Consider the following 50,373-nt stretch of genomic DNA (forward strand, 5'->3'; position numbering starts at 1 on the left):
TCCAGTGATCCAAGGTTGTGCCCTGATGATGGGGATCTTATTTGTGTTGCTGAATACCTGTGTGGATTTGCTTTGTCACTGGATTGACCCAAGAGGAGCCCACGCATGATCGCGCTTAAAACGAATCAAAAAATTGGCATGACCCTCTTGCTTGGTCTGTTATTGGTCGCGAGCTGTATTGTGCAATGGTCGCCTTATCATATTGCGGACCAAGACCTATCAGGGCGTTTGTTGGCACCCAATGGCGAACATTGGCTTGGCACAGACCACTTTGGTCGTGACATGTTAACGCGTCTTGCCAGTGCTATTCAGTTGTCCTTTGTGTTGAGCTTTTTCTGTGTGCTGACCTCGGCCACCTTAGGGGTGTCGCTGGGTGTGATCACCGCATGGAAAGGCGGTCGCATGGCACAAGGGATGGACGTGATAGTGAATATCTTGTTGGCATTGCCAGGTTTGGTATTGGTGCTGTTGTTTGCCGCCATCGTGCCAGGTTCTTTGTTGGTGTTGTATTTGGCCATTACCTTAACCCAATGGGTAGAATACTTTCGTGTGTCGCGTGCCATCACCAATACCATTATTAATAGTCCAGCGCGTCAGCTGTCGCAAATGATGGGGTTTGGCCCTTGGTATCAGTTTCGTCGTCATATTTGGCCGGAACTGACTCATTCCATTTTGACCCTAGCCTCGTTTGGTGGTGCCAATGCCATTTTAACCATGGCGTCACTGGGCTTTGTGTATGTGGGTATTCAACCGCCAATGGCGGAGTTGGGGCTAATGAGCGTCGAGCTGTTTCCCTACTATGCTCAAGCGCCGTGGATTCTCGTGCAGCCTTTGATCGCGATTGCGACTTTGGTTTTTGGCTTTCACCTTTTAGCAGGAAATAAACATGACGCCGCTCATTAAGGTTCAAGATTTATCCATCCATTACCAAGGAAAGTGCTTGGTAAATCAGGTTTCTTTTAGCGTTGAAAAAGGCCGACCGCTAACCATTTTGGGACAAACTGGCTCGGGTAAAACCTTAATCGCCAAAGCCATCATGGGGCTATTACCGAGCGTATTGACTGTCAGCGGTGTGGTAGAGGTATTGGGTAAGCCGGTTGTAGCTCAGTCCCGTTCCGATTTATGGGGCAAAAGCATTACCATGCTACCCCAAGAACCCTGGCATTCTCTTGACCCATTAATGGCCAATTATCAGCAAGTGTCCGAGGTATACGAGTTGGTAAAAGGTGAAAATGGTGAAACCGCGTTTAATCACGCCATTGAAGATCTAGACCATCTTGGCTTAAAAGACAGTGCCTTAAAGCGCCCGACAGAATTGTCTGGTGGTATGGCCCAGCGTTTGGCGATTGCCAGTGCCACTGCGGCGGGGGCAAATTTGGTGATTGCCGATGAGCCGACCAAAGGCTTGGATACCAGTCGTCGTGACGACATTATTCAGCTGCTAAAAAAGAGCGCGCAAGGTGGCAGTTTGTTAACCATTACCCATGATATTGATGTGGCCCAACAGCTGGGCGGAGACATCTTAGTGATTAAAAATGGTGACATGATAGAAACAGGTGTGGCCGAGTCTGTGTTAACCAATCCACAGGCCGAGTACACCAAAGAGTTGATTTTCGCGGCACCAGAATATTGGCAACTAGAACCTGCTCCTGTGGCTGAGCGACGCGCCATTTTACAGGTCACGGACTTGACCATTGGCCGTGGCAAAAACGCCTTATCGTCTGGCTTAAACCTAACCTGTCATGGGGGCGAAATCATAGGTGTTGTGGGTGACAGTGGTTGTGGCAAAAGCACCTTTGGTGACACGCTACTTGGCTTGTTGTCACCATTGAAAGGCACGATTAAGCCCATCTTAGAGAACACCAAGCCTCACCAATGGCTAAAGTTGTTTCAAGATCCGCCATCGAGCCTAAGTGCCCATGTGACACTGCAAACCTTGCTCAATGACTTGGTGAAACTGCACAAGCTGGATACCCAGAAAATAGCGCCGTTAATGAAAAAGCTAAATCTGCCGGAGTCCATCTTGCAGCGCTCTGCAAAAGAGGTGTCTGGTGGTGAACTGCAGCGATTTTCTATTTTACGTGCCTTATTGCTTGAGCCGGTATTTTTGTTTGCCGACGAGCCAACCTCGCGCTTGGACCCCTTTATCGCCAAAGAAATCACCGAATTGCTTATTGCCCTCGCAAGGGAGCAGGGCTGTGCCTTATTGATCGTCAGCCATGATCCAGCGCTGATCGATAAATGCTGTGACACAGTGATCCGCTTGGATCAGCAAAAACAAGCAGACGTCGTATAAGCGCCAGGTTACGAAAAGAAGCGCCGCAAGCTGAAGAAAAAGAAGCTTGCCGTGAGAAGGGAGTGCATCACGGCAAGCAGCAGATACTAGAAAGGATTAATGATGACTGCTGATAACGTATTGCATCATTCAGATAACGAGATGAAAGGGTGGGTAATGCGTTTAAAAGTGGTTTTCAGATAACACCTCTTCCAGCGATAATTGGCCGCCACGTGGGTGAGCGGCTTGTTTGGCCTTGCCGATGGCAATCATCATCGCGATAACGTGTCCCTTGGGCAGGTGAATCAAACGCGCCACTTCTTCAGTGTCAAAGCCAACCATTGGGCAAGTATCATAGTCCAAACTTTTGGCCGCTAGCATGATGGTTTGAGCAACGATCCCACAAGAGCGCATGGCTTCATCCCGTTGGATTTGTTCCTTTCCTTCATAAAAGGCTTTCATCATTGGCAGCAATATACTTTGCGTGGCGGATGGGCTGTTGGCGACATAGCGTTCGGGTCTGTCGTTCCATGCATTGACATCTGCGCACAGCACAAGCAATTCACAGGCGTCGGTTATTTGCTCTTGCCCCCAAGCGGCCTCCTTGATTTGGTATCTTTGTGCTTGGTCTGTCACCCTAATAAAGCGCCAGTGCTGAATGTTGTAAGAGGTTGGAGAGAGTATCGCCGCCTGCATTATTTTATTAAAATCTTCTGCCGGCATTTCGCTTTCTACCTGATAATGCTTAACCGCTCTGCGTTGCTCGATGGCCTGAAAAACCTTCATAATTTCCCCTTTATTTTGAACCAGTGATTGTCTGATGGAAGAACTGTTTGGCTATAAAGTGAAGCCAAATCCTTATTGAGCCTGACTGTAAATGCTTTGCCGTTGACTGATAAGTGGGGATATCGGAAACTCATAGTTGAGTTTTAGTTGACAGTGGTGGACGTAATGGAAACTTTTTCTGCAATACCTGTGTTTGTTGCCGTGGTTGAACAGGGTAGTTTTTCTCAGGCGGCGATACAGTTAGGAATAAGTAAATCGGCTGTGAGCAAGCGAGTACGGGAGTTAGAAAGCAAGCTTGGAGTGCAATTAATACACAGAACCACAAGGCGCTTGAGTTTAACGGAAGCAGGGGAGCGTTACGCAGAATACGCAATTAAAGCCTATGCGGCGGCGTGTGAAGGGATTGACTCTGTTACCCAGTTGCAAGGCAAGCCAAAAGGCTTACTGAAAATCAATGTGCCTATGTCATTTGGCCGCTTACACATAGCCCCTTTGGTGGCAGACTTTCTTGCCTTGTATCCAGACATTGAGCTCAACATGGTGATGGACGACAAAGTGTTTGACCTGCTTGAAGGTGGCTTTGACTTAGCTATCCGTGCGGGAGAGTTACAAGATTCCAGCCTGGTTGCCCGGCGTTTGGCGCCATGTCGCAGTGTGATTTGTGCTTCCCCTGAATACTTAGTAAACAACCCAGCTCCGATGACCCCTGATGAGCTGCTAAACCATAACTGCATTCATTATTCGTATTTTAGCGGTGGCAGCGAGTGGACATTATTAGGCGAATCCGAGCCTGTGAAAGTCAAAATTCGCGGTAATTATCAGGTCAATAACAGCGAAGCATTGCAGCAAGCCGTATTAACTGGGCTTGGTATCGCTAAGATCCCAACTTTTATTGTGGGCAAAGACATTGCCGCAGGTAACTTGGTGCCCTTATTAACCGAATACGATTTACCGCTGCAAACACTGTATGCCGTGTTCCCTGAGCGTCGTTATTTGCCCACAAAGGTACGTGTATTTGTTGATTTCATTCTTGAAAGACTGGGTGGGGAGCAACCCTATTGGGATAACTAAGCGCAGTAGGCGGCGCCTTCTAGATGGGCTTTGTGATACGGCAAGCCGACAATAAGAGCAGCATAAGGCTAGGTGATTGTGCAAGACGCTGTGTGCATCAATAGCATGACAATAGAACAAGATAGCAGCAGATGACGCCTGCTCAAAAACAGGCGCGATCTGACTTTTTTATTAGTGCTTAAGGCGAGTGCCGTAGCGCACTAAGTCTTTACCTGTCTCAAAGACTTCTACACTGATCCAGCGAGCCAATAGCAGTTTTTGCTGCTCATCAAATACCGCAACAAAGTGGCGGCCGTCTGAATTATTGGTGGCCATGCCTACCCCAGCAACGCCCTCTAAACCAAGGGTGCCCATTTCGACACTCAGTAAAAAGCGTTCAAGCTCGACTAAATTGGTGATTACTTCTTGATCGTCATTCATGTTAAAACTCATTGATTGGGTGCCTTGTACAAAGTCACGGGGTTACACATATTATATGGCTATTTTATAGAGTGTGATTACAAACATAAACCTTCAGGGCGAACTAATCGTCGGCAACTTGGTGAACACATAGAATTTGTGTTTTGTTGTCTAATAGAGGAGGCTATTAAACACCGTCTTACGACCTTTGAGGGGAAAGTGTGATGTTTAAGCCTTCTAAAATCCGATTAGAATCTTTACCTCCTAGCCTTAGCGATGTAGACCTAAGCCAGCGATTAGCCTCGAAAAAACGCTATAAAAAAGCCTTAAAACAGTTACAAAAGCGCATGCTTACCGTGCAGCAGGCTTATTATCACCAGGGCTTGAGGGCCATTATTAGTGTAGAAGGCTGGGACGCCAGCGGTAAGGGTGGGGCGATACGGCGTTTGACGGAGCGCCTAGACCCACGTGGCTTTTCGGTATATTCAATTGCTGCCCCTACGGATTTTGAACAGGGCAAACACTACTTATATCGTTTTCAAACACGTTTGCCTGCTCAGGGTAACATCGCCATTTTTGATCGCTCTTATTATGGTCGCGTGCTGGTGGAGCGGCTTGAAGGGTTCGCCTCCGAGCGAGAATGGCAGCGCGCCTACCAAGAGATAAACGAATTTGAGCGTTTGTTGAGCGACGATGGAGTCAGAATCATCAAGATCTTCTTGCATATAGACAAGGAGGAGCAGCTTAAACGTTTTGTAGAAAGATTAAATAACCCGAAAAAGCGTTGGAAGCTCACCGATGAAGACATTCGCAACCGTGATAAATGGTCGGAATATGAAGAAGCCATTGATGAAATGTTTGCTCGTACTTCTGAAGTGAACCGTCCCTGGAAACTCATCGCAGGAAACCATAAATGGCATGCCCGGGTGAAGTTTTTAAAAACCGTTGTTGAAGGCCTCGAAAAAGGCGTGGATGTCAGCGTGCCAGCTATCGACAAAAATCTGGTTAAGCTGATGAGTGAAGAGCTAATGAAGAAGAACTAATCCAGCGACTGTGTTTAGCTTTCCATCCAATGTGATGCGTGATTAATGTATGGAGAAAATGGGTTTCACACGGTATCATATCGGTGAAATTTGCTTGGGGTTGGGGAATGAAACAAAGAAATATCATTGTTATTTTGTTCGCTCTATTTGCTTTTCTTAGTCAAGCGTCTGCTGCGGTGGAAGTCGCGAACCCAATCCAACATCTTGTTATGCAAGATGTTTGTTCTTCTTCTATGGCGAGCAGCGAGCTTTCATCTCATCACGTGTCTCATGTTTCAATGGACTGCTGTAAAAACCCGCAAACTTGCTCAATGGCGTCGTGCCTAGCGCCCATCGCGTTGGTTGAACATCAGGTGCTGTTGCCCGAGCGTTTTCCTGCTCATCATAACACCGCTTTGGTTATTCATGAGCTACCGCAACATAATATATCCTTATACCGCCCTCCCATTGTTGTCTAAATTTGGCTCAGTCTTTTGTGTTATTAAAGCCTGACTAAATCCATAAAAATCCGTGTCTTTTCACACCACTTTGAAACGAAAGTGGCGTAGTGCTCTGTATTGAGCGTTTTACATAATTTTATTGGAGACAATGTATGTCTTGTTCTCGATATGCGGGTGAGTTGCGTCTGCAAACTCTTGTGCCTTGGTGCCTTTATTCAACGGAGGGCGTGCAATGACAGAGTTTAAAAAAACATCCGACCAACACGCTTGTGCGCCTCAATCCACCTTTACAAACAAGAGTGTTAGCCGTCGTCAGTTTGTGTTCGGTGCATCCGCTTTACTCGCGGTTACCGCAATACCTTTTTCCAGAAATGCCGTGGCCGATGCGATAGCTAGGCCGTTAACGGAGTTATCAGGCAGGGTATTTGATCTCACTATTGATTACCAAACCGTCAATATTACCGGTGAGCCTGCTCAAGCGACGGTGATCAATCAGTTATTACCAGGGCCGTTATTGCGCTGGAAAGAAGGGGAAACTGTCACACTTAGAGTGAAAAATAATCTAGACCGTGACACCTCATTGCATTGGCATGGCATGATCCTTCCCACCGGTATGGATGGTGTTCCAGGGTTAAGTTTTGGTGGCATAAAGCCTGGGGAAACCTTTGAGTATCAATTTCCTGTGAAGCAAAGTGGCACCTATTGGTACCACAGTCATTCGGGGTTTCAAGAGCAAACAGGTGCTTATGGGGCCATTGTTATCGAGCCAAAAGACGCGGAACCTGTGGCCTTCGACCGCGAGTATGTGGTGATGCTTTCGGACTGGTCAGACGAGGCGCCAGAAAGCATTTATGCCAATTTAAAAAAACAATCCGATTATTATAATTACCACGAACGAACCTTGTCGGACTTGTTTGCTGATATCAAAAAGCAAGGCTTGGTGAACACATGGAAAGCGCGCTCTATGTGGAACCAGCAACGCATGACTGACCGTGATATTTCTGATGTTACCGGTGCGACTTATACCTACCTAATCAATGGCAATTCTCCCGCTCAACCATGGCAGGCGTTATTTAAAGCGGGCGAAAAAGTGCGCCTACGAGTGATTAACAGCTCTGCTATGACCATTTTTGATGTTCGCATACCAGGTTTAAAAATGACGGTTGTTGCCAGTGATGGACAAAATGTCCAGCCGGTGACTGTGGATGAGTTTCGGATTGGCGTAGCAGAAACCTATGACCTTATTGTCGAGCCTGAAGCAGGAAACGCCTACAGCCTGTTTGCGCAAAGCATTGATCGCTCTGGGTATGCTATTGGCCATCTCACCTCGGATTATGGTTTGTCTGCAAAAGTCCCTGCTATGGACCCAGTACCGATTCTTACTCATGGCGACATGGGCATGAAGATGGACATGGCAAATATGGACCACAGCAGTATGGCTATGGGCGCTGACTCTATGTCAGGTCATTCTATGCAAGGTCACGCTATGGACCACAGCAGTATGCCTATGGGCGCTGATTCTATGTCAGGTCATTCTATGCAAGGTCACGCTATGGACCACAGCAGTATGACGATGGGCGCTGACTCTATGTCAGATCAGTCTATGCAAGGTCACGCTATGGACCACAGCAGTATGACGATGGGCGCTGACACTATGTCAGGTCAGTCTATGCAAGGTCACGCTATGGACCACAGCAGTATGACGATGGAAGGAATCGGCCTGGCAGGTTACGGCAGTAACAGCGAGCTGGTTCACTTGGAATCAGAACAAGGCCCACAAGTCGATATGCGGGCAGATGCCCCTCAAAGTGGCTTAAACGACCCAGGCATTGGCTTGAGGGAGCATCAAGAAAAATATCATCGAAAAGTGCTGACCTACGCGGACCTTAAAGGGCTGCATGCTACAAAGGACAAACGTCAGCCGAGCAGGGAAATACAGCTGCATTTAACCGGAAATATGGATCGTTACATGTGGTCCATTAACGGGCTTAAATTTGCCGACTCAGAGCCGCTTGAGCTTAGTTACGGAGAAAGGGTTCGAATTACCTTGGTAAACGACACCATGATGACGCATCCCATGCATTTGCATGGTATGTGGAGCGAGCTTGAAACCGGCGACCCTGATTACATTCCACGTAAGCACACAGTGTTGGTTCAACCCGGTTCGAAGATCAGTTATTTGGTGACGGCGGATGCATTAGGGCAGTGGGCCTATCACTGCCATTTGTTGTATCACATGCCTGGCATGTTCCGAAAAGTCGTCGTCAAATAAGGAGTAGCTCATGAAGAATGTTAAATCACCCATCCTCACATTGGGGTTATTCGCCGCCTCTGTTGGCTGCTCTTTGGTATATGCAGACGCACAAGATGATCCATTGTTAACCAGTGTGATGATTGATCAACTGGAAACCGGCCTCAATAGCGGGGATGCCACCAACGTCAGTGCTCAAGCTTGGCTGGGTTATGACTTAAATAAGCTTTGGCTTAAAGTCGATAGTGAATACACCAGCAGTGACGAGCAAGAGCTAGAAGTTCAAGCGCTTTACAGTCACGCTGTTGCGCCTTATTGGAACTTACAAATGGGGGTAAGGCAAGACATTAAACCAACACCGACACGCCATTGGGCTGTGTTGGGTGTTCAAGGTTTGGCGCCGTACTGGTTTGATATTGATGCCGCGTTATTTCTTGGTGAAGAAGGACGTAGCGCTGTTCGTTTGAGTGTTGAGCAAGAATGGCTAGTGACGCAAAAATTGATCTTAACACCGGAAATTGAAATGAATGCGTACAGTCAAAACGACGCCAAAACCAATATTGGCTCGGGGCTATCGGACATCAGTGCGGGGCTAAGATTGCGCTATGAAATAACGCGCAAATTTGCGCCTTATATTGGCCTAGATTGGAGCCGCAAGCTGGGCAATACCGCCGACCTTGTCCGTAGTGACGGAGAAAGTATCAGCGAGACCCAGTTTGTAGTGGGGGTAAAAGCTTGGTTTTAGCATGATGAGAATATGACCGGCAGTAACAAGTAACAGGAAGAAGACTTACTGCTGATCATTAACCTGCACTATGTAAAAACTAAAAGCGCAGATCGACCAGCAGACCTGGTCTACTTTTTGGTTACTAGACAGAGCAAACAGCTCTGTCTAGTAACCTTTAATTGAATCTATACTCGCGGCTTGATAAAACCTGTGAAACGCATGGGGAACAGTGACAGTAAAAAACAAGAAGGCTGAGATAGAACCAGTAAATGTCGTTATCAGCGGAAAATGGCTTCGAACAGAGGGCAAAGTGCATTTATTCTTATTTTGTGGCATTTCTCGGTGGGTTTCTTGTCTACAAAAATTCCCAAATATGACATAGTAATAAACATCTTAGTAAACAAGGAAAGGTGCTGGCTCACAAAACGATATTGTGATGGCGGCAGTTTATAGGAAATTGGCGCACAGCATGTTCCTATCACAGACGAACCAAGGAGGGGGCAGTTTGAAATCGAATCCAACGCTTACGTTTTACAACCAAAACGCTCAACAATTCACCGACTCAACCCTTCAGGTTGATATGTCGGCGCTTTATCGTGAATTTTTACCGAATATCCCCATTAATGGACACATTTTAGACGCAGGCTGTGGCTCTGCCCGCGATGCCGCCTATTTCAAGCAACAGGGTTTTCGTGTCAGCGCCTTTGACGCAAGCGAAGAGTTGGCGGCCTTGGCCAGCCAACATCTGCAACAAACCGTCGAAGTTAACACCTTTCAGCAATTGGATAGCGTCAACCAATACGATGGCATTTGGTGCTGCGCTAGTTTATTGCATGTATCAAAAGCTGAGCTACCACAAGTATTTTTAAACCTACAAAATGCGCTTAAACCCAATGGCGTTTTATATGTATCGTTTAAATATGGCACGCAAGAGCGTGTGCATAATGGCCGAGAGTTTACCGATTTAACCGAGCAGTTATTAAGTGATTTAATAAATCAGCACACGCAATTAAGCATAGTTAAACACTGGCAAAGTGTTGACCAGCGCCCAGGGCGCGAAAGCGAAGTGTGGTTAAATGCTTTATTAACGCAGAGCAAAGCGAAATTATAAGTGAATAGTTTTAGCGAATATCAGCAATTTCAAAATAATAACCAACAACTTATTACGGGTGATAATGATCCGTTATTACCTAATCTTGTGAATGCCATAAATAATGCCAGTGAGATTGAAATTACAGTTTCATTTATTCAGCTAAGTGGCTTAGTACTGTTGTTCGACCCCCTAAGCGAAGCCTTACAAAGTGGCGCAACGCTCAAACTACTTACCTCAGACTACCTCGATATTACTCATCCTAATGCTTTGAGAGATCTCATGGCATTAGTAGATCGTGGTGCCGATGTGCGTATTTACCAAACGCACAGCAATCAAAGCTTCCATATGAAGTCGTATATTTTCGTAAAAACAAACGACATAAATGAAATTACTGGTGGCTGTGCTTTTATTGGCTCAAGTAATATTAGTAAAAGCGCATTGACCAAAGGGCATGAGTGGAATTTTAGACACGATTATAAACTGCCAAAAACAAGCCAAGCAGCGAAGCAGTTTTTAAGTATACGCACAGCTTTTGAAAATATTTTTAATCACGAATCTGTTACCCATTTAAGCCATGAATGGATAAATAGTTATATTGCTAGGCGCAAAACACAGCAATTTGTATCTGTAAAGCATACCGATACAATCGATCAAATTAGTGAGCAAAGCGAAACTAAAACACCAAGGCCAGCTCAAATTGAAGCGCTCAATGCCTTAGCACAAACTCGAACTGAGGGCTTTAAACGCGGCTTAGTAGTGTTAGCAACGGGGATGGGGAAAACGTGGTTAAGCGCATTTGATGTTAAACAATTTAAGGCTAAACGTGTATTGTTCGTCGCGCATCGTGAAGAAATACTTTTGCAAGCACAGCGTACTTTTTCTGAATTACTCACTCTATCTACTGGGTTTTATAACGGTAAACAGCGAGACAAAAACGCCGACTGTTTATTTGCCTCAATTCAAACCATTGGCCGAAGTAATCACCTAAAGCAGTTTGCACCAACAGCATTTGATTACATTATTGTCGACGAATTTCACCATGCAAGTGCACGCGTATATCGCCAGCTTTTAAACTACTTTGAACCCCAATTTTTACTTGGTTTAACCGCTACGCCAGAACGTACTGACCAAGCTGATATTTTAGGGCTATGCGACAACAACTTAGTGTTTGAACGAAACTTAACGCAAGGGATAGATCAAAAAACGTTAGTGCCGTTTCATTACTACGGCATTTGGGACGAAAACGTAAACTATCAAGCTATTCCATGGCGCAATGGCCGATTTGATCCAGCTGCACTAGAAAACAAATTTGCAACCCAAAAACGAGCAGACCACGCACTTTTACAGTGGCAGCAATATAAGCAGCAGCGCACATTAGGCTTTTGTATTTCCACCAAACATGCCGATTACATGGCTGATGCGTTTAATAAAGCGGGTGTAAAAGCGCTATCTGTACATAGTCAGTCAAAAGTACGCCGTAATGAGGCACTAAAACAATTAGAACAGCGCCAAGTTGAAGTACTATTTACTGTTGATTTGTTTAACGAGGGGACTGATTTACCAAGCATTGATACTATATTAATGCTGCGCCCAAGCGACTCTAAAATACTCTTTTTACAGCAACTAGGTCGTGGTTTACGTACATTAGAAGGCAAAACCCATTTGGTTGTGCTTGATTTTATCGGTAACCACCATAGCTTTTTAAATAAACCTTATGCACTACTACATGAAACAACGCCTAGTGGTGTAGTTAAGAAGCTTAAAAAACCAAACCTTGCTGATGGCTGCTTTATAAATGTTGATTTAAAAGTGACCGACTTTTGGCAACAGCTAGCCAAAATACAGCGCACTACAGCGTTAGAAGATATAACACAACTTGCCGAGCAACTAGGGCATTTACCCGCATTAAGTGAGTTTTACTACCACTACGGCGATATAAAAAAGGTAAACAGCAACTACACTAGCTGGTTTGAGCTAATTGCTAAAACACAAAATATTGATGACGAAGCACAACAAAGTGCTGAGCAATTAGCGCCATTTTACGACTTTTTACACAAAGGCATACAAACAACCAGTATGACCAAATGCTTCAAGGCTATTTTGCTTGAGGCTTATGTCGCTTTAAATGGTTTTGCTAACCCCCCAACAGTTTCTGAACTTGCAGCCATGAGTGCTAAAGTATTAGCGCGGCATCCCAATTTAAAACAACACGATTTACCTATTAAAGAACAGCAATCAGCTGCGAATTCACAAACATGGCAAAGCTACTGGCGTAAAAATCCAATTAAAGCCTACACCAATAAAAATAAAGACGGCACACAATGGTTTACCTTACAAAACGACATAGTAAAAGCCACGTTTGATGTACCCGCAGAAATACTCGAATTACTAAATAACGCCGTGTTAGAGCTGGTCGAATACAGCCTAGCTAAATACAGCCAGCGGCTAAAAGTAGCAACGCCAACCACGGAACAAAATACAGAGCAACACGCTGATAATGTGACTCAACTAGAGTTTAAAGAGCTTGCCGATACAGAAAATGGGCAAGATAGTGCATTAAAACTGCCGTACTTTCCCAATATTAAAATTGCCTGCGGACATTTTAAAACAGGGGATGAAAGCGATATGGAGTTGATGGACGGGCCATTTGGTGCTGGTAAGCTTGATCCAAACGTGCATTTTTTAGCTCGCGCATCGGGCAACTCGATGAACGGCGGTAAAACCCCAATTTACGATGGCGACTTACTGCTACTTGAACTTATAACCTCCGATAAAGCCGGATCGTTACGTGACCAAATAGTTGTTATAGAGCGAGATGATATAAGTGGAGAAGGGCAGTATTTACTCCGTAAAATTAATAAATTACCAAACGGGCAATATGAGCTAATCGCTCAAAACCCCGATTACGAGGTAATGATTGCAGATAAAAGCATGCGAACGTTCGCACGGTTTAAACAAGTGGTCATGGAATAGTTGCAGTTGCGATTAAGCTTTTAGGTGCATAGCTTGCTCGCGCGAAAAGCGCAGCTTTTAAATTGTAGGTCGAGCTTTAGCTCGTCAATGTGATTGGTAATATTAGGGGTTGTGAAGGGGTTTAATAACCTCTATTCGAGGTTTATGCCAGATTGCTGGCGGCAACCAAAGGGCGCTCCTTATATAAAAAAGCGCCGTCCTGTAGTGGTCAAGTAAAACTGGCCACGGTTTTATAGTTTCTCCAGTACTGCTCTTCCGCTTTATTCGGTGGCAACATTCTATTGTGCTGATGCGCCTAATTTGGCTGTAGTATCCTACTATGTAATCCGTTACAGCATGTTTAGCTTCTAAAAAAGTCCGGTAACCTAATTCAGGTATCCATTCTGTTTTGCAGCTTCTAAAGAAACGCTCCATCGGGGCATTATCCCAACAGTTTCCACGGCGACTCATACTTTGCTGGATTTGATACCGCCACAGCAAACGACGATATTTTAAACTTGTGTACTGACTTCCTTGATCTGAATGAAACATTAATGCCTTCGGCTTTTCCCTTAACTCATAAGCCATAATAAGAGCCTTACTAATAAGCTCACTATCAGGGCTCAGAGACATCGCCCAGCCAACTGGCTTTCTAGCATATAAATCCATCACAACCGCTAAATAAGCCCAACGGCTTCCTGTCCAAACATAGGTAATGTCGCCACACCAAACCTTGTTAGGAGAGCTCACTTTGAACTGTCGGGCCAGAAGGTTCGGCGCAACTGAACTCTCTTGCTTTGCCCGTTTATAGTGATGTTTAGGCTGTTGACGGCTAAGCAAAGCGAGTTCGCGCATTAAGTTACTTGCGACATACCGACTTAAGCTTGTACCACCCTGAGTGACAATGGCTGCGATCGTTCTCGCTCCCGCAGAGCCTTCACTCACTTTAAAAGCGGCTCGAACTTTTTCTTTGAGCATATATGTCGGACGAGTCCGTTCGACCGAGTAAATTTTTTGATGAAGAAAGCCAATCATGGCGTTGTATCTCACATTTATTTCCTACAGCCAATGCCACGCCAAAGTCAGTTGTGTTGAATCTAGGACAGTCAAAGCCTCACTTTTGTCATCTAGCACTCTACAAACGGAAGCCAAAAGGAAGACATTCTTTAAACCAAGATGGTTCGACTAAAGCATCAAAAACATCGTTAACAGCGGCACGTGGCGCAAAAGAGTCTTGGTTGTTGATCTCATCGTTGCCCAAGAACAGCTCGTTTGCCAAGAAGAGCGTGAAGGTTTATCAGACACGAATGCAAATAGAAGAAAGTTTTAGATACATGAAGAACACAAAATTCGGCTTAGGGTTTGAGCATAACCACACTAAAATATTAGCCCGAATGAAGCTACTGGTTTTACTTACAACACTAACTGCTATGGTGCTTATCTTGTTAGGCAAGGTGGTTGAACTGGTTGGATTATCTTATCGCTTTCAGTCTACTAGCACTCGTAAACGCAGAGTGCTCTCGCACTTTTTTTGGGTAAAAGAGCACTATCAGCGAACCTCAAAATCACCCTCAAACAATGGCGAGAAGGAATTAGGAAATTCGCCGAACATCTGTTCAAAGGAGAAGGTTTTATGGTTTAAATTCGCGGGGATACCTCAGCATTAAACCCCAAAATAGTTAAACACGGATAGCTAGGAGCGGGCTAGAAGCAGTTCACAGAAAAGATGGGCATGATTGTATCTACCATGTCTTTACTGAAAATGCGTCAGGTCGAATCCAAGTTACTACGCCCTAATGAGCTAGAACAGTCTCATCAGGATCTAAACCTTCAATTGACTCAGTCATAACAGTCGTATCAAGGTAGATCGAGTCATTGTCGCTGGTTTCAACAACTCTAGTCTCGTATGTAGCATCTAAATGCATGCAATCTTGATCTGTTGGCTCTAAACTCTTCGTTATTGCCGTTTCATCTAAACAAAGAATACTGTCGTTATCTGTTGGTTCGGTTACGTTCGTTTGAACTGTCCAATCACAATGAATCTCATCATTATCGTGACTCTCTATTGTGAACGTTTTGGTTGTTGTATCGATCTTACGCCAATTAGAACATACAGGGGAAATCTCGATTGTCTCGCTATAATTCATAATGTAAGGTTTCATTTTTCTTCCTTTATAGTAGCTATGAGTGACTTGGCGTCAAATAATTCATCACTTATCTTGATTACCGTGCTTTGTTTAGAGAGGTTTAATGCACTAATCATAAAGTTAGCGGAAGCGTTCCCCGAGGAATTTGACGACGAATAAACAAAAATAATTATGTTATCGGGGGTGACAGCTTTAGACAGACTTAACAACTCTTGAGGTGAGAAGTTGCCCTCTTTGTCTATCAATATAAATTCATCATTAGATAATTTTATAGCGTCGGATGGAACTTGCTGAATAAACGGTTGTAAGACCGTAGAAAATAATATTAATGAACTAACAAAAATACTTCTAATGAAGTACTTTTCAATATTTTTCACTAAGGTTGCAGCTTCCCACTGCTCATCTTTTGAGGTTAGCCAATCGATATAAATACTTTTAGCTAACTGCTTAAAGTCAGGCGAAATTTTGAATGAACTAAATCTACTCTTTAAGGTTCCCTTTACTTGTAGGTAGCTACGTAGTAGAACCAAAACATTAATTAGAGAAATACTTGAGAGACCAAAGGCAAGCCACATCAATACACTGAAGTGTGAAAATCCCAACTCTAGTATTGATTGAAATAAAAATGCGAACAACCCTGTGTATACTAAGGCAATTGCGATATAACTATTAACCTTGTTGTTTAGTGTGTTAATACTGTTTTGGCACTCTGCATTCTTATGCTTTAATAACTCCATTCTTAATTTGCTTTTTGAACCGCCAGTGTCATCATCAAGATCTAAAAAGTCAGCTTCAAGTTGGTCTAGTTCTTCTTGTTGATGAGGTGACTTTATATCCAAAATTCGTAAAATTGATACCCACTTAAAGCGCTCTTTAAAATTGCCTTGATGGACATAAGTAAATAAGTAGATATGCTTGTAACCCCAAGGTAACGAGAGGAGGGAAAAACGAAGTCCTGCTAAGGAATCTACTGAGTCAAAACCGTTATCCTGTGATGCATGGAATACAGGCAAATGGTTTAGTAACCTACAAACAAGTAAGCCGAATTTATACCAAAGAGGGGTGCGATTTTGTTCTTCCACTATGGCTCCATTTTAGTGCTACCTGTTGTCAAGTAGTCAATAATTGATTCCGATATATTGAGGCCTGTCTCAAACTCTAGCCATGCCCATTGACCATTAGCATTCATCTCCAAAAAGTACCACATGTCATCCTTCACAATGAAGTCAAAACACCCAAATCTCATACCACAGAGATCCATAAAGGCAAAGCAATTGCGCTCAATATCTTCTGGAATCGAACATGTTTCATAGACAACTTTGTTGTTTGGTTTTCGCCAGTCTATATGGTTTTGTGAGTGAATTTTAACAGGGAAAACTCGTTTACCTATAATAGTTAATCGTACTTCGAAACCTTTCTGGATATAACTTTGTAGATAAACGGGTGAGTACTCAAAGTTACGGGTTGCAAATGATGGGTCTATTAGGTTTGTTTGTACAAACTCTTTACTAGAGTCTCTCGTGATTTCGCCTATGGCAACAGGCTTGATAATGCCTTTCTGATTAGAAAAGTGCTTTAGTAAAGTTACATCATTTGTAATTGCGAGCTCTGGCAGGTTAAATCCTACTTCAGTAGCTAGAGAAGCCTGAAGCACCTTATTGTTGGCTCGGCGCATAATCGAAGGTTTTGTGAGTACAGTACCTTTAAAGCTTTCTATGATTCCTTCAATCAAGGAATAGGTTTCCCTATGGATATACGAGTGATAATGACTCTCAAAGATGCCATCTAGCTTTTCCATTGATGGCTTTCGAAAATAAATGGACAAGCACGATTCGGAGTCTATTTCACTACTTGTACCTTTAATTTTGAAACCATTAGAGGAACAGGTGATACGGTACTCTGAGAATCTGTCTAGGTCTAAACGGAAAAATTTGAACTGAGTGAACTTTGTAATAAGGTAGTCACAGGTTTTGTCATAACTGCTTGTTACTACGAGTATTAGTCTACTATTCAATTTGCTTTCTCTCAACTTCAATCACAACTAACTAATGTACATGATTGCATAGCTACTTTCTATGAAGGAAGCACTCATTCTCTTGATTCAACTGGCTTTTATGTGAGATTCTTTAATGTAGACAACCTTTTGGGTGTCAACGTGCAATTACCCTAGTTTTGATGTGCTACCGTCCTCATACTTAAAAGTTTCGCGCCACTCATCAGGTTGAGCATACCCACACGAGCAACTATGCTTTGCACGTTATCTCACAAATATGCCAGCATTAGATACTGTAAGGGAAAAGAAGGAGTATTGACGAATTTAGTCCAGTGGTTCTAAACCGTTTCGGGGCAGAAACGAGTCACGTTTGAATGACCGCTATTGGTTCTTACCAGCCAGCTATTTGAAATAGTATTGCTGTAGACCTATTAGTAAATTAGACACATAACATTCAAGTAATTAAATTTAAATCAATCACCCAACGGCCAATTTCCCAGCCTCATGCCACATTTCACTTGGCATGGGGCTGGTGAGTTCCCACGTTATGTTCATCGGCTGGCTGCCGTTGTGGCTTTGGTATTTAACCTCGCCATAGTTCACGAACCCCATGGTTCGGCCGTTTTCGTCTTTGCCTTGTTCTCGTACAAATAACAGTATCGTTTTGCCTGTTTGGCGGTGCTGAATGTAGCTTAGACCTCGGCCGTGTTCTGGGCGGGCGCTGTTTTGAGTCTGCCAGTGGAACAGTTCTGGGCTGATGGCATAGTCGTGATAAAGGGTCGTGGGCGAATAGGTTTTTTCACACTTATTGAGTGTTACAAATAACAACTCTAGGTTCTGGTCTTTAAATTCTAAAACCCCTTCGCGGGCAGTCGATTTTTTGTTAAAGGTGTGTGCGCCAAACGCGGCGAGGATTTGTTGGCGCGTGTAGCGGCTGTGTAATTTGATTGCGTGATTTGGCAGGCATGCTAAATCATTTTCTTGCTGGTGAATCCGTTGAATGAGCAAGCTGATAACTTGTTCTAATTCCTGCTGTAGCACTGGGTGGATAAGAGCCTGTAGGCTTTGTTCAAGGCTGTCGAACCCCAGTGACTTTCCTGTGTTATCCCAGAAGTTGTAATGCGCCATTAAGGCAAACTGTCGGTTTTGAGAAGAATGCGTAAAGCGGAAATCGTTCCGACATAGGTCAAGTAGAAACTGCAAATAGCTAAGGGAGTCACAGCCTAATAATTGTGTGTTGATGGCTCGATAATAGGCCGCATAAATGTCGGCTTGCTCGGTGGGAATGTCATCGCCTTTTAGCCATTGCCAGCCGCCGAGCTTTTGTGCTTTGGGTTTGTAAATGTCCTCAAGACTAACGTGTGGGTTGATGCGTAAAAAGTTACTTAACGAGAGCGCGTCGTTGGAGTGTTGTGGGTAAGCTTGAATCAGCTGTTGTAAGCGTCTCTTGCTGTTAATGGCTTGTTGGATATTACGCAAAATGGTCTTTTGCGTTTGTGCTTGCAGCTCGATCCGACACCCCAGTGGTAAGTGAGGGAAGTTGTGCTCTATCTCGGTTTTTATCGATTGGTTGCTTTTGCCGATAAGGGCGCGAAACTTACTGGCAAAATCGTACTCAGCACGGGCATTGCCAACAAAATCGAGTACCGTGCAACACTGCTTAGAATGCTCTGACCCGTTGGCGTTTTCTGGCAAGCGAAGGCCACGACCTAATTGCTGCAAAAATAGCGTTAAGCTTTCTGTTGGCCGCAAGAACAATAGGGTATCCACTTCAGGGATATCGACCCCTTCGTTAAAAATATCCACCACGCAGAGTATTTGTATTTTACCTTGGCGTAACGCTTGCTGCTTTTGCACGCGGTCATTGGTGTTTTTACTGGTGAGTACATCGGCATGAATGCCTGCCAGATTAAACTTGGCAGCCATGAACTCGGCGTGTTTTTGGCTGACACAAAACGCCAGCGATTTAATGCGCTGAACATTGGTGACTATTTCGCTTAGGCTGGTGATGATTTTTGTCGCGCGATGGTTTTCCCCCGTATAAAGGTTACTCAGTTCCGCAATATCGTAGCGGCCATTGCGCCATGACACTTGACTTAAATCGGTGTCGTCATCCAGCCCGAAGTATTGGAAAGGACATAAATGGCGCTGATTAATGGCTTCTGGTAAGCGGATCTCTGCGGCGATTACACCACAAAAGTCATCCAATATATTTGCGCCATCTTGGCGCTCTGGCGTAGCGGTTAAGCCGAGTAATATCTTAGGGGTAAAGTGCGACAAAACATCGCGATAGCTGCTCGCTGTTACGTGGTGTACTTCGTCTATAACTATGTAGTCGTAGTAATTGCTGGTTAAATTAAGCGATTCAATTTGGCTGTTCAGCGTTTGGATTGACGCAAATACTTGGTTGTATTTTTGCGGTTTAAAGTTACCGACCCATAATTCCCCAAAGTCATTGTTTTTGAGTACGCCACGATAAGCGCTTTGTGCTTGTTTTAGGATTTCTTCGCGATGGGCCACGAACAAAAAGTTGGCATTGGGTTTAGCGTCATATACTCGCTTAAAATCAAACGCTGAGATAATGGTTTTCCCAGTGCCCGTGGCAGCGACCACCAAGTTTCTAAACCGTTTGTGTACATTCCGTTCGGCGCTAAGTTTTTCTAAAATCGCCATTTGATGCGTTTTTGGCGTGATATCAAAATAAAACTGACTGCTTGATTGGCCAATCCCACGCTGCTCGTTGAGTGAGTTTCTGAGCTTTTCTTTACTCTCAGCTTCACCTGTAAAACGCTCAAAGTCAGGTGACTGCCAATAGGTTTCAAAAGTACTTTTGGTTTTGGCAATGATGTGCGGGATTTCTTGAGCGGTGATTTTAAGATTCCACTCAAGGCCGCTGGTCAGTGCCGAATGGGAGAGGTTAGACGAGCCAATGTAGCCTGTATGAAAGCCTGTGTCGCGCATAAATAAATACGACTTGGCATGCAGTCGTTCTTGCTGATTGTTGTAGCTCAGCTTTACTTCGGTATTGGGTAGACTAGCGAGAAACTCAACGGCTTTGGCATCCGTTGCGCCCATATAGGAGGTGGTAATGACTTTCAGTTGTTTGCCGCTTTTGGTAAAGGCTTCTAGCTCATTCTTAAAAATTCGCAGGCCAGTCCATTTGATGAAGGAAACCAGCCAGTAAATGGTGTCTGCCGATTTGATTTCACGCTTGAGTTCGGTTTCGAGGGAAATACCGGCATTCGCGCCGCTGAATAATTCGCTTTGGGTTAACCCTGTAAGCGGGAAAATATCGCTAGAGTAGTCTTTAAGGTTGGCAGCAATCGGGTTTTCGGTATTAAACAGGGCGGTGAGAATGCGGCCTTGGCTGTCGATCAGGTTTTCACTGATCAGTTCGTCGTCTTTTATATGATCTTTAAGCCAAAGAACTAAACTGTTGGCGAGGCTGATTTGCTCTTGTAATCGTTCGTTCGAATTCGGCACAGCGTCGATGGCATGGGCAACCAGTTTGCCTAAAAAGCGAGACAGCCAAGTGGCGGCTTCTGCCGATTCAAGCTGTCGCTCGCCAACGTAGAATTGGTTCCGATTAAGGTGCTGTTCAATGACTTGCGTGATTAACTGTTCGTAAATGCCAACTTGTTCCATTAAACCACTCCCTGTTTGAGCGGTTAGTGTACTTAAAAGAAGGCTTTAAGTAATCATAAATGGACAATAGGCGGCATTCTATTAGGCACGGATAGCAGTGTTTGTCTCAAAACTTAGCCTGCCTGAATTAAGCTTACAGAAAAGAATAAATCAGAACTCTGAGTAAGTGCTGTATGCTTTAAGATTAATATTCCTAGCGCCGGTAAAATTGAGTAAGCTAAAACGGTTTGTCGTTTTAAATGATTGTTGAATACTATTTGAAAGCGATGTCATCTGTATAAATGTATTAAGGATAATGGTTAGTGAAAAGATATCCATCAATCATGTCACTAAGGGCGTTTGAGGCGGTTTCTCGCTTGGGTAGTGTGTCCGCCGCTGCCAATGAACTCAGCCTAACAAGAAGTGCCGTCAGTCACCAGATTAACATGTTGGAGGAGGCGGTTGGTTTTCCTTTGACCCAGCGCGAAGGTCGTGGAATTGTTCTAACCAATAATGGTAGCCGCTATGCCAATGAAGCAAAGCGGGCGCTCGCGATTATCCAAGAAGCTTCCCATGATAGCCGAGGCGAGGAAGTGGCTGGCAAACTGTCGATAAGTTGTGCGCCAGGTTTGGCAAACTATTGGCTATGTCACCACTTGGCTGAGTTTTCTAAGCAATACCCTAAACTGTCTTTGCATATCTCTTCGCCAGAAGTACCAGACGACACTTCTAATGACAATATTGATCTGTTTATCGCCTATGGTAATGGGAATTGGCCGGATAAATATGTCAGGCAGCTGATTACCATTCAATTGTTTCCTGTATGTAGCCCGCGTTTCTTGCAGGAGAAAGGAGGCTTGGGGCCACCGTCCAGTTTACTCAGAATGCCTTTGATACATTTAGTTAATTATACCGATTGGCGTGTGTGGTTGGCGGCAAATGGTATTAGCAATATTCAATTGGAAGATGGCATTGTCTTTTCCGATGCCAATTTTGCTCAATCTGCTGCTATCGCGGGACAGGGGATTGCGATTGGCGACAATATGATAAGTGGTAATGCCTTGGCAAAAGGTCTTTTAGTGCGGCCTTTTGAAAAGTCTATTATGTCGCCACGGGCTTATTATTTGGTTGTTTCTCCAGAAAAAGTTGAACGTCGAGAAATTCAGGTCTTTGTCGAATGGCTTGAAAGTTTGATAGACGATGCTCAAGCAAAATATGATAAACACTAGCTCTAACCCCTAATGCTTTGTTTTAGGGCGCACCGCTTTGTTATTAATGCATTTTGGTGCGCTCATCGCTTTTGATATTTCCTTCCTAACTCTCAGATTATTAAAGAAATATGTGCTCTCGCTGAGTTTTTATTCGCATCCTTTCTGTTTTTGTGCCCATTAACCTTTCATTTTATCCGGAAAATATTTTTAACCAATCAGTCTAAGAATCGCTGTTTTTGTCAAATTTATTTCAACATTGACGTTAATATTATTCGATTGTCAGTTATTGGTTTTTAAACAAGAATCTAAATTAGGTTTTTAGCAGTAACAAATAATTCCCAATAATTTTAATGTTGAGAGTTCTAAGGGCATGTTATGACTAATATGGATGGGGTAGATTTTGTAAAAGATATTTATCCAAATCTCTCTGAAACTGAGCGGGTTAGAGTGGATTTGGCCGCAGCGTATCATTTGATTGAATATTTTCAGATGAGTGACAGTATTTATACGCATATTTCGGCGCGACTACCGGGTGATAAAGAGTATTTTATTATTAACCCCTATGGCACGCGTTTTAGTGAAGTGAAAGCAAGCGAGCTTGTGACCATCGATCTTAATGGAACTATTATTGATGACCCCTGTGGTATGGGCGCCAATCCCGCAGGTTTTACTATCCATTCGGCGATTCATGGCGCAAGGCCTGATGTTAAATGTGCGCTTCATACTCACACGATTGCTGGAGTGGCTCTGTCATCCACACAATCGGGTATTCTCCCTATAAATCAGTGGTCTTTACAGTTTTATCATGGGGTTTCTCGCCATAAATATGAAGGTATAGCGCTAAATTTAGAAGAGCGTGAACGCTTAGTTTGTGACCTAGGTGAACAAAATAAAGTTTTAATTTTAGACAACCATGGCTTGATGACCATGGGTGAAAATGTCGGTGAAGCCTTTACCTTAATGTACAACCTAGAGCGAGTTTGCAAAGTTCAAATGTCCGTATTAGCAAGTGGTCAGCCAGTGAATACGATTGATTCTGACGTTTGCGATTTAACCTATAACCAATACAAACATTTTTCTGAAATCAGTCAAAGAGGTGGCTTTCATGCTGAATGGTTGGCTTATCTGAGGTTATTAGAAAAAGTCTCACCCAGCTATAAAGAATAATATCTAATCCAAATATAAACCATAAAAGAACATATCCGTTTTACCTATAAAAAAAGACTAATAATATTTCTCACCAAGGAGATTATAATGAAAAAGATATCCGTAGGAGCCTCAGTTGCGTGTTTGGTATTGGCTGCAAATGTCTATGCAGCAGAGCCTAAAGATGGCGGTGCGATTAATGTTGTTGTACAGCCTGAGCCACCGAGTTTAATGATAGGAATGTACTCAAATGGTACAACACAGCAAGTAGGCGGTAATATATTTGAAGGCTTGTTGCGTTATGACAAAGAGTTAAATCCTCATCCTTTACTGGCTAAATCTTGGGAAAATTCCGAGGACGGAAAAACCTGGACCTTTCATTTAGAAAAAGATGTTTTATGGCATGATGGAAAGCCTTTTACCTCAGCGGACGTTGTTTTCTCTGTTGATAAAATGTTGAGAAAAACCAACGCACGTTTACGTACCTCCTTAGAGTTTGTCGAAAGTATTAGCGCGCCAGACGATTATACCGTTGTTTTTAAGCTGAATAAGCCGTTTGGTCCGTTTATCCGTTTGTTTGAGGTTGGCACCATGCCAATGTACCCAAAACATATCTATGCAGGGACAGATTACAAGATTAACCCAGCAAACCAACATCCAATTGGTACTGGTCCTTTTAAGTTTGTCGAGTGGAAAAAAGGCTCCTATATCCATCTGACTAAAAACGATCATTATCATGTTTCTGGCTTACCTCACATTAATGATCTGTATTGGCATGTTATTCCCGATGCCGCGTCAAGAGCAGTGGCGTTTGAAACAGGAAAAATCGATGTTCTTCCTGGCGGCTCAGTGGAAAACTTTGATGTACCTCGCTTAACCGAGTTAGACAATACCTGTGTTACCACTGATGGTTGGGAGTTCTTTTCGCCACATTCACTGTTGTGGCTGAATAATCGACAAGGGCCAATGGCAGATAAAAGATTCCGTCAGGCTGTTATGTACGCCATGGATCGTGAATTTGCCAAAAATGTGCTTTGGAATGGTTTCGGTAAAGTCGCCAATGGTCCTGTGGGTTCTAAAACGAAATTTTATGATAAGTCGCTGCCAAATTATGAGTACGACCCAGCTAAGGCGAAAAAGCTGTTAAAAGAGATGGGTTATGACGGCACACCAGTTCGTTTATTGCCTATGCCATATGGGGAAACTTGGCAGCGTTGGGCTGAGGTTGTTAAGCAAAACCTTGAAGAAGTAGGCATTAAAACCAAGATGGTTTCAACGGATGTCGCAGGTTGGAACCAAAAGGTAGCAGATTGGGATTACGACATCTCTTTCACTTATCTGTATCAATATGGCGACCCTGCGTTAGGTGTTTCTCGTAACTATATTTCTAGCAATATTTCGAAAGGCTCTTCTTGGAACAATGTTGAGGGTTATGAAAACGCTCAAGTTGACAAGTTGTTTGCTGAAGCCGCTGTTGCTTTCCCCGACTCAAAACGTCAAGAGCTGTATAGCAAGGTACAGCGTCAATTAGTGGAAGATGTGCCTGTTGCTTGGTTAATGGAGCTGGAATTCCCCACCATTTATAACTGTAAGGTACAAAATTTGATCGACTCTGGTATCGGTATCAATGATGCGTTTGGTACAGCTTGGATTAAACAGTAAATGACAGGGGCGGGCTCAGGCCTGCCCTTATTTTGAGTGATATAAATTATGAATCTACAAACTTTATTGTATATCGGTGGCCGGTTGATAAAAGGTGTGATCATTTTGTTGATCATTGCTGTGTTTAATTTCTTCTTGATTCGTGCGGCACCTGGGGATCCTGCCAAGGTGATGGCGGGTGAGGCGGGGGCAACTGACGAAGTGTTCTTGCAGCAGTTACGGGAGCAGTTTGGGTTAGATCAGCCGCTTTATTATCAGCTTTGGGTCTATATCAGTAACTTATTACATTTTGATATGGGCATGAGCTATCGCCAGAATATCCCTGTGTTTGATCTTATTATGGACCGATTACCCGCCACCTTGCTACTGACGGGTACGGCGTTTTTATTGTCCATTGCGCTTGGTGTACTCGCAGGGGTAATTGCTTCAGTGAATTATAAAAAATGGGTGGACTCTCTGATCACAATATTGTCGCTTATTTTTTATGCTACGCCTTTATTTTGGTTGGCTATCATGGCGTCTCTTTTCTTCTCTGTTTACCTTGGCTGGTTGCCAGGCTTTGGCATGGAAACGGTTGGCGTTGAGCTATCCGGCTGGGATCGCGTTATCGATATCGCGCTGCATTTGGTGCTACCGGCAACCACCTTAGGTTTGTTTTTTACCGCAGTGTATGCCCGGATGACACGAACTTCCATGATAGAAACAAGCCGTCTGGATTTTGTAAAAACCGCCATAGCAAAAGGTATGACACCATCTAGGGTGACAAGAAAGCACGTATTGCGTAATGCATTGCTTCCTGTCATCACATTAGCAGGGATACAAGCGGGGCAGTTAATCGGCGGTGCGGTGCTCACCGAGACTGTTTTTGCATGGCCAGGAATTGGTCGCTTAATGTTCGAAGCATTATTTCAACGTGACTATAACTTGCTGTTGGGTGTGTTCTTTATTTCTTCAGCCATGGTTGTCCTATTTAACCTGATCACAGACGTTATTTACTGCGTTGTTGATCCACGAATAGAGCTTTCAAAATGAATATAATCAAGACTTTAAGCCAGAATAAAGTGGCGATGGTTGGTTTTTTTGTATTGGCCATTTTTTGTTTGATCGCCGCTTTTGGCCCATTACTCTACGACGGTAGCCCATGGAAAATGGTGCAACGTCCTTTTCTTCCTCCGTTTGAGAACAGTAACTACTTATTAGGCACGGACACCTTAGGTCGTGATGTGCTGGCGGGTTTGATATATGGCACTCGTATATCACTATTGGTGGGGCTGGTTTCGACGTTAATCGCTTTATTAATCGGTATTCCTTTAGGGGCTTACGCTGGTTATTTTGGTGGCTGGGTCGATGAGCTGCTTATGCGTTTCACGGAAATCTTTCAGACGGTGCCAAGTTTTGCGCTAGCCATTGTTATTGTGGCTATTTTTGAGCCCAGTGTGTATTCGATTACCAGTGCAATTGCGATCGTGAGTTGGCCTCCTGTTGCGCGTTTGGTGCGTGGTGAGTTTATGTCTCTGCGTAGCCAAGAATATGTCTTGGCAGCAAAACTTAATGGGCAAACTCATCGCAATATTATTATGCGTGAGATTTTGCCGAACAGCTTGTCGCCAATTATTGTGCTTGCTTCTTTGATGGTGGCGACGGCGATTCTACTTGAGTCATCCCTTTCTTTTTTAGGCTTAGGTGACCCAGAAATTATGTCTTGGGGCTACATGATAGGGGCAGCCAAAACGGTTGTGCGTCAAGCTTGGTGGTTGAGTTTTATCCCAGGTTTAGCGATTGCCTTGACGGTGTTGTCGTTGAATCTTCTTGGTGAAGGCTTGAATGAAGCATTGAACCCAAAAATGTCAGGGAAGAGGGAGAATTGATATGAAGCCTTTGCTGCAAGTTGAAGATTTGACGATTCGCCTACCAAAAGGCGGAGACCGCGAGTTCGCTATCCAGAAAGTAAATTATAACTTGATGCCTGGTGAAATCTTATGTGTTGTTGGCGAGTCTGGGTCAGGTAAGTCTATGACTGCGAATGCGATCATGGGCTTGTTGCCAAAAACCATTCAAGTTGATGCAGGTACGATTATTTTTGATGGCGTTGACCTAGCTTCATTAGAAGAGCGTCGTGCCCGCGAATTACGCGGTAATCGTATCAGTATGATTTTTCAGGAGCCAATGACTGCCCTTAATCCATTGATGAGAGTGGCGGATCAAATTGGTGAAGTGTTTTTAATTCACACCAATATGAATGCGAAGCAAAGAGACGAAAGGGCATTAGCTTTGCTGGTGGATGTGGGGCTACCTGATCCGGAAAAAATGATGAAAGCCTACCCTCATCAGCTTTCTGGGGGGCAGCGTCAGAGAGTGATGATTGCTATGGCGTTGGCATTAGAGCCCGCTATTTTGATTGCCGATGAGCCAACCACGGCGTTGGATGTTACCACTCAAGCGCAAATTTTAAAGCTCATTAAAGAGCTGCAAGAAAAGCACAATACAGCAGTTATGTTTATTACTCATGACTTTGGTGTTGTGGCCGAGATTGCAGACCGTGTCGTGGTGATGGAAAAAGGCCAAATGGTGGAGATTGGGGGCAGTGACGACGTGCTTAATAATCCACAGCATGAGTACACCAAAAAACTGATTGCCGCCGTTCCTCCTTTGGTTGCGCCCCATCGAGAGGCGCTATTAGAAGTAACGCCGGTGTTAACCGTGAATAACCTTTGCAAAACCTACAGCACAGGAGGCGGCTGGTTTTCAAAAGCTCGCGTTGTTAAAGCCGCAGATGATGTCACTTTTACACTGCATCGTGGGGAAACGTTAGGGCTGGTAGGGGAGTCTGGTTCTGGGAAGTCAACGGTGAGTCGTTGTGTGGTGCGCCTGCTTGATTCAGACAGCGGGGAGATTTTGATTGGCGAAGATGCCATTCAAGACCTAAATACAGCAGAGCTAGCACCATATCGAAAGCGCATCCAGATGGTATTTCAAGACCCTTTTGCCTCTTTGAACCCTAGAAAGACCATTGGTCAAATCATTGCAGATGGTCCGATTGCTCAAGGAATGGAGCCAGCCAAAGCCTTGGCTAAGGCAGCAGAGCTGCTCGATCTAGTTGAGCTACCTAGAGCGGCTTTAGATCGCTATCCCCATGAGTTTTCAGGCGGCCAGCGTCAGCGGGTCGGAATAGCAAGAGCGCTCGCCCATGACCCAGAAATACTGGTCGCAGATGAGGCGATATCGGCATTAGACGTTTCTGTGCAGGCGCAAATATTGGACTTATTAGACACATTAAAAGTACGGCTTAATTTGGCTATTTTGTTTGTGGTTCATGACCTTCGTGTTGCTGCTCAGGTTTGCGATCGAGTGATTGTTATGCAAAAAGGCAAAGTGGTTGAAATGGGCGTGACTAAAACTGTGTTTGAAGCTCCCTCTCATGAATACACAAAAAGCTTAATTGACTCTATTCCTGGTGCAAGCTGGCGTTCAGACCTGCCTGATCATATACCGCAGGAAGGGCAGCCCGAGAAGCAGCCTGCGATGAGCAGTGTGTGATAGTGAGTCATGGTTAAACAATGGGTTTCCTAGTATTTAACCAAGCTTAATTGGTCGATGAACTAGGGCTCTATATTCACGCTATGCCATTGAAAAATGGCATTCGTTCTACGCACGGACACAGGTAGAGAAGTAATATGAATATTGAAAAATGCAATGCTGAACGGCTATGGGACTCTATTATGGAGATCGGCAAGATTGGCCATGCAGAAGTGAAAAATAGCAAAGTAGGTGGCTGTCACCGTTTAGCATTAACAGATAAAGACCAGCAAGCACGAGATTTATTCATCAGTTGGGCGCAAGAGATTGGCTGCCATTTACGCATTGATCCGGTCGGTAACCTGTTTCTGCGCAGAGAAGGGAAAGACAATAATTTACTGCCAGTGACCACAGGAAGTCACCTTGATACTCAACCAACCGGTGGCAAATTTGACGGGATATATGGCTGCTTAGCAGGGCTAGAAGTACTGCGCTGTTTAGATGAGCAAAATATTCAGACGTTAAGGCCCATTGAAGTAGTGGTTTGGACCAATGAAGAGGGTTCCCGCTTTAAGCCAGCCATGCTGGGCTCTGGCGCTTATGCTGGGGTGTTTAAACTAGAAGGTGTGCTGTCGACAAAAGATGTTAACGGAATAAGCTTTGGTGAGGAATTAGAGCGTTTAGGCTACCAGGATAAAATGACAGAGGGTTTCTCTAAGTGTTATCAATATTACGAGCTGCATATTGAGCAAGGGCCGGTGCTTGAAGCGCTGGATATTGACCTTGGTATTGTCACTGGGGTACTCGGTATGTGTTGGTATGACGTGGAGGTAATAGGCACTTCTTGTCATGCTGGGCCAAGTCCTATGCATTTGCGCAACGATGCATTGGTTGGGGTGGCGAACATGGTGACGCAATTGACTGAGATTGCTGCGAATAATGGGGTAGACAGTCGCTGTACAATAGGTGAGCTCAATGTGTTAAATGCTTCCACCAATGTCTCCCCTGGGCATGTGACTTTCTCTCTCGATCTGCGTGAATCATCTGCCTCACAATTGCATGAGTTGCAGACCAAAGCGTTTGAAGCTCTGCATCGAATTGCTTATCAGCATAATTTAGAGATAACCATTAAAGAGTCTTGGTCTCTTCCACCCTGTCCGTTTGATGAAAAGTGTCTGTCTAATATAAAACAGGCCTGTGAATCGGTTTACCCAGAAATTAAAGCCCATTCTTTGGTGAGTGGTGCAGGGCATGACGCGGTTTACGTGAGCCGAGTCGCGCCTACGGCGATGATCTTTGTGCCTTCTGAGAAAGGGTTAAGTCATAACGAATGTGAATACACCAGCCCTGAGCAGTTAGAGAAGGGGTGTAACGTTTTGCTAAATACTATTCTTCGTGCGGCAAATAGCTAACCGGTATTATTTATGGAGAAATAATATGAAAGCCTTTTATCATAAGGACCAAAGTCAGCACAGCCCCAAATTCTATATGAAAAATGGTAATCCAATTGCCGCTAGGGAAGTGCCAGAGCGTGGTGACATATTTCGTAATGTACTGAACGAACTTGATATTTCTTTACAAGAAGCAAGTGATTTCGGAATGGCTTATATTGCCAAAGTGCATTCACCTGACTATTTGACCTTTTTAAGAAGTGTATATCCAAAATGGGCCGCTTTGCCTGATGCGAGTGCCGAGATCATTCCAAAAAGTAACCCAGGTAGATACAGCGCGACTTACCCCAAGGACATTATAGGGCAAGTTGGGTGGCATATTATGGACACCTCATGCCCTTTAGGGGAAGGTACTTGGGCAGGCGTTTATGCTTCTGCACAAACGGCAACCAGTGCTGCTGACTGTGTGGCAAGCGGTCAGTCCAGGTTTTCTTATGCCCTATGTCGGCCACCAGGTCATCATGCTTACCCAGATGGCGGTGCAGGTTTTTGCTTTGTGAATAACGCCGCTGTGGCAACCCAAAGGCTGCTTGAAAACTTTCAGCGTGTGGTTATTCTGGATGTTGATCTGCACCATGGTAATGGTACCCAGGCGATTTTTTGGAACCGAAAGGATGTAATGACGGTTTCGATTCACGCGGATCCCGCCTATTGCTACCCGCATTATTGGGGGTATGAGCATGAGCGAGGCGCGGGTGAGGGTTATGGCTTTAATAGAAACTACCCGATTGCCGCAGGCACCACAGATAAGGAATACATGGAAGTTTTAGAGCAAGCCCTAGAGCAAATTAGCAGCTATGCTCCTGATGCCATTGTTTTATCCTTGGGGCTCGACGCTTCAGAGCAAGACCCATTTGCCGTGTTAGGCATAACAACCTCTGGATTTGAAGAGATCGGACGACGTGTAAGAAGGCTCAATTTGCCCACTGTGATTGTTCAAGAAGGGGGGTATATCTCTCCCATTCTAGGGGATAACTTAGCCGCTGTGCTGGCACCGTTTACAGCCAGCTGATTACGAAGTGCTGAGGTTTTTCTGTGTATTGCTCAGCGTAAACAGAGCGGTTTTTCTAAAAGGAAAAGCAACCAGCAACTAATAGGGTAGCTTGTTTGGGGCTATTTTGTTTCACGCTGTGGCAGTCATGGTGAGCGCTAAGCGCACTAGAATGGCGGGTGGGCTAAGAATGCTGAGTAGTGCGGAGAATAGAGAAGCCCCATTATGATTTGATGTTGATCATAATGGGGCTTTTGGTGTTATTTGCCGTGGTAAGCTTTAGAGACGGCGAAGCTGTCTTCAAACCAGTTCCAGCTTTTTACTTTACCGTTTTCTGTTTCTACGCGTACCGCCCAGCTGAAGACGCCTGTTTTAGCACCTGAGTTGTTTGTAATGGCGCTCATTGTGCCCATAAATACAGCTTGGTTACCGTTTACAAAGTGGTAGTCTGTGGTCCAGCTTGTTACTTTTAGTCCAGCGCCAAACAGTGGGAAGAATTTACCTAGTACTGTGTCTTGGCCTTTCCAGTCACCGATCCAAGGGATGGTTTTGTCACCTTCGTTGTGCCAAACGAAGTCATCTGCCATCAGACCTTTTAATTTTTCAACATCACCAGAGCCCGCAGCCCACAAGAAGGCTTGTGCTGTTTTCAGTGTGTCAGACTGCTCAGTTGTTGTGTCTGCTTGTGCTGTGCCGATTTGCAGAAAAGCAAACAGACCGAAGATAAGAATAGCGATTTTTTTATTTAGCATGGGGTTTGTCCTATTGAGTTTGTTTGATATGCATACTATACCTGTGCTAATTTTTATTTAAACTCACTAAATAAACACTTTTGGTATGCAAAAATGCACAGGATAAGATGGGACGATCTGCAATATGTGTTGGCGGTGGCCAATGAAGGATCTTTATCTGCGGCGGCGCGAGCGCTAGGGGTCAATCATTCCACTGTGCTACGGCGCTTAGAGTCATTTGAATATCGCCATAAGGTGCAGGTTTTTCATAAGCTGGCCACAGGATATAAGCTCACGGTAGAAGGCAATGAGCTGTTGGAGTCGGCCTTGTCGATTGCCTCAGAGGTGAAAGATTTAGAGCGACGTTTGTCTGGTAAAGAGCGTGAGTTAGAAGGGGAGTTGCGCGTCACCACAACGGATTCCTTGTTGCGCTTAGTATTGGGTAAGCATTTGGCGACCTTTCATCGTTTATACCCGCGTATTACCTTGTCGTTAACGGTAACGCCACAGCAACTTGCTTTGTCTCAGTTAGAGTCTGATGTAGCGATTCGTATCGCCACCACTTTGGATGAGCGGTTGGTCGGCCATAAGTTGTGTCGTATTTCCTTTGGGGTGTATGGCTCGGCAGAGTATGTTGCTAAATTACAGGGCAAAAAAGTGCTGACTTCTGCCCATTGGTTAGAGATGCGTTTAGCCAGCACCGCTCGCTTTATATCCAGTGATATTCCAGCTGAAATGGTGGTGCTCAGAGCAGATTCATACGAACCTCTGTTAGTCGCTGCGGAACAGGGGATGGGGCTGGTGTGTATGCCGTGCTTTATTGGGGAATCTTCCGATAAGTTACAACGGGTCGATATGCCATTGGCTGGCAAGCCGATTGATTTGTATGTGATATCGCATAAGGATCTAGCCGGTTCAGCAAAGGTAAAAGCGTTTTTTGAGTTTATTAAACGAGAGCTAAAAGACGACTATCATCGCATTGCTGGTTTGGGCGGCGCTTAAGCCATTGCTACAAATAGGCTAACCAAAGGCTGGCGCTATATCGGACCGGCTCTTTATTTAGCTGGCTCTTTATCCTTTCTCAAGTTGGTGCTTGGATAAGCGTGAATTTGTCAGCAACGCTTATTTTACGGCCGCTATCTTTGGTGCGCGGGGTGGTGCGCAGGACTCTCTAACCACGATTTCTATGTCCAGAGGGGGTGGCGTTAGTACGTTTTCCCCATTCAGTTTGGCAACGAGGTATTTGGCTGCCAACATCCCGATTTGTTGTTGTGGGGTTCTTACTGTGGTGAGTCTTGGGGTGATATTAGAGGCCAACCACATATCATCAAAGCCAGTGATAGAAACATCATTAGGAATGTCTATACCCATTGTTTTGCTTTCAAAAATGGCCCCGTAAGCAAAGGGTTCTGAGCCACAAATAATGGCGGTAGGCTGCTGCGAACGTGACATCAGCAAGCGAAAAGCATCTCGCCCTGCGTCTACGCCAAATTGTCTTTCTATTACATTGTCATCCGCTAAACTTAGGCCGCGTTTAGCCAGTGCGTGGCGCACACCTTGGAGGCGCTCGTAAGCTCGGTCGTTATTTTTAACTAAACCTGAAATCATGGCGAATTTTGTGTGCCCAAGGTCCATTAGGTAATTTGCAATGCTGCTGGCGGCACTGTGATTATCAAAGCCTACGCAAGGGTGGACTTGGCTCGGGTCGATGGTCCAGGTCAGAACATAAGGGATGTTTTTTGCTTGGAGCAGGCGATAGATCTCTTCATCCCGTGAGTTACCGATCAGTAATAATGCATCGACACCATGGGAGATCATCTGGTGTATGTGTTCTTGTTCTTTGGCTGCGTCGTAGTTGTGCGAGGCGAGGATCAGGTTATAACCCGAGGTTGAGATGTGGTTTTGAAAGACTTCTATGGCTCGGCCAAATAAGCTGCTGTCTAATGATGGCATGATGCAGCCTATCATTCGTGAACGTTTTGACGCTAGAGTTCGAGCCGCAGCATGAGGTACGTAGTTGAGTGTTTTTATTGCTGCCGAGATTTTTTGTTTACTGCGTTCACTGACCAATGCTGGGTCATTTAAATAGCGAGAGACTGTTACAGGCGCTACTCCGGCAGCAAGCGCAACATCACCCATGGTTGGATTATCAGTCTTAATTTTTTTTGTATTCATACATCTCTCACCTCTAGCGCTCAGAATATCAAAACATGGGGTTAAAGTAGAGGCAATCTTAATGCCAAGCCCATAAAAATGTAATTAAATTACAAAAATACACTGAGCTATTCTCTGCTTAAGTAATCCTAGGCAATTTAACTATACCCAGTTCTGGTGTGCTGTTTAAAACTCTGGAGCAATGGCTTTTTTATATGGCCGGTAATTTATGGACTTTGCTTTATGCTTAAGCAAGATGCGAATAACTTTTCTCTTCCTCAGGCATTAAGAAGAAGGTTTATTAAGGCGTGATGGTAGAAAAATCTTGGCGCCTTTTTAATCTTTACTATTCAATTGTCATTATCAGCTTGAGTGGGGGAATGCTTTCCCCCTTAATATCTGTTTTCTTTATTATGTTTTATGGGTTTATCAACGACTCTTATTCCTTTTTAATTGCTCCTTAAGCGTCTATCGTCACATCGCCAATTGGTCGTGAACAACAGGCGAGAATATAGCCGGCGTCTATATCCGCTTGCGAGATGCCGCCGCTGTGGTTCATGGCGACCTCACCGCTGAGTTTTTTCACCTTGCAAGTACCACAAACGCCAAAGGTGCAGCCAGATGGAATATTCAATCCAGCGTCTTTTGAGGCCAATAAAATGGTTTGTTCAGGAGGAGCACTGTAGTGGTAATCGGACTGGGCAAAGTAAATGTCTGTTACCCATTCTTGATCGTTTTTTGTCAATGCTTCACTGGTGGTGGACTCTGATGTTGTCGCTTGTGGGCCATGAAAGCTTTCTTCATAGTAATTGTTCATCGCAAAACCTAATGAAAACAGCATAGATTTTACGGATTCCATAAACGCTTGCGGGCCACAACAATAGACTTCACGCTCCATAAAGTCTGGGGTCATTAGGCTTAACATGAGGGAGTTAAAACGCCCTTGATAGCCTGTCCATGGGGCATCTTGATCCGGTCCGCTGACCACAAATTTTAAGTTGAGGCCGGTATCACGGCTGGCTATTTCTTCTAAGCGCCGACGAAAAAGGATCTCACTGGGGCGACGCGCACAATGAATATATGCCACATCAAGTGAGTCACCTCTGTCCCACATGGCGGTTGTCATCGATATCATAGGGGTTGCGCCCGAACCTGCTGAGATAAACAAAAATTTCTTGTTGCTCAGGCTAGGGATATTTTGCCAAGGGGCACTAAGTTGGCTTTTTATGTTTGTGAAGTTACCAGCTGGGCCTGTGGCTTGAAGGCGCATGCCTGGTTTTAAATGGTCCAGCATCCAGCGTGAGCCTATGCTATCAGCTTGGGCTTTGACCGTGAGCGTGATTAAGTGTGGGCGCGTTGGCGATGACGAAATCGTATAGGTTCGATACAAGATGTCTTCTTTTTCTGCCCCCTTGGCCGCGTTTACCGGCAACGCCAATGTTAAAAACTGTCCCGGTAAGAAGCGAAATAATGCCCCAGAAGGGGCACGAAACGAAAAACTTGCACAGTTTTGGGTTTCAGTAACCACTGAAACGCACTCTAAAGGCTCCTGGTCTGTCCAATACATGCCCTGCAATGTTTCTGCTTGTGAGTTAACGAGGTGGCTCATTGGTAACCTCCTGATCTGTGTCTGTATTGCTGGTATAGCGGGTGTCACTGCTGATAATCGTTGATGTTTGTGTGGCGCTTATTTCTGGGTGCAGTTCGGGAAGACGAGCAGATAGCTTGTCGCAATACCAATCGACAAAAGCGCAGACACTAATCTCATGCAGTGGTGAATAAGGCCCAGGCTTGAAAGCAGGGGAGTTGACCCCTAGTTGGTTGTCTTCTACGACGCGGCGGTCTTCATTGTTGGTAGCGATCCATACTTCTGTTAGGTGTTTGAGGTCGTAATCGACTCCTTCTATGGCGTCTTTGTTCACCAGCCACTGGGTGACCAGCTCGGTTTCAGTGGGGCTGATTGGGGTAATCCTAAAAGTTAAACAGTAGTCTGGCAGAAAGTAGGCCCAGGTACTTGGGTAGTGAAATTTATTGCACACGCCTGCACTGTCTAGGGTGATATTGCCCAGTCGCTTATTAGGGATAGCAAACTCACCGTCCATGGTGAAGCTTTTTGTGCCTTTTACCAGCGGCATGCGAGACAGGCGGTATTGGCCGTCTTCTGCCACCATAAACTTGGCCGTTAAGCCCGCTGCTTCACACATGGCAAAATGCTCTGCAATGTAGTCAGGGATATTGTCTTTGCCTAGGAAGGACACGCGTGGGTCCTCTGGAAAGGTGCGTGTCAGGCTTGGGTGGTTAGCAGAGCAGTGATAACACTCACGGTTGTTTTCCCATACGAGTTTCCAATTGCCTTTTTCAATAATGCGGGTCTCATAGGCCACTTTGGCATTTTTTAGGTCATGGGGGGCAAGGTAAGGGGTCGTTACGGCGGCAAAATCGTCAAAATCTGGGGTTTGATCTGCTAGACAAATATAAATCAGTCCAGCCAGATTGCGGCAATGCACTGGTGCGAGCCCATGATCTTGTGCATTAAAGTCAGGCCCCATGTCACGAGCCCACAATAAGGAACCGTCAAGTTCATAGGTCCATTGGTGATAAGGGCAGACTAATTTTGCGGCGCTGCCTTTGTTGGTTTTGCAAATAATAGAACCACGGTGACGGCAAGTATTATGAAAAGCGCGCACTTCTTGATCCGCCCCACGTACCACAAGGATATTGTAGCTACCAAGGGTATAAGTAATAAAATCGCCGGCGTTAGGCAATTCACATTCTGAGGTAACAAACAGCCATTCTTTAAAGTAAAACGCCTCAAGGTCCTGCTGAAAGATTTCCGCATCAGTATAAAACGTTCTTTCTAGGGCGTGCTCAGGTTGGCGTTGGGCGAGTAGTGTCTTGGTTGTGTGGTACATGGGGCTGTTACTCCTTACTTAAGAGCGGGTGCTTATGTTGTGGTTTATGGCGGCACTCTCCTTGAGGTGTGACGTCGGCGGTTAAATCTACGGTTTATATTGGTGCTAATGTGCCTTAGTGGTGCGCAATCCTAATCGATGAAAGCGCAATCATATTGGCTACTTTTTGCACTCTATTTTAGGGGCTTCTTTGCTGTCAAGCGGTTTCACTTTGCGAGAAAGCTTTGTCCTGCCGATATGTCGTTTTTAGTTCATTTTCGCGAATTATCTGTTTGTTTATAATATTGACCAGTTGTGAAGTTTTAATTTTTCACACAGATTTTTATAAGTTGGAATAGAAATTGCTATGTTTATATTCAATCAATCTCTATAACGCTTCAGTTTAGAAGGTTAATTGCAGCTAACAAGCTAATAGGTGTTTTTTATGCATTTTGTTGGTGCGAAATGCTTAGTTATAGTGCAATGTGATTGTGTGTTTTTCTTCTGGAAGGCTTATAAACATTGGCTTCAAGAGAAAATCAAAGTATTTCATAGGGTTATATTTTTTTTGTAATTTATACTTGTCATAAAATGTAATCTTGTGTAGGTTTTAATTAACAACTGAAAGCGCTTCCATAAAAATGGTAAGAAAAAATCGCTTTTAGTTATTAAAGAGAAAGTTAAAAAATAGGATGTTTTAAAATAGTCTGATGTTGGGTGGCGATAAAAATTATATTGCGACTTGTCAGAGCTAAGGGTCAGCTTCTTTTTTATTTTAAATATAATGGAAGCGCTTTCATTTTTACCTAATTAGTTATGTCTAATTAATATGTAGCCAACGTTGTTGTTGATAGGAATCAGGAGATATATATGAAATCGCATTATAAAGTCGTTGTAATCGGTGGTGGTATCGGAGGCTGTAGTACTCTCTATCATTTGACGAAAGAGGGCTGGACAGACGTTGTTTTGGTTGAGCGTAACGAACTGACGTCCGGAACGACTTGGCATTCTGCTGCGCAGGTAACTAACTTTGGTGCGGTGCAAACTATGGTGGGTTTGAAGAGCCATAGTATCAAGCTTTACAAAGAGTTGGCGGCTGACCCTGAAAACCCTATCAACTACCATCACGCTTCAGGTGGTATTCGTTTGGCCTCTACTCAAGAACACCTAGATGGTTATAACCATTTTATTTCCTTAGCTAAGGGCATGGGTGTTGATTTTGAAATGATTGATGCGGCTGAGTGTGCAAAACGCCACCCACTTATTGAAACTCATGAATTATTGGGCGGTCTTTGGGATCCATTAGATGGTGACATCGACCCGGCGCAGCTAACTCAAGCATTGGCGCGAGCAGCTCGTAAAGCAGGGGCAGAAATTTATCGCCACAACCCAGTAGAAAACATTTACCAAAAGCCAAATGGCGAATGGGTTGTGCAAACAAAAAATGGTGACATCACCTGTGAAAAAGTCGTTAACGCCGGTGGTTACCGAGTCAATGAAATCGGTGACATGCTGGGCATTAAATACCCAGTTATTTCCATGGAGCATATGTACTTCTTGACTGAAGGCATCCCTGAAATTGCCGATTTTGGTAAGCGTGTTCCACTGTTGCGCGACCCGCTAGATGATTTCTATAGCCGCCAAGAAAAAGACGGTTTGTTGGTCGGTATTTATGAGCAGCGTTGTAAAACATGGGGCATGGACGGCATCGACCCTAACTTTGTTAACGCACTTTGTCCTGATGACCTAGATCGCTGTCTAGATAATATGGAGCGCGTTTTCAAACGTATGCCTTGTTTAGAAAGAACTGGCATTCGCAGCATTATCAATGGTCCTATCACCTATTCTGCCGATGGTAACCCTCTGGTTGGTAAGACACCTGGCTTTGATAACCTTTACTCTATTATCGGTCTACGTGCTGGTTTGGGTGAGGGCGGTGGTCACGGTAAGATCCTGGCTGAAATCATGGTTCATGGTGAATCAGAGTGGGATACGTGGGCTCTGGATCCAGCACGATTCACACGTCATGCGAACACTGAGTTTACCGCCCGCAAAGCGGTGGAAGACTATCAAAATGAATTCCGTTTCCATATGCCGCATGAGTTCCGTCCGGCGGGCCGCCTAGCAAAAACAACGCCTATTTATCCTGTGCTTAAAGCACAAAATGCTGAGTTTGGTGTGGTTAATGGTTGGGAACGTGCGATGTTCTTTAAACCTGATGCAGACTTCGAGTTCAAACACAGCTTCCGTTTCACGGACACTGACAAAATCGTCGCTGCTGAAATCAAAGCCGTTCACGAAGGTGTGGGCATGATGGAAGTCAGTGGTTTCAACCGTTATGAAATCAAAGGCCCGAAAGCGGCAGAATGGTTGGATAGCTTAATGTGTTCTAACGTGCCGAAAAAAGTCGGCCGTGTAGGTTTGTGTTACTTCCTTACTGGTAAAGGCAATGTGGCGGGCGAAGCGACATTGGCGAAACTGGCGGATGATACTTTCTGGTACGGTTCTGCTGCCGCATCTGAATACCACGATATGGATTGGTTACGCACTCGCTTGCCGAAGGATGGCAGTGTGGTAATTACGCCAATGACCAATACTCACACTATTTTGGTGGTATCAGGTCCTAAGTCCCGTGATCTGTTGGCGTCTTTGTCACCACGTACCGATTGGTCCAACAAGGCTTTCCCTTGGTTGACCGCGAAACCTGTGTTTATTGAGCATGCTGAAGTATTGGCAATGCGAGTAAGTTTTAACGGTGAGCTAGGTTGGGAATTGCATGTTCCTAATGAGCAATTGTTCCTTGTTCACTCTTTGTTAGATGAGGCTGGCAAAGGCTTTGGCCTTGTACCGTTCGGTATGCTAGCAACAGAATCCATGCGTCTTGAGAAGAGCTACCGTCATTGGAAAGCCGATTTGATCACTGAATTCGACCCCTTTGAAAGTTCACTAGACCGCTTTATCAACATGGATAAAGAAAGCTTCCCTGGTAAAGAAGCGCTACTTGCAAAAGCAGGACAACCAGCACGTAAGAAGTTTGTCACTATGACTGTGGATTGCGAAATCGCACCGGCTCATCCAGGAGACTCAATCTGTCTTGATGGTAAGGTGATCGGTACTGTGACGTCTGCAGGCTACGGTCATCGTGTTAATAAGAACATAGTGATGGGTTTTGTTGATCCTGCTTATGCCAAGGAAGGGTGTGAATTCGATGTGGAGATCATCGGCAAACCGTATCCTGCGACAGTCGTTTCTGACTCGTTATTCGACCCAGAAAACGTGTGCGTAAGATCCTAAGAATAAGTTGTATTAAATAAACAACAAATAAGCAAAAGGAAAGACGATGAATACGATTAAAACAATGACCGTTGCGGCGGTGCTGAGCTTTAACGGCGTCGTAGCGCAGGCCGCCGATGTAACCATTGGCGTGCCTAGCTGGCCTTCAGCGGCTGCAACCGCTTACATTCTTAAAACCGTAATGGAAGACAACCTAGGCTTGGATGTCGCAATGCAAAGCGGCTCTAACGCGGTTATTTTTGAGGCCATGGACAGAGGTTCCATGGATGTGCACCCAGAGGTTTGGTTGCCAAATCAGCAGAATTTATATCAAAAATACGTAGTAGAGCGCGGTACTGTGTTGCAAAACATGCACGGTGTCGAAGCGATACAAGGCGTTTGTGTCACCAAAGCAACGTCTGAAAAGTATGGTATTAAATCCATTTACGACCTTACTGACCCAGATAAATCTGTGCTCTTTGATAGCGATGGTGATGGCGTAGGCAATATGTGGGCTGGCCAGCCTGGTGCGGCTTCAACCATCGTTGAAAAGATCAGAGCCAAGAGTTACGGCTACGATCAAACCATGGAAATGGATGAGAGCGATATGCCGATTAACTGGGCCGCGTTGGATGCTTCAGTGAAGTCTAAGAAACCTTACGCTTTCTCATGTTACACACCGCATTATGTGTTCTCTCTTTATGACTTGGTGTTTTTAACTGAGCCTGCTCATAACGATAAAACTTGGAAGGTTTTGCAGCCAACTGATGATCCAGATTGGTTGTCTAAGTCAAATGCAGACAGTGCTTGGCCGGTAGCGAATTTCTATGTGGATTACGCTAAATCCTTGCAAACTCGACACCCTGAAGCGGCTTCTTTGCTGAAAAACTTTCAGCTATCTGCTGATATCGTGAGTGGCTTGAGTTATGCCATGGTGGTTGAGAAGAAAGCGCCAGAAGACGTGGCTCATGAATGGGTCGAGTCCCATAGCACACTGGTTGAATCTTGGTTAGGACACTAGCCGATATGGCTTTGGTTGTCCTTCATTAAGCTGCGTCATTGGCTTAGTGATGATGTCGGCACACTTTACGCTCGGCTAGGTGTATCAGTGTTAAGTGTGCCGCTCATCATAATGCAGGGATAACCCATGGCTGGCGTATAAATATGTTGGTGATGTGGGCTCCAAACGATACGGGAAAAGAAGGAAAACGAATGAAAGTGATTAAAACAATGTCCATTGCCGCAGCCATTGGCCTTAATGGTGTCACAGCTTATGCTGCTGATATGACAATAGGGGTTCCTGGTTGGCCTTCAGGTGCAGCAACAGCCTACATCTTGAAGACGGTTATGGAAGAGAATCTAGGTCTGGAAGTGTCCATGCAAAGTGGCACTAACGCGGTTATTTTTGAAGCGATGGACCGTGGAACGATTGATGTACACCCACAAGTTTGGCTACCTAATCAAAATAATTTATACCAAAAATATGTGACAGAAAGAGGCACTGTGCTGCAGAACGATCACGGTGTCATTGCAAACCAAGGGATCTGTGTTACCAAAGAAACCTCGGAAAAATACAACATCAAATCGATTTATGATCTGACTGATCCAGACAAGTCCGTGCTGTTTGATACCAATGGAAACGGCCTTGGAGAAATGTGGATCGGTGAGCCTGGCGCGGCCTCAACCGTGGTTGAGCGAGTAAGAGCGAAGAGTTATGGCTATAACCACACCATGGAGCTGGTTTCTACGGATACGCCAATTAACTGGGCGGCTTTGGAAGTAGCGGTAAAAGCCCATAAGCCATACGCCTTTTTTTGTTACACACCCCATTATGTGTTTTCGCTCTATGACTTAGTGTTCTTAGAAGAACCTGCGCACAACAAAGACACTTGGAAAACCTTGCAACCAACCGATGACCCAGATTGGTTAGAAAAGTCTAACGCAGACAGTGCTTGGTCAGAAGCGCGTTTGTACGTGGATTATTCCTCCTCCTTGCAAGAAAGACATCCTGAAGCGGGCATGATCCTCAAGAACTTCAAAATCAATGCCAAGATCATCAGTGATTTGAGTTATGCCATGGTGGTTGATAAGAGAAATCCAGAAGAGCTTGCTCAGGAATGGGTTACAGAGCATAGCGACTTAGTCGAGTCATGGCTGGGGCAATAATCGAGCACGGTGTCTTGGTGATCAATCGGTCATCAAGACGATACGAGTAAGAAATGGTTGCTAATGATGGCCAACACTTCAAAGCGTAGCTGGGGTGTGGCGAGTACCACAAGCAGATTAGATTCCTGAAAAAATGGGAGTGGAGAATTCAGCATGACGACGGATGTAATTCAGCTAGAGAATGTATGGAAAATCTTCGGGGATAACTCCGAACAAGCGATGAAAGCGATTAGAGACGAGGGCTTAGATAAAGCGGCGGTGCTGGAGCGTTTTGGCTGTGTCGTGGGGATTGCTGATGTTTCTTTTACCGTTCCAAGAGGTGAGATCTTTTGCATCATGGGGCTTTCAGGCAGTGGCAAGTCAACCTTAATTCGACATTTAAACCGCTTGATCGAGCCGACCGCTGGTAAAATCAAAGTATTAGAACGAGATATGTCGGCGTTAGATGATAAAGAGTTACGAGGAGTGCGGGCAAAGCACATCGGCATGGTCTTTCAGCACATGGCGTTATTACCTCATCGTACTGTATTGGATAACGTAGCTTTCCCACTAGAAGTGCAAAAGGTGCCTAAGTTTAAACGCTGGGAAATCTCTCAGCACGCACTCTCTTTGGTGAACTTGGACGGTTTTGAATATCGTTTACCGCATCAGTTATCTGGCGGTATGCAGCAGCGAGTAGGGTTGGCGCGTGCCTTGGCCAGTGACCCAGAAGTGCTGCTGATGGACGAACCTTTTAGTGCGCTTGACCCTTTGATTCGTCACGAGTTGCAGAATCAGTTTGTGTCTTTAACGAAAACGCTTCAGAAAACCACCGTGTTTATTACCCATGATTTGGATGAAGCTATTCGTATTGGTGATCGTATTGCCATTATGAAAGACGGTCGATTGATCCAAACAGGAACACCGGAAGAAATTGTCATGCACCCTGCAGATGATTACGTGGCCGATTTCGTTAAGGGTATTTCTAATCTAAAACTTGTTAGCGCCCATTCAATTATGGCGCAGCTCAACAGTGATACTGTGCCAGCTGATGTGGATCTTGGTGCGGCAATACGCACCGATGAGAACACCAGCCTTGAGGAGCTGATTGATCTTTCTGTTACTACTGATCTGCCGATTGTCATCACAGATGAAACGGGTGCAGAGGTTGGTATCGTCAGTAAAGACACTTTATTAACGGGGATTAAGGGGAAGGGAGATGAATAATACGAACGCAAAGGCTGATACTTCTCTCATGCAGAAAGAGCAATCTGAGTCGGTTCATCGATTTACCGAACGCAGCGGCGATTATTACAGTGCACAGTTTGAAAAAATCCAATCGAGCACCAGCGCTACTCTTTCTTTTAACCTAGCCGCGGCCGTGTTTGGACCATTTTGGGGGGCGGCACGTAATATTTGGGGGTTTTTCTGGCTTAGTACTATCGCTTTGTTGTTTGCCTTGGTTCAGCTTGGCCGTGGTTTATGGGGCGAATTGGGCGCGGACAAATTAGCACAAGCCGCTCGTTTGGGCAGCAAGTCTCAAGAGATGGCCGCTAAAGCACAGGTGGCTTTAGAGGCGGGTGCGGCGAACGCCGAGGCGTTATTACGTAACTCAACTAACTTACAGCGAGCGGCAGACAAAGCCTCCGCCGCGGCGAATGAAGCAGCAGCGGGTGCTGAGCAATTGGTCATGTTCGGCGGTGTATTTCTGGTCGCGGTCATGGTGCTACAAGGCTTGCTCGCTAACCTAGTGTACGAGAAAAAGTACTGCCGCTGGCGTGCCGATTACAGTGAAAAAAGTGGCTTTAGTTATGCCAACTTGCTGGTCGGTAGTCTGATGCTGGCGGTGATGTTACCTCTGATGTTGTATCGCTTCACGGCAACCAAACCTGTTGCATGGTTGGTTGAGTTTCCTGCTAATAAATCGATATTTAACTCTGCCTCTAGCTGGTTAGATTCTGCCTTCGACACAGTGGCTCTCTATGGCGCCGGTTTCTTTGATGGCATTACTTCAAGTATTCGAGTCCTGTTGGATGGATTAGAAGTGGTGCTGGTGGATACCCCATGGCCAGTGATTACCCTGGTGATCTTATTCATGGCATGGCGTTTAGCTGGACCACGGGTAGCGATCTTTACCGTGGCAGCGTTGGCTTACTTAGCGTTTTTAGGTTACTGGGAAAAAAGCATGGCGACCATTGCGCTATTAGGGGCAGCGGCGACGTTATGTATCCTGGTTGGTGTGCCATTTGGCATCTTGTGTGCGAAGAATCGTACCGTTGACTCAATTGCACGACCAATACTTGATTTTATGCAGACCATGCCAGCGTTTGTTTATCTGATCCCTATCATTGCTTTCTTTGGTACCGGTAAACCACCAGGTATTTTGGCTACCTTGATTTTTGGTATGCCTCCAGTGGTTCGATTGACGGCTTTGGGCATCAAGCAAGTGCCACCGTCTATTGTCGAAGGGGCTTTAGCTTTTGGTTGCTCACGCCGCAAACTTCTGTTGGACGTTGAAATTCCATTAGCCATGACCAGCATTTTGGCTGGCATTAACCAAACCATCTTAATGTGTCTTTCTATGGTGGTGATTGCCTCTTTGATTGGTGCAGAAGGCTTGGGTACCGATGTATTGATGGCATTGCAGTTTGCTGCGAAAGGTCAGGGTTTGTTAGCAGGATTAGCGATCTTATTCTGTGCCATGATCATCGACCGTATTGTACAAGGTTGCTTTAAACCCACTGGAAGACCAGCGGATTAAGCGTTAATAAGTGCGGTTTTGGACTTATTAACGGAAGCGGCCAGGGACTGACTTGGCCGCTTAATGAAAGGAAATTGACATCGAGACAGCTTGTTAATTTAAACAACTTGTTAACGTAAACAATGACAAAGTAGAGATATGACATATGAAAATATTAGTGATGGTAAAGCGAGTATCTGATCCAAACGTAATGATTCGTGTCAGTGCGGATAACAGCAGTGTGGATCTGAATAATGTCAAAATGGCGATTAACCCTTTTTGTGAAATTGCGGTAGAAGAAGCTGTGCGTCTAAAAGAAGCGGGTATTGCTAGCGAAGTGGTTGCTTTGTCTATTGGTACTTCCCAATCTCAAGAGCAGCTTCGTACAGCGCTGGCGATGGGAGCGGATCGAGGCATTTTGATCGAGTCTGAAGGACCATTGGAGTCTTTGACCGTCGCTAAACTGACACAAAAAGTGATCGCAGAAGAACAACCAGGGTTGGTGATTTTAGGTAAGCAATCGACCGATACAGACAACAGCCAAACAGGCCAAATGCTGGCGTCTTTGATGGGCTGGGCTCAGGGTACATTTGCCTCTAAGTTAGAAATCGACGGTGAGAGCATTAACCTTACCCGTGAAGTTGACAGCGGTTTGCAAACGGTTCGTTTATCCATGCCTGCTGTGGTTACCTGTGATTTGCGCCTCAATGAGCCACGTTTCGCTTCTTTGCCAAATATCATGAAAGCGAAGCGCAAGCCTCTCGATATTAAGCCGATTGCGGATTTTGGTGTTGATCTAACGCCACGTATTAAAACATTGATGGTTGAAACACCGAATGAGCGCCAAGGCGGTGAAGTACTAAGTTCTGTCGCTGAATTAGTAGAAAAATTGAAAACTGAAAAAGGGGTGATTTAAATGACTATTTTGATTATTGCAGAACATGACAACAAGAGCTTAAAAGAAATCACCTTGAATACCATGACAGCTGCAACGCAAATTGGTGGTGATATAGATGTATTGGTGGCTGGAGAAAACTGCGGAAGCGCCGCAGATGCAGCCGCTGCCATCACAGGTGTACGCCGTGTATTGGTGGCCGATCATGCTTGTTATAACGGCCAGCTAGCAGAAAATATGGCGGCGTTAATTGAGACCCTAGCCTCTGACTACAGCCATATTATGGCGCCAACTACTACCAGTGGGAAAAACATTCTACCGCGCTTAGCGGCGACCCTAGATACCTCTTACTTTTCAGACATTATCAGTGTGGAGAGTGCCGATACCTTTAAGCGAACTATCTATGCTGGCAATGCCATCGAGACAGTGCAAACCGCAGACAGCATCAAGGTGATGACAGTTCGTGGTACGGCGTTTGATCTTTCGGAAACAAATGGAAGCGCTACCATTGAGGCGCTTTCTACCGTCACTGACTTAGGTTTATCGAGCTTTGTGAATGAAGAATTAGCCGAATCTGAGCGCCCTGAGTTGACCTCTGCCAATATCGTTATCTCTGGTGGTCGTGGTATGCAGAACGGTGAGAACTTCTCCATCCTTGAAAAAGTGGCGGATAAATTGGGCGCCGCAGTGGGTGCTTCTCGGGCCGCAGTGGACGCAGGCTTTGTGCCAAACGATATGCAGGTGGGGCAAACCGGTAAGATTGTTGCGCCAGATCTGTATATTGCTGTCGGTATTTCGGGAGCCATCCAGCATCTTGCCGGTATGAAAGACTCTAAGGTGATTGTGGCAATCAATAAAGACCCTGATGCGCCGATTTTCAGCGTAGCGGATTACGGCCTAGTGGCAGACTTGTTTGATGCTGTTCCTGAATTAGAACAAGCGCTGTAATTAATCTGAAAAACCAATCTGTGCCGCTGATATCGGCGGCACTTATTTGTAGATAGAAGCAATTGAGAAGGAGATAACTGATGCGGGAATCGATGGAGTTTGATGTCGTTATCGTTGGTGCTGGCCCAGCGGGGTTATCAACCGCCTGTCGGTTAATGCAGCAAGCACAACAAGCAGAGCGTGAATTGACCCTCTGTGTTGTGGAAAAAGGTTCTGAGGTCGGAGCACATATTTTTTCCGGCGCGGTATTAGAGCCTCGAGCCCTTACTGAATTATTTCCGGATTGGGAAGAACGTGGCGCCCCGCTTAATACACCGGTAACGGGGGATGAAATATATCTATTTCAAGACGCTGAGCGAGCTAAGAGAATCCCCAACAGCTTGGTGCCGTCAAGCATGCATAACCAAGGCAATTACGTTATCAGCTTGGGCAATCTAACCCGTTGGTTAGCAGAGCAGGCAGAAGAGCTTGGGGTGGAAATTTTTCCAGGTTTTGCGGCCGCTGAAATCCTTTACCACGACAATGGCGCGGTAAAAGGCATTGCAACTGGTGATATGGGTGTGGGTGCCGATGGCAAAGAAAAAAGTGGTTTCATGCCAGGCATGGAATTGCATGCCAAATACACTGTGTTTTCAGAAGGTTGCCGCGGTCATTTAGGCAAGCAGTTGATTGCTAAGTTTGCTTTAGACGAAGGCGTAGACACTCAGCATTATGGCATCGGCATTAAAGAGTTGTGGGACATTGATCCGGCTAAACACAAACCTGGCTTGGTAGTGCATGGCGCCGGTTGGCCGTTAGATAAAGACACTAATGGTGGCTCTTTCCTTTATCACGGTGAGAACAACCAAGTGGTGGTCGGTTTGGTGGTCGATCTTAGTTATTCCAACCCGTACCTTGGGCCATTTGATGAGTTTCAAAAGATGAAACACCATCCTGTGTTTAAAGACACCTTAGAAGGTGGCAAGCGAGTGTCTTATGGGGCCCGTGCGATGACCAAAGGTGGCCTTAATGCATTGCCAAAAATGTGCTTCCCTGGCGGTTTGTTGGTGGGCTGTGATGCTGGCACTTTGAACTTTGCCAAAATCAAAGGCACGCACACCGCGATGAAGAGTGGCATGGTCGCTGCTGAGACTATTTTTGCCGCTTTGCAGACAGACGAAGAGGGCGGGAAAGAGTTGAATGCTTTCACCGAAGCATTAAAAGATTCTTGGCTGTATGACGAATTATATCGTTCCCGTAACTTTGGCCCTGCGATGCACAAATTCGGTACTTTCTGGGGCGGTGCCTTCAATTATATCGACCAGAATTGGTTTAAAGGTAAGTTGCCGTTCACCTTGCATGACAATAATCCGGATTATGCCCAGTTAAAAGAAGCGTCCGAATGTACGCCGATCGAGTATCCGAAGCCGGATGGCAAGATCAGTTTTGACAAATTGTCTTCTGTCTTTTTGTCGAACACAAACCATGAAGAAGATCAGCCATGCCATCTGACATTAAAAGATGACACTGTGCCAGTGAAAAGGAACTGGGGTTTGTTCGCCGGGCCAGAAGCTCGCTTCTGTCCAGCAGGGGTTTATGAGTTTGTTGAAACCCCAGAAAAGGATGACATGCAGCTGCAGATTAATGCACAGAACTGTTTGCACTGTAAAACCTGTGACATTAAGGACCCTTCGCAAAATATTACCTGGGTTGTACCAGAAGGCACTGGTGGACCTAACTATCCAAATATGTGATTGCGTAATAGGCAATCGCCAACCTGTGGTGGGCAAGGATAGGAAAGTAGGCACGGTTGAATTGATTCACCTGCCGAGCATAAAAATTAATTGAGTCTGTGTAAGGCAGACCTTGGTAAATGACTGTTATCAACTCTAGGAAGCTAAATAGGCAATTATTATGACAATGAAAAAATCGCAAGAAAACCAATTCATTTTTAATATCACCTGTAGCGCAAGCAGCGGGATAGTGTCATCTGTCACCACGTTTTTGTCTGAACGAGGTTGTTATATTAGCGAATTGTCACAATTTGATGATCCAGACACCAATCACTTCTTTATGCGTGCGGTAGGTTTTATCGAGACAGGTGATAAAACACTGGATGATCTTAACCTAGAGTTTCCTGCTGTTGCCGAGCAGTTTGATATGAAGTGGACCTTGGTGCCAGCGTCTCAGCCTTGTAAGGCATTGATTATGGTTAGTAAATTTGACCATTGTCTTGATGATCTTTTGTATCGTTTGCGCAAGGGTGAGCTGAACATGGAAGTAACGGCCATTGTTTCCAACCATTTGGATTTGCGACCGATGGCGGAACGTGAAGGTATTCGATTTGTTTATCTTCCGGTCAACAAAGAAAACAAGCGCGAGCAAGAGCAAGCCTTGTTAAACATAGTAGAAGAAACCGGTACGGAACTGGTGATTCTCGCGCGTTATATGCAGATTTTGTCGGACAACCTATGCACTGAGTTGAAAGGTCGTGCGATCAATATCCATCACTCTTTCTTGCCTGGTTTTAAAGGTGCTAAGCCATACCATCAGGCCCATGCTCGTGGTGTTAAGTTGATCGGTGCCACGGCCCATTATATTACTTCTGATTTGGACGAAGGTCCTATCATTGAACAATCTGTGCAGGTAGTAAACCACACTTTTTCTGCTGAAGCGTTAGTGGCGGTAGGTCGTGATACTGAAACGGTGGCGTTAGCGCGGGCGGTAAAACTGCATACTGAACACCGTGTCTTTATGGATGACAATAAAACCGTTGTGTTTCGCTAAGGAGAGGGGAAATGGCTCAGATAATTGACGGAAAAAAAGCGTCAGCCAAGTTGCTTTCTCAGGTGGCTGGGGATGTGATTGAGTTTAAAGCAAAGCATGGAATTACCCCAGGTCTTGCGGTGGTATTAGTGGGAGATGACCCGGCAAGTCAGGTGTATGTTCGTAATAAAGTACAGCGAGCAGAGCAAGTTGGTATTCGCTCTATTGAGCACCGCTTGGACGCGAATGTATCGCAAGCCGAGTTGAATGCGCTAGTAGACGAGTTGAATGCCAATCCTGATGTACACGGCATCCTAGTGCAATTGCCATTGCCTGGCCATTTGGACGAAGACCGCATAGTGGATGCTATCGCGCCAAGCAAAGACGTAGATGGCTTTCATTCTTTGAATGTAGCCGCGTTAGCAACCGGTAAACCCGGTTTGGTGCCGTGCACGCCACAAGGCAGCATGACCATGCTAAGCGAAACCCTTGGTGATTTGACTGGCTTACATGCGGTGGTGATAGGGCGCTCGAATATTGTCGGTAAGCCGATGGCGGCGCTTTTGTTACAAGCTAACTGTACTGTGACCATGGTGCATTCTCGAACCCGAGACATTGCCTCTGTGTGTCGTCAGGCGGATATTCTCGTTGCTGCGGTTGGGGTGCCAAAATTGGTCAAAGCCGATTGGGTGAAACCTGGCGCGACAGTGATTGATGTGGGCATTAATGTGGAAATCATTGATGGCGCACGTAAGCTATTTGGCGATGTGGATTTTGCTAGCGTCAGTGAAGTTGCGGGTGCGATTACGCCTGTGCCTGGCGGTGTGGGCCCTATGACGATTGCCAATCTACTGGCGAATACCTTGCAGGCGGCGGAATCACAAATGCCGGTGTAGGGTAGGCGTATTGGGTATAAAGAGTATGTGTTCAGGAAGGGGCACATATAAAAAAGGAGAAAGGGGTAATGCCCTTTCTCCTTTTTTGTTTGCCCAGCGAAGCTGGCAAACCCGTCAGGTTGAAAGAAACCTGTCTTACCCCGACTGAGGGGAAGAGAATCCGAATCGCAAGGGCGT

Annotated in this window: 40 protein-coding genes and 1 pseudogene (1 of these 41 cut by a window edge); 30 read left to right on the top strand and 11 right to left on the bottom strand. The window is 45.1% G+C overall.

The window, feature by feature from the left end; all coding sequences use genetic code 11:
- The 3 genes in view from DFP81_RS14285 to DFP81_RS14295 are tightly spaced (each overlapping or abutting the next) and all read left to right on the top strand, a layout consistent with a single transcriptional unit that may run on beyond the window.
- On the top strand, nucleotides 1–109 hold the final stretch of the coding sequence (locus tag DFP81_RS14285) for an ABC transporter permease (protein ID WP_115898580.1). Its footprint begins 824 nt before the window's first position; 109 of the gene's 933 nt are visible here — the last part of the coding sequence; its start codon lies beyond the left edge, outside the window; the stop codon is at nucleotides 107–109.
- Nucleotides 106–903, top strand: coding sequence for an ABC transporter permease (locus DFP81_RS14290; RefSeq protein WP_115898581.1), 798 nt, complete (start codon nucleotides 106–108; stop codon nucleotides 901–903). Before DFP81_RS14285 ends, DFP81_RS14290 begins: the two co-directional genes overlap by 4 nt.
- Complete coding sequence (locus DFP81_RS14295; RefSeq protein ID WP_115898582.1) at nucleotides 887–2,296, top strand: ABC transporter ATP-binding protein; 1,410 nt, start codon at nucleotides 887–889, stop codon at nucleotides 2,294–2,296. Before DFP81_RS14290 ends, DFP81_RS14295 begins: the two co-directional genes overlap by 17 nt.
- 162 nt (nucleotides 2,297–2,458) lie before the next feature.
- Here DFP81_RS14295 and DFP81_RS14300 read toward each other — a convergent pair whose 3' ends face one another.
- Nucleotides 2,459–3,061: a nitroreductase family protein gene (locus DFP81_RS14300; protein ID WP_115898583.1), complete on the bottom strand. Its 603-nt coding sequence runs from the start codon at nucleotides 3,059–3,061 to the stop codon at nucleotides 2,459–2,461.
- A 165-nt stretch (nucleotides 3,062–3,226) separates the two neighbouring features.
- On the opposite strand from DFP81_RS14300, the gene DFP81_RS14305 reads away from it, so the two are divergent.
- Nucleotides 3,227–4,132: a LysR family transcriptional regulator gene (locus tag DFP81_RS14305; RefSeq protein WP_115898584.1), complete on the top strand. Its 906-nt coding sequence runs from the start codon at nucleotides 3,227–3,229 to the stop codon at nucleotides 4,130–4,132.
- Nucleotides 4,133–4,303: 171 nt separating this feature from the next.
- On the opposite strand, the gene DFP81_RS14310 is transcribed toward DFP81_RS14305, so the two are convergent.
- Nucleotides 4,304–4,552 (bottom strand): hypothetical protein, encoded by a 249-nt coding sequence (locus DFP81_RS14310; RefSeq protein ID WP_115898618.1) that lies wholly within the window; start codon nucleotides 4,550–4,552, stop codon nucleotides 4,304–4,306.
- 203 nt (nucleotides 4,553–4,755) lie between these two features.
- Here DFP81_RS14310 and DFP81_RS14315 point away from each other — a divergent pair, with 203 nt between their 5' ends.
- The 6 genes from DFP81_RS14315 (at nucleotide 4,756) to DFP81_RS14340 (ending at nucleotide 13,058) form a co-directional block, all read left to right on the top strand.
- Nucleotides 4,756–5,574, top strand: a complete 819-nt coding sequence (locus DFP81_RS14315; RefSeq protein ID WP_115898585.1) for a polyphosphate kinase 2 family protein — start codon at nucleotides 4,756–4,758, stop codon at nucleotides 5,572–5,574.
- 107 nt (nucleotides 5,575–5,681) lie between these two features.
- Nucleotides 5,682–6,032, top strand: a complete 351-nt coding sequence (locus DFP81_RS14320; RefSeq protein WP_115898586.1) for a hypothetical protein — start codon at nucleotides 5,682–5,684, stop codon at nucleotides 6,030–6,032.
- Nucleotides 6,033–6,246: 214 nt separating this feature from the next.
- Nucleotides 6,247–8,286, top strand: a complete 2,040-nt coding sequence (locus DFP81_RS14325; protein WP_115898587.1) for a copper resistance system multicopper oxidase — start codon at nucleotides 6,247–6,249, stop codon at nucleotides 8,284–8,286.
- 10 nt (nucleotides 8,287–8,296) lie between these two features.
- Entirely contained in the window at nucleotides 8,297–9,010 is a 714-nt protein-coding gene (locus DFP81_RS14330; protein ID WP_115898588.1) for a copper resistance protein B, read from the top strand.
- 487 nt (nucleotides 9,011–9,497) lie between these two features.
- Complete coding sequence (locus DFP81_RS14335; protein WP_220342999.1) at nucleotides 9,498–10,103, top strand: class I SAM-dependent methyltransferase; 606 nt, start codon at nucleotides 9,498–9,500, stop codon at nucleotides 10,101–10,103.
- Nucleotides 10,104–13,058 carry a DEAD/DEAH box helicase family protein gene (locus DFP81_RS14340; RefSeq protein ID WP_115898589.1) on the top strand — a complete coding sequence of 985 codons (2,955 nt, stop codon included), beginning with the start codon at nucleotides 10,104–10,106 and terminating at the stop codon, nucleotides 13,056–13,058.
- Between the two features lie 208 nt (nucleotides 13,059–13,266).
- Here DFP81_RS14340 and DFP81_RS14345 read toward each other — a convergent pair.
- Nucleotides 13,267–14,060: pseudogene (locus DFP81_RS14345) on the bottom strand (IS3 family transposase); the annotation flags it as partial.
- On the opposite strand from DFP81_RS14345, the gene DFP81_RS18625 reads away from it, so the two are divergent.
- Nucleotides 14,018–14,704 carry a transposase gene (locus DFP81_RS18625; RefSeq protein WP_115898620.1) on the top strand — a complete coding sequence of 229 codons (687 nt, stop codon included), beginning with the start codon at nucleotides 14,018–14,020 and terminating at the stop codon, nucleotides 14,702–14,704. The pseudogene DFP81_RS14345 and the gene DFP81_RS18625 overlap by 43 nt on opposite strands.
- A gap of 126 nt (nucleotides 14,705–14,830) precedes the next feature.
- Here the strand turns inward: DFP81_RS18625 and DFP81_RS14355 are convergent, their stop codons facing one another.
- The 4 genes from DFP81_RS14355 to DFP81_RS14370 form a co-directional block, all read right to left on the bottom strand.
- On the bottom strand, nucleotides 14,831–15,199 hold the full coding sequence (locus DFP81_RS14355) for a hypothetical protein (RefSeq protein WP_115898591.1): 369 nt from the start codon (nucleotides 15,197–15,199) through the stop codon (nucleotides 14,831–14,833).
- Nucleotides 15,196–16,266 (bottom strand): hypothetical protein, encoded by a 1,071-nt coding sequence (locus tag DFP81_RS14360; protein WP_115898592.1) that lies wholly within the window; start codon nucleotides 16,264–16,266, stop codon nucleotides 15,196–15,198. Before DFP81_RS14360 ends, DFP81_RS14355 begins: the two co-directional genes overlap by 4 nt.
- Nucleotides 16,266–16,982 carry an MvdC/MvdD family ATP grasp protein gene (locus tag DFP81_RS14365; protein ID WP_181903107.1) on the bottom strand — a complete coding sequence of 239 codons (717 nt, stop codon included), beginning with the start codon at nucleotides 16,980–16,982 and terminating at the stop codon, nucleotides 16,266–16,268. The genes DFP81_RS14360 and DFP81_RS14365 overlap by 1 nt, the downstream gene beginning before the upstream one ends.
- 672 nt (nucleotides 16,983–17,654) lie before the next feature.
- Nucleotides 17,655–20,822 carry a DEAD/DEAH box helicase gene (locus DFP81_RS14370; protein ID WP_115898593.1) on the bottom strand — a complete coding sequence of 1,056 codons (3,168 nt, stop codon included), beginning with the start codon at nucleotides 20,820–20,822 and terminating at the stop codon, nucleotides 17,655–17,657.
- A 302-nt stretch (nucleotides 20,823–21,124) separates the two neighbouring features.
- Here DFP81_RS14370 and DFP81_RS14375 point away from each other — a divergent pair, with 302 nt between their 5' ends.
- From DFP81_RS14375 to DFP81_RS14410, 8 genes are all read left to right on the top strand, one after another.
- On the top strand, nucleotides 21,125–22,030 hold the full coding sequence (locus DFP81_RS14375) for a LysR substrate-binding domain-containing protein (RefSeq protein ID WP_220343001.1): 906 nt from the start codon (nucleotides 21,125–21,127) through the stop codon (nucleotides 22,028–22,030).
- Between the two features lie 357 nt (nucleotides 22,031–22,387).
- Nucleotides 22,388–23,179, top strand: coding sequence for a class II aldolase/adducin family protein (locus DFP81_RS14380; protein ID WP_245959177.1), 792 nt, complete (start codon nucleotides 22,388–22,390; stop codon nucleotides 23,177–23,179).
- Between the two features lie 87 nt (nucleotides 23,180–23,266).
- On the top strand, nucleotides 23,267–24,820 hold the full coding sequence (locus tag DFP81_RS14385; RefSeq protein ID WP_220343003.1) for an ABC transporter substrate-binding protein: 1,554 nt from the start codon (nucleotides 23,267–23,269) through the stop codon (nucleotides 24,818–24,820).
- A gap of 48 nt (nucleotides 24,821–24,868) precedes the next feature.
- Nucleotides 24,869–25,852, top strand: a complete 984-nt coding sequence (locus DFP81_RS14390) for an ABC transporter permease (RefSeq protein ID WP_115898596.1) — start codon at nucleotides 24,869–24,871, stop codon at nucleotides 25,850–25,852.
- The gene (locus tag DFP81_RS14395) at nucleotides 25,849–26,688 is read left to right on the top strand and encodes an ABC transporter permease (protein WP_115898597.1); all 840 of its coding nucleotides are present in this window, start codon (nucleotides 25,849–25,851) and stop codon (nucleotides 26,686–26,688) included. Before DFP81_RS14390 ends, DFP81_RS14395 begins: the two co-directional genes overlap by 4 nt.
- Nucleotide 26,689: 1 nt before the next feature.
- A complete protein-coding gene (locus DFP81_RS14400; protein ID WP_115898598.1) occupies nucleotides 26,690–28,357 on the top strand; it encodes an ABC transporter ATP-binding protein in 1,668 nt (555 codons plus the stop codon).
- A 137-nt stretch (nucleotides 28,358–28,494) separates the two neighbouring features.
- Complete coding sequence (locus DFP81_RS14405; RefSeq protein WP_115898599.1) at nucleotides 28,495–29,748, top strand: Zn-dependent hydrolase; 1,254 nt, start codon at nucleotides 28,495–28,497, stop codon at nucleotides 29,746–29,748.
- A gap of 25 nt (nucleotides 29,749–29,773) precedes the next feature.
- Nucleotides 29,774–30,799 (top strand): histone deacetylase family protein, encoded by a 1,026-nt coding sequence (locus DFP81_RS14410; protein WP_115898600.1) that lies wholly within the window; start codon nucleotides 29,774–29,776, stop codon nucleotides 30,797–30,799.
- A 239-nt stretch (nucleotides 30,800–31,038) separates the two neighbouring features.
- Here the strand turns inward: DFP81_RS14410 and DFP81_RS14415 are convergent, their stop codons facing one another.
- Complete coding sequence (locus DFP81_RS14415; RefSeq protein ID WP_115898601.1) at nucleotides 31,039–31,530, bottom strand: nuclear transport factor 2 family protein; 492 nt, start codon at nucleotides 31,528–31,530, stop codon at nucleotides 31,039–31,041.
- A 93-nt stretch (nucleotides 31,531–31,623) separates the two neighbouring features.
- On the opposite strand from DFP81_RS14415, the gene DFP81_RS14420 reads away from it, so the two are divergent.
- Nucleotides 31,624–32,511 (top strand): LysR family transcriptional regulator, encoded by an 888-nt coding sequence (locus tag DFP81_RS14420; RefSeq protein ID WP_115898602.1) that lies wholly within the window; start codon nucleotides 31,624–31,626, stop codon nucleotides 32,509–32,511.
- A 120-nt stretch (nucleotides 32,512–32,631) separates the two neighbouring features.
- Here the strand turns inward: DFP81_RS14420 and DFP81_RS14425 are convergent, their stop codons facing one another.
- The 3 genes from DFP81_RS14425 to DFP81_RS14435 form a co-directional block, all read right to left on the bottom strand.
- The gene (locus tag DFP81_RS14425) at nucleotides 32,632–33,684 is read right to left on the bottom strand and encodes a LacI family DNA-binding transcriptional regulator (RefSeq protein ID WP_115898603.1); all 1,053 of its coding nucleotides are present in this window, start codon (nucleotides 33,682–33,684) and stop codon (nucleotides 32,632–32,634) included.
- A gap of 439 nt (nucleotides 33,685–34,123) precedes the next feature.
- On the bottom strand, nucleotides 34,124–35,272 hold the full coding sequence (locus DFP81_RS14430; RefSeq protein ID WP_115898604.1) for an FAD-binding oxidoreductase: 1,149 nt from the start codon (nucleotides 35,270–35,272) through the stop codon (nucleotides 34,124–34,126).
- Nucleotides 35,256–36,575: an aromatic ring-hydroxylating oxygenase subunit alpha gene (locus DFP81_RS14435; RefSeq protein ID WP_115898605.1), complete on the bottom strand. Its 1,320-nt coding sequence runs from the start codon at nucleotides 36,573–36,575 to the stop codon at nucleotides 35,256–35,258. The genes DFP81_RS14430 and DFP81_RS14435 overlap by 17 nt, the downstream gene beginning before the upstream one ends.
- An 849-nt stretch (nucleotides 36,576–37,424) precedes the next feature.
- Between DFP81_RS14435 and DFP81_RS14440 the strand changes: the two genes are divergently transcribed.
- The 10 genes from DFP81_RS14440 to folD all read left to right on the top strand — a co-directional run bounded on the left by DFP81_RS14440 (nucleotide 37,425) and on the right by folD (nucleotide 50,196).
- Nucleotides 37,425–39,848 (top strand): GcvT family protein, encoded by a 2,424-nt coding sequence (locus tag DFP81_RS14440; protein ID WP_115898606.1) that lies wholly within the window; start codon nucleotides 37,425–37,427, stop codon nucleotides 39,846–39,848.
- Nucleotides 39,849–39,894: 46 nt separating this feature from the next.
- The gene (locus DFP81_RS14445; protein WP_115898607.1) at nucleotides 39,895–40,848 is read left to right on the top strand and encodes an ABC transporter substrate-binding protein; all 954 of its coding nucleotides are present in this window, start codon (nucleotides 39,895–39,897) and stop codon (nucleotides 40,846–40,848) included.
- Nucleotides 40,849–41,039: 191 nt separating this feature from the next.
- Complete coding sequence (locus DFP81_RS14450) at nucleotides 41,040–41,993, top strand: ABC transporter substrate-binding protein (protein ID WP_115898623.1); 954 nt, start codon at nucleotides 41,040–41,042, stop codon at nucleotides 41,991–41,993.
- Nucleotides 41,994–42,146: 153 nt separating this feature from the next.
- On the top strand, nucleotides 42,147–43,199 hold the full coding sequence (locus DFP81_RS14455; protein WP_115898608.1) for a quaternary amine ABC transporter ATP-binding protein: 1,053 nt from the start codon (nucleotides 42,147–42,149) through the stop codon (nucleotides 43,197–43,199).
- The gene (locus DFP81_RS14460; RefSeq protein WP_220343006.1) at nucleotides 43,192–44,733 is read left to right on the top strand and encodes an ABC transporter permease; all 1,542 of its coding nucleotides are present in this window, start codon (nucleotides 43,192–43,194) and stop codon (nucleotides 44,731–44,733) included. Before DFP81_RS14455 ends, DFP81_RS14460 begins: the two co-directional genes overlap by 8 nt.
- Nucleotides 44,734–44,878: 145 nt before the next feature.
- Nucleotides 44,879–45,628, top strand: a complete 750-nt coding sequence (locus tag DFP81_RS14465) for an electron transfer flavoprotein subunit beta/FixA family protein (RefSeq protein ID WP_115898609.1) — start codon at nucleotides 44,879–44,881, stop codon at nucleotides 45,626–45,628.
- Entirely contained in the window at nucleotides 45,629–46,555 is a 927-nt protein-coding gene (locus tag DFP81_RS14470) for an electron transfer flavoprotein subunit alpha/FixB family protein (RefSeq protein WP_115898610.1), read from the top strand. It abuts the gene before it with no gap.
- A gap of 80 nt (nucleotides 46,556–46,635) precedes the next feature.
- The gene (locus DFP81_RS14475) at nucleotides 46,636–48,288 is read left to right on the top strand and encodes an electron transfer flavoprotein-ubiquinone oxidoreductase (RefSeq protein ID WP_115898611.1); all 1,653 of its coding nucleotides are present in this window, start codon (nucleotides 46,636–46,638) and stop codon (nucleotides 48,286–48,288) included.
- Between the two features lie 160 nt (nucleotides 48,289–48,448).
- Nucleotides 48,449–49,321, top strand: a complete 873-nt coding sequence (purU, locus tag DFP81_RS14480) for a formyltetrahydrofolate deformylase (RefSeq protein ID WP_115898612.1) — start codon at nucleotides 48,449–48,451, stop codon at nucleotides 49,319–49,321.
- An 11-nt stretch (nucleotides 49,322–49,332) separates the two neighbouring features.
- The gene (gene folD / locus DFP81_RS14485; protein ID WP_115898613.1) at nucleotides 49,333–50,196 is read left to right on the top strand and encodes a bifunctional methylenetetrahydrofolate dehydrogenase/methenyltetrahydrofolate cyclohydrolase FolD; all 864 of its coding nucleotides are present in this window, start codon (nucleotides 49,333–49,335) and stop codon (nucleotides 50,194–50,196) included.
- Nucleotides 50,197–50,373 lie beyond the last annotated feature (177 nt).

It is taken from the genome of Marinomonas pollencensis (genome assembly GCF_003387375.1).
Taxonomy (GTDB): domain Bacteria; phylum Pseudomonadota; class Gammaproteobacteria; order Pseudomonadales; family Marinomonadaceae; genus Marinomonas; species Marinomonas pollencensis.

What these genes read in the sequence shown, in the direction of transcription:
- DFP81_RS14310 (WP_115898618.1), bottom strand. Translation starts at nt 4,552, where the DNA reads ATGAATGACGATCAAGAAGTAATCACCAATTTAGTCGAGCTTGAACGC.
- DFP81_RS14460 (WP_220343006.1), top strand. Translation starts at nt 43,192, where the DNA reads ATGAATAATACGAACGCAAAGGCTGATACTTCTCTCATGCAGAAAGAG.
- DFP81_RS14300 (WP_115898583.1), bottom strand. Translation starts at nt 3,061, where the DNA reads ATGAAGGTTTTTCAGGCCATCGAGCAACGCAGAGCGGTTAAGCATTAT.
- DFP81_RS14420 (WP_115898602.1), top strand. Translation starts at nt 31,624, where the DNA reads ATGCACAGGATAAGATGGGACGATCTGCAATATGTGTTGGCGGTGGCC.
- DFP81_RS14405 (WP_115898599.1), top strand. Translation starts at nt 28,495, where the DNA reads ATGAATATTGAAAAATGCAATGCTGAACGGCTATGGGACTCTATTATG.
- DFP81_RS14390 (WP_115898596.1), top strand. Translation starts at nt 24,869, where the DNA reads ATGAATCTACAAACTTTATTGTATATCGGTGGCCGGTTGATAAAAGGT.
- DFP81_RS14370 (WP_115898593.1), bottom strand. Translation starts at nt 20,822, where the DNA reads ATGGAACAAGTTGGCATTTACGAACAGTTAATCACGCAAGTCATTGAA.
- DFP81_RS14410 (WP_115898600.1), top strand. Translation starts at nt 29,774, where the DNA reads ATGAAAGCCTTTTATCATAAGGACCAAAGTCAGCACAGCCCCAAATTC.
- DFP81_RS14365 (WP_181903107.1), bottom strand. Translation starts at nt 16,982, where the DNA reads ATGGAAAAGCTAGATGGCATCTTTGAGAGTCATTATCACTCGTATATC.
- DFP81_RS14400 (WP_115898598.1), top strand. Translation starts at nt 26,690, where the DNA reads ATGAAGCCTTTGCTGCAAGTTGAAGATTTGACGATTCGCCTACCAAAA.
- DFP81_RS14465 (WP_115898609.1), top strand. Translation starts at nt 44,879, where the DNA reads ATGAAAATATTAGTGATGGTAAAGCGAGTATCTGATCCAAACGTAATG.
- DFP81_RS18625 (WP_115898620.1), top strand. Translation starts at nt 14,018, where the DNA reads ATGTCGGACGAGTCCGTTCGACCGAGTAAATTTTTTGATGAAGAAAGC.
- folD (WP_115898613.1), top strand. Translation starts at nt 49,333, where the DNA reads ATGGCTCAGATAATTGACGGAAAAAAAGCGTCAGCCAAGTTGCTTTCT.
- DFP81_RS14330 (WP_115898588.1), top strand. Translation starts at nt 8,297, where the DNA reads ATGAAGAATGTTAAATCACCCATCCTCACATTGGGGTTATTCGCCGCC.
- DFP81_RS14385 (WP_220343003.1), top strand. Translation starts at nt 23,267, where the DNA reads ATGAAAAAGATATCCGTAGGAGCCTCAGTTGCGTGTTTGGTATTGGCT.
- DFP81_RS14395 (WP_115898597.1), top strand. Translation starts at nt 25,849, where the DNA reads ATGAATATAATCAAGACTTTAAGCCAGAATAAAGTGGCGATGGTTGGT.
- DFP81_RS14455 (WP_115898608.1), top strand. Translation starts at nt 42,147, where the DNA reads ATGACGACGGATGTAATTCAGCTAGAGAATGTATGGAAAATCTTCGGG.
- DFP81_RS14290 (WP_115898581.1), top strand. Translation starts at nt 106, where the DNA reads ATGATCGCGCTTAAAACGAATCAAAAAATTGGCATGACCCTCTTGCTT.
- DFP81_RS14440 (WP_115898606.1), top strand. Translation starts at nt 37,425, where the DNA reads ATGAAATCGCATTATAAAGTCGTTGTAATCGGTGGTGGTATCGGAGGC.
- DFP81_RS14435 (WP_115898605.1), bottom strand. Translation starts at nt 36,575, where the DNA reads ATGTACCACACAACCAAGACACTACTCGCCCAACGCCAACCTGAGCAC.
- DFP81_RS14450 (WP_115898623.1), top strand. Translation starts at nt 41,040, where the DNA reads ATGAAAGTGATTAAAACAATGTCCATTGCCGCAGCCATTGGCCTTAAT.
- DFP81_RS14470 (WP_115898610.1), top strand. Translation starts at nt 45,629, where the DNA reads ATGACTATTTTGATTATTGCAGAACATGACAACAAGAGCTTAAAAGAA.
- DFP81_RS14445 (WP_115898607.1), top strand. Translation starts at nt 39,895, where the DNA reads ATGAATACGATTAAAACAATGACCGTTGCGGCGGTGCTGAGCTTTAAC.
- purU (WP_115898612.1), top strand. Translation starts at nt 48,449, where the DNA reads ATGACAATGAAAAAATCGCAAGAAAACCAATTCATTTTTAATATCACC.
- DFP81_RS14355 (WP_115898591.1), bottom strand. Translation starts at nt 15,199, where the DNA reads ATGAAACCTTACATTATGAATTATAGCGAGACAATCGAGATTTCCCCT.
- DFP81_RS14295 (WP_115898582.1), top strand. Translation starts at nt 887, where the DNA reads ATGACGCCGCTCATTAAGGTTCAAGATTTATCCATCCATTACCAAGGA.
- DFP81_RS14380 (WP_245959177.1), top strand. Translation starts at nt 22,388, where the DNA reads ATGACTAATATGGATGGGGTAGATTTTGTAAAAGATATTTATCCAAAT.
- DFP81_RS14315 (WP_115898585.1), top strand. Translation starts at nt 4,756, where the DNA reads ATGTTTAAGCCTTCTAAAATCCGATTAGAATCTTTACCTCCTAGCCTT.
- DFP81_RS14425 (WP_115898603.1), bottom strand. Translation starts at nt 33,684, where the DNA reads ATGAATACAAAAAAAATTAAGACTGATAATCCAACCATGGGTGATGTT.
- DFP81_RS14430 (WP_115898604.1), bottom strand. Translation starts at nt 35,272, where the DNA reads ATGAGCCACCTCGTTAACTCACAAGCAGAAACATTGCAGGGCATGTAT.
- DFP81_RS14475 (WP_115898611.1), top strand. Translation starts at nt 46,636, where the DNA reads ATGCGGGAATCGATGGAGTTTGATGTCGTTATCGTTGGTGCTGGCCCA.
- DFP81_RS14415 (WP_115898601.1), bottom strand. Translation starts at nt 31,530, where the DNA reads ATGCTAAATAAAAAAATCGCTATTCTTATCTTCGGTCTGTTTGCTTTT.
- DFP81_RS14305 (WP_115898584.1), top strand. Translation starts at nt 3,227, where the DNA reads ATGGAAACTTTTTCTGCAATACCTGTGTTTGTTGCCGTGGTTGAACAG.
- DFP81_RS14320 (WP_115898586.1), top strand. Translation starts at nt 5,682, where the DNA reads ATGAAACAAAGAAATATCATTGTTATTTTGTTCGCTCTATTTGCTTTT.
- DFP81_RS14325 (WP_115898587.1), top strand. Translation starts at nt 6,247, where the DNA reads ATGACAGAGTTTAAAAAAACATCCGACCAACACGCTTGTGCGCCTCAA.